Annotated in this window: 54 protein-coding genes, 1 tRNA gene and 1 riboswitch (1 of these 56 running past the window's edge); of the genes, 33 read left to right on the forward strand and 22 right to left on the reverse strand. The window is 47.1% G+C overall.

All coding sequences use genetic code 11. The features are described from left to right. Nucleotides 1-178 precede the first annotated feature (178 nt). A complete protein-coding gene (locus ACTRXG_RS09090) occupies nucleotides 179-1366 on the forward strand; it encodes an MFS transporter (protein ID WP_474284721.1) in 1188 nt (395 codons plus the stop codon). A gap of 513 nt (nucleotides 1367-1879) precedes the next feature. Next, nucleotides 1880-2569: a C40 family peptidase gene (locus tag ACTRXG_RS09095; RefSeq protein ID WP_474284722.1), complete on the forward strand. Its 690-nt coding sequence runs from the start codon at nucleotides 1880-1882 to the stop codon at nucleotides 2567-2569. Between the two features lie 55 nt (nucleotides 2570-2624). On the opposite strand, the gene ACTRXG_RS09100 is transcribed toward ACTRXG_RS09095, so the two are convergent. Continuing rightward, on the reverse strand, nucleotides 2625-4211 hold the full coding sequence (locus ACTRXG_RS09100) for an L-lactate permease (RefSeq protein WP_474284723.1): 1587 nt from the start codon (nucleotides 4209-4211) through the stop codon (nucleotides 2625-2627). A 368-nt stretch (nucleotides 4212-4579) separates the two neighbouring features. Between ACTRXG_RS09100 and ACTRXG_RS09105 the strand changes: the two genes are divergently transcribed. Then, nucleotides 4580-5509, forward strand: a complete 930-nt coding sequence (locus ACTRXG_RS09105; protein ID WP_474284724.1) for an AEC family transporter — start codon at nucleotides 4580-4582, stop codon at nucleotides 5507-5509. Nucleotides 5510-5594: 85 nt separating this feature from the next. On the opposite strand, the gene ACTRXG_RS09110 is transcribed toward ACTRXG_RS09105, so the two are convergent. The 3 genes from ACTRXG_RS09110 to ACTRXG_RS09120 all read right to left on the reverse strand — a co-directional run bounded on the left by ACTRXG_RS09110 (nucleotide 5595) and on the right by ACTRXG_RS09120 (nucleotide 8984). Then, nucleotides 5595-7070: a protein adenylyltransferase SelO gene (locus ACTRXG_RS09110; RefSeq protein WP_474284725.1), complete on the reverse strand. Its 1476-nt coding sequence runs from the start codon at nucleotides 7068-7070 to the stop codon at nucleotides 5595-5597. Nucleotides 7071-7265: 195 nt separating this feature from the next. Next, entirely contained in the window at nucleotides 7266-8000 is a 735-nt protein-coding gene (locus ACTRXG_RS09115) for a YqcI/YcgG family protein (RefSeq protein WP_474284726.1), read from the reverse strand. A 102-nt stretch (nucleotides 8001-8102) separates the two neighbouring features. Beyond that, complete coding sequence (locus ACTRXG_RS09120) at nucleotides 8103-8984, reverse strand: aldo/keto reductase (protein ID WP_474284727.1); 882 nt, start codon at nucleotides 8982-8984, stop codon at nucleotides 8103-8105. 241 nt (nucleotides 8985-9225) lie between these two features. On the opposite strand from ACTRXG_RS09120, the gene alr reads away from it, so the two are divergent. Next, nucleotides 9226-10314: an alanine racemase gene (gene alr / locus ACTRXG_RS09125; RefSeq protein WP_474284728.1), complete on the forward strand. Its 1089-nt coding sequence runs from the start codon at nucleotides 9226-9228 to the stop codon at nucleotides 10312-10314. Nucleotides 10315-10367: 53 nt separating this feature from the next. Here alr and ACTRXG_RS09130 read toward each other — a convergent pair whose 3' ends face one another. The 3 genes from ACTRXG_RS09130 to ACTRXG_RS09140 form a co-directional block, all read right to left on the reverse strand. Then, nucleotides 10368-11321 carry a Gfo/Idh/MocA family protein gene (locus tag ACTRXG_RS09130; protein ID WP_474284729.1) on the reverse strand — a complete coding sequence of 318 codons (954 nt, stop codon included), beginning with the start codon at nucleotides 11319-11321 and terminating at the stop codon, nucleotides 10368-10370. Between the two features lie 103 nt (nucleotides 11322-11424). Continuing rightward, a complete protein-coding gene (locus ACTRXG_RS09135) occupies nucleotides 11425-12345 on the reverse strand; it encodes a UbiA family prenyltransferase (protein WP_474284730.1) in 921 nt (306 codons plus the stop codon). 140 nt (nucleotides 12346-12485) lie between these two features. Beyond that, nucleotides 12486-13367 carry a LysR family transcriptional regulator gene (locus ACTRXG_RS09140; protein WP_474279553.1) on the reverse strand — a complete coding sequence of 294 codons (882 nt, stop codon included), beginning with the start codon at nucleotides 13365-13367 and terminating at the stop codon, nucleotides 12486-12488. Between the two features lie 114 nt (nucleotides 13368-13481). Between ACTRXG_RS09140 and ACTRXG_RS09145 the strand changes: the two genes are divergently transcribed. From ACTRXG_RS09145 to ACTRXG_RS09190, 10 genes are all read left to right on the forward strand, one after another. Continuing rightward, entirely contained in the window at nucleotides 13482-14177 is a 696-nt protein-coding gene (locus ACTRXG_RS09145) for a CoA transferase subunit A (protein WP_474262745.1), read from the forward strand. A gap of 16 nt (nucleotides 14178-14193) precedes the next feature. Then, nucleotides 14194-14856, forward strand: a complete 663-nt coding sequence (locus ACTRXG_RS09150) for a 3-oxoacid CoA-transferase subunit B (RefSeq protein ID WP_474262743.1) — start codon at nucleotides 14194-14196, stop codon at nucleotides 14854-14856. Then, entirely contained in the window at nucleotides 14853-16040 is a 1188-nt protein-coding gene (locus ACTRXG_RS09155) for an acetyl-CoA C-acetyltransferase (protein ID WP_474284731.1), read from the forward strand. Before ACTRXG_RS09150 ends, ACTRXG_RS09155 begins: the two co-directional genes overlap by 4 nt. A gap of 163 nt (nucleotides 16041-16203) precedes the next feature. Then, nucleotides 16204-17571, forward strand: a complete 1368-nt coding sequence (locus ACTRXG_RS09160; protein ID WP_474284732.1) for a sigma-54 interaction domain-containing protein — start codon at nucleotides 16204-16206, stop codon at nucleotides 17569-17571. A gap of 224 nt (nucleotides 17572-17795) precedes the next feature. Beyond that, nucleotides 17796-18572, forward strand: a complete 777-nt coding sequence (locus ACTRXG_RS09165) for a 3-hydroxybutyrate dehydrogenase (RefSeq protein WP_474262736.1) — start codon at nucleotides 17796-17798, stop codon at nucleotides 18570-18572. Between the two features lie 36 nt (nucleotides 18573-18608). After that, nucleotides 18609-19892 (forward strand): GntP family permease, encoded by a 1284-nt coding sequence (locus ACTRXG_RS09170; RefSeq protein WP_474284733.1) that lies wholly within the window; start codon nucleotides 18609-18611, stop codon nucleotides 19890-19892. A gap of 215 nt (nucleotides 19893-20107) precedes the next feature. After that, nucleotides 20108-21391 (forward strand): extracellular solute-binding protein, encoded by a 1284-nt coding sequence (locus ACTRXG_RS09175; protein WP_474279551.1) that lies wholly within the window; start codon nucleotides 20108-20110, stop codon nucleotides 21389-21391. 78 nt (nucleotides 21392-21469) lie between these two features. Beyond that, the gene (locus ACTRXG_RS09180) at nucleotides 21470-22768 is read left to right on the forward strand and encodes a sugar ABC transporter permease (RefSeq protein WP_474284734.1); all 1299 of its coding nucleotides are present in this window, start codon (nucleotides 21470-21472) and stop codon (nucleotides 22766-22768) included. Between the two features lie 5 nt (nucleotides 22769-22773). Next, complete coding sequence (locus tag ACTRXG_RS09185; RefSeq protein WP_091614322.1) at nucleotides 22774-23616, forward strand: sugar ABC transporter permease; 843 nt, start codon at nucleotides 22774-22776, stop codon at nucleotides 23614-23616. Between the two features lie 33 nt (nucleotides 23617-23649). Then, a complete protein-coding gene (locus ACTRXG_RS09190) occupies nucleotides 23650-24672 on the forward strand; it encodes a LacI family DNA-binding transcriptional regulator (protein WP_474284735.1) in 1023 nt (340 codons plus the stop codon). A 141-nt stretch (nucleotides 24673-24813) separates the two neighbouring features. Here ACTRXG_RS09190 and ACTRXG_RS09195 read toward each other — a convergent pair whose 3' ends face one another. The 6 genes from ACTRXG_RS09195 to ACTRXG_RS09220 all read right to left on the reverse strand — a co-directional run bounded on the left by ACTRXG_RS09195 (nucleotide 24814) and on the right by ACTRXG_RS09220 (nucleotide 30059). Further along, nucleotides 24814-25443: a flavodoxin family protein gene (locus tag ACTRXG_RS09195; protein ID WP_474262725.1), complete on the reverse strand. Its 630-nt coding sequence runs from the start codon at nucleotides 25441-25443 to the stop codon at nucleotides 24814-24816. A 372-nt stretch (nucleotides 25444-25815) separates the two neighbouring features. Continuing rightward, nucleotides 25816-26481 carry a haloacid dehalogenase type II gene (locus ACTRXG_RS09200; RefSeq protein WP_474284736.1) on the reverse strand — a complete coding sequence of 222 codons (666 nt, stop codon included), beginning with the start codon at nucleotides 26479-26481 and terminating at the stop codon, nucleotides 25816-25818. Between the two features lie 63 nt (nucleotides 26482-26544). Continuing rightward, entirely contained in the window at nucleotides 26545-27318 is a 774-nt protein-coding gene (locus tag ACTRXG_RS09205; protein WP_474284737.1) for an SDR family NAD(P)-dependent oxidoreductase, read from the reverse strand. A 154-nt stretch (nucleotides 27319-27472) separates the two neighbouring features. Further along, nucleotides 27473-28135, reverse strand: a complete 663-nt coding sequence (locus ACTRXG_RS09210) for a TVP38/TMEM64 family protein (RefSeq protein WP_474284738.1) — start codon at nucleotides 28133-28135, stop codon at nucleotides 27473-27475. 532 nt (nucleotides 28136-28667) lie between these two features. Further along, nucleotides 28668-29117 (reverse strand): hypothetical protein, encoded by a 450-nt coding sequence (locus tag ACTRXG_RS09215; RefSeq protein WP_474284739.1) that lies wholly within the window; start codon nucleotides 29115-29117, stop codon nucleotides 28668-28670. A 114-nt stretch (nucleotides 29118-29231) separates the two neighbouring features. Beyond that, entirely contained in the window at nucleotides 29232-30059 is an 828-nt protein-coding gene (locus tag ACTRXG_RS09220; protein WP_322527202.1) for a manganese catalase, read from the reverse strand. A gap of 393 nt (nucleotides 30060-30452) precedes the next feature. Here ACTRXG_RS09220 and ACTRXG_RS09225 point away from each other — a divergent pair, with 393 nt between their 5' ends. Further along, a complete protein-coding gene (locus ACTRXG_RS09225; RefSeq protein ID WP_474262714.1) occupies nucleotides 30453-30878 on the forward strand; it encodes a MaoC family dehydratase in 426 nt (141 codons plus the stop codon). 54 nt (nucleotides 30879-30932) lie between these two features. Here the strand turns inward: ACTRXG_RS09225 and ACTRXG_RS09230 are convergent, their stop codons facing one another. Continuing rightward, nucleotides 30933-32588, reverse strand: coding sequence for an alpha-keto acid decarboxylase family protein (locus ACTRXG_RS09230; RefSeq protein ID WP_474284740.1), 1656 nt, complete (start codon nucleotides 32586-32588; stop codon nucleotides 30933-30935). A 110-nt stretch (nucleotides 32589-32698) separates the two neighbouring features. After that, nucleotides 32699-33439 carry a type I methionyl aminopeptidase gene (gene map / locus ACTRXG_RS09235; protein ID WP_474284741.1) on the reverse strand — a complete coding sequence of 247 codons (741 nt, stop codon included), beginning with the start codon at nucleotides 33437-33439 and terminating at the stop codon, nucleotides 32699-32701. A gap of 258 nt (nucleotides 33440-33697) precedes the next feature. Between map and ACTRXG_RS09240 the strand changes: the two genes are divergently transcribed. From ACTRXG_RS09240 to ACTRXG_RS09315, 16 genes are all read left to right on the forward strand, one after another. After that, entirely contained in the window at nucleotides 33698-34525 is an 828-nt protein-coding gene (locus tag ACTRXG_RS09240) for a hypothetical protein (RefSeq protein ID WP_474284742.1), read from the forward strand. 150 nt (nucleotides 34526-34675) lie between these two features. Beyond that, nucleotides 34676-36697 (forward strand): thioredoxin domain-containing protein, encoded by a 2022-nt coding sequence (locus ACTRXG_RS09245; RefSeq protein ID WP_474284743.1) that lies wholly within the window; start codon nucleotides 34676-34678, stop codon nucleotides 36695-36697. Continuing rightward, on the forward strand, nucleotides 36694-37293 hold the full coding sequence (locus ACTRXG_RS09250) for a hypothetical protein (protein ID WP_474262704.1): 600 nt from the start codon (nucleotides 36694-36696) through the stop codon (nucleotides 37291-37293). Before ACTRXG_RS09245 ends, ACTRXG_RS09250 begins: the two co-directional genes overlap by 4 nt. 80 nt (nucleotides 37294-37373) lie before the next feature. Further along, entirely contained in the window at nucleotides 37374-38111 is a 738-nt protein-coding gene (locus ACTRXG_RS09255; RefSeq protein WP_474284744.1) for a TSUP family transporter, read from the forward strand. A gap of 27 nt (nucleotides 38112-38138) precedes the next feature. Beyond that, entirely contained in the window at nucleotides 38139-38708 is a 570-nt protein-coding gene (locus ACTRXG_RS09260; protein WP_474284745.1) for a TetR/AcrR family transcriptional regulator, read from the forward strand. 83 nt (nucleotides 38709-38791) lie between these two features. Then, complete coding sequence (locus ACTRXG_RS09265; protein WP_474284746.1) at nucleotides 38792-41869, forward strand: efflux RND transporter permease subunit; 3078 nt, start codon at nucleotides 38792-38794, stop codon at nucleotides 41867-41869. Nucleotides 41870-41874: 5 nt separating this feature from the next. Further along, nucleotides 41875-42357, forward strand: a complete 483-nt coding sequence (locus tag ACTRXG_RS09270; protein ID WP_474284747.1) for a DUF6884 domain-containing protein — start codon at nucleotides 41875-41877, stop codon at nucleotides 42355-42357. Next, the gene (locus ACTRXG_RS09275; RefSeq protein WP_474262693.1) at nucleotides 42354-43049 is read left to right on the forward strand and encodes a M50 family metallopeptidase; all 696 of its coding nucleotides are present in this window, start codon (nucleotides 42354-42356) and stop codon (nucleotides 43047-43049) included. The genes ACTRXG_RS09270 and ACTRXG_RS09275 overlap by 4 nt, the downstream gene beginning before the upstream one ends. 156 nt (nucleotides 43050-43205) lie before the next feature. After that, nucleotides 43206-44513 carry an ArgE/DapE family deacylase gene (locus ACTRXG_RS09280; protein ID WP_474284749.1) on the forward strand — a complete coding sequence of 436 codons (1308 nt, stop codon included), beginning with the start codon at nucleotides 43206-43208 and terminating at the stop codon, nucleotides 44511-44513. After that, complete coding sequence (locus ACTRXG_RS09285; RefSeq protein ID WP_474284750.1) at nucleotides 44513-45067, forward strand: cysteine hydrolase family protein; 555 nt, start codon at nucleotides 44513-44515, stop codon at nucleotides 45065-45067. Before ACTRXG_RS09280 ends, ACTRXG_RS09285 begins: the two co-directional genes overlap by 1 nt. Nucleotides 45068-45081: 14 nt before the next feature. Continuing rightward, complete coding sequence (locus ACTRXG_RS09290; RefSeq protein ID WP_474284752.1) at nucleotides 45082-46338, forward strand: Glu/Leu/Phe/Val family dehydrogenase; 1257 nt, start codon at nucleotides 45082-45084, stop codon at nucleotides 46336-46338. 117 nt (nucleotides 46339-46455) lie between these two features. After that, the gene (locus tag ACTRXG_RS09295; protein WP_462866859.1) at nucleotides 46456-46923 is read left to right on the forward strand and encodes a hypothetical protein; all 468 of its coding nucleotides are present in this window, start codon (nucleotides 46456-46458) and stop codon (nucleotides 46921-46923) included. Nucleotides 46924-47070: 147 nt separating this feature from the next. Further along, nucleotides 47071-47145, forward strand: a tRNA-Arg gene (locus tag ACTRXG_RS09300). Between the two features lie 175 nt (nucleotides 47146-47320). After that, nucleotides 47321-47488: a hypothetical protein gene (locus tag ACTRXG_RS09305; protein WP_474280126.1), complete on the forward strand. Its 168-nt coding sequence runs from the start codon at nucleotides 47321-47323 to the stop codon at nucleotides 47486-47488. A gap of 199 nt (nucleotides 47489-47687) precedes the next feature. After that, the gene (locus ACTRXG_RS09310) at nucleotides 47688-47936 is read left to right on the forward strand and encodes a hypothetical protein (RefSeq protein ID WP_474284753.1); all 249 of its coding nucleotides are present in this window, start codon (nucleotides 47688-47690) and stop codon (nucleotides 47934-47936) included. A gap of 274 nt (nucleotides 47937-48210) precedes the next feature. Next, on the forward strand, nucleotides 48211-49029 hold the full coding sequence (locus tag ACTRXG_RS09315) for a glycerophosphodiester phosphodiesterase (RefSeq protein WP_474284754.1): 819 nt from the start codon (nucleotides 48211-48213) through the stop codon (nucleotides 49027-49029). Nucleotides 49030-49156: 127 nt separating this feature from the next. Here the strand turns inward: ACTRXG_RS09315 and ACTRXG_RS09320 are convergent, their stop codons facing one another. From ACTRXG_RS09320 to ACTRXG_RS09340, 5 genes are all read right to left on the reverse strand, one after another. Then, on the reverse strand, nucleotides 49157-49930 hold the full coding sequence (locus ACTRXG_RS09320; protein ID WP_474284755.1) for a Cof-type HAD-IIB family hydrolase: 774 nt from the start codon (nucleotides 49928-49930) through the stop codon (nucleotides 49157-49159). A gap of 82 nt (nucleotides 49931-50012) precedes the next feature. Beyond that, entirely contained in the window at nucleotides 50013-50903 is an 891-nt protein-coding gene (locus tag ACTRXG_RS09325; RefSeq protein WP_474280734.1) for a YihY/virulence factor BrkB family protein, read from the reverse strand. A gap of 84 nt (nucleotides 50904-50987) precedes the next feature. Beyond that, on the reverse strand, nucleotides 50988-52253 hold the full coding sequence (locus tag ACTRXG_RS09330) for a DUF1565 domain-containing protein (protein ID WP_474284756.1): 1266 nt from the start codon (nucleotides 52251-52253) through the stop codon (nucleotides 50988-50990). A gap of 136 nt (nucleotides 52254-52389) precedes the next feature. After that, entirely contained in the window at nucleotides 52390-53364 is a 975-nt protein-coding gene (locus tag ACTRXG_RS09335) for a DUF4003 family protein (RefSeq protein ID WP_474284757.1), read from the reverse strand. Nucleotides 53365-53421: 57 nt separating this feature from the next. Further along, nucleotides 53422-54717, reverse strand: a complete 1296-nt coding sequence (locus ACTRXG_RS09340) for a protoglobin domain-containing protein (protein ID WP_474284758.1) — start codon at nucleotides 54715-54717, stop codon at nucleotides 53422-53424. Nucleotides 54718-54831: 114 nt separating this feature from the next. Here ACTRXG_RS09340 and ACTRXG_RS09345 point away from each other — a divergent pair, with 114 nt between their 5' ends. Then, nucleotides 54832-55053, forward strand: coding sequence for a hypothetical protein (locus ACTRXG_RS09345; protein ID WP_474284759.1), 222 nt, complete (start codon nucleotides 54832-54834; stop codon nucleotides 55051-55053). Nucleotides 55054-55124: 71 nt separating this feature from the next. Here the strand turns inward: ACTRXG_RS09345 and ACTRXG_RS09350 are convergent, their stop codons facing one another. Together ACTRXG_RS09350 and ACTRXG_RS09355 are read right to left on the reverse strand one after the other, a co-directional pair. After that, nucleotides 55125-55610 carry a macro domain-containing protein gene (locus ACTRXG_RS09350; RefSeq protein ID WP_474262669.1) on the reverse strand — a complete coding sequence of 162 codons (486 nt, stop codon included), beginning with the start codon at nucleotides 55608-55610 and terminating at the stop codon, nucleotides 55125-55127. Between the two features lie 85 nt (nucleotides 55611-55695). Then, nucleotides 55696-57048, reverse strand: a complete 1353-nt coding sequence (locus ACTRXG_RS09355) for a 5'-deoxyadenosine deaminase (RefSeq protein WP_474284760.1) — start codon at nucleotides 57046-57048, stop codon at nucleotides 55696-55698. A gap of 39 nt (nucleotides 57049-57087) precedes the next feature. Further along, nucleotides 57088-57185, reverse strand: a riboswitch (purine riboswitch). Nucleotides 57186-57414: 229 nt separating this feature from the next. On the opposite strand from ACTRXG_RS09355, the gene ACTRXG_RS09360 reads away from it, so the two are divergent. Beyond that, nucleotides 57415-57671 carry the 5' portion of an SDR family oxidoreductase gene (locus tag ACTRXG_RS09360; RefSeq protein WP_474277076.1) on the forward strand. The gene runs 634 nt beyond the window's last position, so only the first 257 of its 891 coding nucleotides appear in the window; the start codon lies at nucleotides 57415-57417; its stop codon lies off the right edge, out of view.

Raw genomic sequence — 57671 nt, forward strand, 5'->3', positions numbered from 1 at the left:
TAGGGCTTCTTTTTTCTTTCGATGGCACAACAAAGGCCTCCGAAATCCATTTTCGGAGGCCTTTGTCTACAATCTGAGTGCTGCCGTTACGACGGCAGCATTTTTTATAGGGGTGGACAATTGAGGTTAAACGCTTTACCATAGTCTCTCATAGTTAAAAAAAAGAGAGGTGGCAAAGATGGGTATTCTTCGTACGAACCGGGCCATTATTATCGCTTTTATGATAGGAACTTTTTCTATTGGTATGACTGAATACGTGATTACTGGTCTTGTCACTCAATTATCGAACGATTTAAATGTACCTGTTTCTCTTACTGGTCTTCTGCTCAGTGTGTACGCTATCAGTGTGGCAGTCTTTGGACCGATCTTTCGTATTACGACGATGAAGTTTCCGATCAAGCCGGTTTTGATTTCCTGTATGGCAGTCTTTGTACTAAGTAACGTACTGGCAGCAGTGGCCACTTCTTTTACTGTGCTTGTGGTAGCGCGCCTGATTTCAGCGGCGATTCACGCTCCGTTTTTCGGTCTCAGTCTTGCGATGGCCCACCATATTGTGGCCCCGTCGAAAAGAGGGCAGGCTATTGCTGCTGTGCAGGGCGGCTTAACTATATCGATTATGCTTGGGGTGCCGTTCGGATCTTATCTTGGCGGCGTGCTGGAATGGAGAATTGTATTTTGGATGATTGCTGTTCTTGGATTAATTACGCTAATTGGGCTTGTGCTGACCCTGCCAAATGAAAAGCCCACCGAAATACCAAAAGTGAAATATGAACTGGGCGTCTTTAAAGAAAAGACATTTCTTATGACGCTTGCCATCGTTATTCTCGGCTATTCCGGTGTTTTTACCACCTATGTGTTTAAAGAACCGATTCTGCGTGAAATCGGCGGTGTGGATGTCATAGGGGTGACATTCGCGCTATTTGCGTTTGGCACTGGGGCTGTCGCCGGGAATTTTCTTTCGAGCCGTATCCCGCTTAATCATTTAACGAGCAGGCTGCGTATTGCGTTTTTGCTTTTGACACTCATTTTGGTTTTCTTTATACCAATGATCAGCGTCATCGGCACGTTATTTATCGCAAGCTTTTTACTTGGAATGTTTGCGTTTGGCACGGTGCCACTGTTAAATGCCAAGCTGCTGATTACCGGGCAGCATGCCCCTTCTCTAGCCGGCACAATAGCTGCAGCCGCCTTTAACCTGGCGAATGCGCTCGGAGCTACTCTGGGAACAATTGTACTGAACTCGGGAGCAACGTTTTTTGTGCTGACACTCTGTGGGGCAGCGCTCTCTGTCATCGGTATTCTGCTTACAGTACTGCTTCACCGGATGGAAAGCAGGAAGGCAGCTGAATCTTCTAATGCAGCGTGAACATTTGAATTAAAGTGATAGGGCTGTCTACGGGGAAACCCGGGAAAGCTCTTTTGTATTGATTCTGGCCACTCCATTTGTTAAAAAAATAAAGGTTAAAAATGAAGAATATGCCGACTTATATCCGACTTTTTCAGAGTAGAACCTTTTAATGAAGTGTCATATCAATCTTTTTTCCCAAAGTGATATTATTTATTATGTATTTAAAAAGATATTAAATTTTATTTACCTAATTAATGTATAAAATATTACTTTTATTAAAATGAGATTACAAATGTCCTAATGTCGTTGTTTAACCACGCTGGGTCAGATATACTCGGTCATGTTGAGTCGCTGATTCAACGCACATAAAAAATCTTTAAACTACTTAATGGAGGTGCAGTTTCACTCCGTCGTGACCAGCCGTTGTTGCTCCAGTCGTGTGGCAAAAAGGCAAGTAAATATATAAGAAAAATAAACAATACCTACTTAATCAAGTTTCGGTGATGGGTACTTCGACGAGTGAACGTTATAATGAAAAAATATCTTTTTGGAACAGCAATTACAGCAGGAGTTCTATTTGGTGCCCCGCAGGCAGCAGATGCATCAATCGATGATCACGGATCCTTATCTTACGGTGACACTAATTCCTCGGTAAACGATTTACAGGAAACCTTAAAGGATGAAGGGTATTTCCACGGATATACCGGCTCAAGGTTCGGTCCAAGAACGTTGAGCGCAGTAAAAGAATATCAATCCGACCACGGCATTTCTTCTCCGGCTGGCAGTTATTACGGCGTAGCCGGCCCATCGACGCAGGATTCTTTAATGGGATCAGGCTCTTCGGAACAGGTAGCGGGAGTATCTACAAGCAGCAGCTCCGGTATTACGAGTACGGCTAAGCAATACATCGGGTCACCTTATGTATGGGGCGGCGAGTCTCCAGGTGGATTTGACTGCAGTGGATTTATTAACTACGTATACGAGCAGCACGGTGAAAGCATACCGAGGACCGTTTCGGGCATGTATAGTGCAAGCTCGAAAGTTTCCAGCCCTTCTCCAGGAGATGTTGTGTTCTTTAACACGAGAGGCGGAGCTTCTCACGCGGGTATTTACGTAGGGAACAATGAATTTGTTCATTCCGGTTCTTCTACAGGCGTAACTACTTCGAGTCTTGACAGCTCTTATTGGGGCCCACGTTACATGGGAGCCGGCCAGCTTTAAAGTAAGAATAAAAACAGGCATGACGCTTATTAAAGGTTCATGCCTGTTTTTTGTATTAGAATACATTCATTATAATAAATCCTCCAACTCCAGCGAGTACCCCGTAAAGAATAGCCGGACCAAGCGTTTTACGGATGACGCTGCCTTCTTTTCCCTCCATGCCGACCACTGCACATGCAGCGACCACGTTGTGAATACAAATCATGTTTCCGGCACCGGAGCCTACAAGCTGTGCCCCCAGTACGACACTGGCATCTACTCCAGTAGCATTGGCGATACTGTATTGTACAGGAGAGAACGTGAGAGTTGAAACGGTGGCGCTTCCAGTAATAAATGATCCAAGTTCCCCGAGAAATGGGGCGACAAGAATCCACATTGGACCGAAAGCGGCTGCCATACCGGCTGCGATATATTCCGGCATACTGGTAATATCGCTGGTGTTGATTCCGGAATTACTGAACACATGCACCATTACAAGCGTGGCAAATAAAGTAATTCCGGTAATTTTGATAGTGGAAAGAGCTTCTTTTGAAGAAGCTGTGAAATTTTTGAATGAACGCCTTTGAATCAGTACTGCAAGCAGTGCCGTAATAGTAAGAATGGTTCCGGGAGAATACAGCAGCTCCCAATTGGAAGTTACCCCTTCAACCCCTAAAATGTTAGTCCAGGAAAGGTCAAGAACGGTAGTCGTAAACTCCCGCAGCCATGGGACAATTCTTGTTAAAAGGAGGAGGGCTACCACGATCAGGTACGGAGACCAGGCAGTAAGAAGGCTCATGTCGGATCTTTTAGTATCAATCTTGAAATCGTCCTGCAGGGCATCTGTCCAGATGTCTTTTGGAAGCAGAATCCCTTTTTTAGCGGTGAATGCTGCTGCAGCGAGTCCGGTGAGCGCTCCCAAAATAGCAACAAACTCCGGGCCAAACAGGAACGCATATAATAATGCTGACGACGTGTATACAGCTCCGACCATCAAGGTCCATGGAAGCATCGGCCAAGCATCCTTCAATCCTCTGCCTTTCCCAAAAAACAGGGTTAGTACCACGATTAGAATAAACGGTATAAAGGTGCCGCCGAACAAATCAATTAATGTAACTGTAATACCAACTTCCTGGAAAAAGGCAGGGCCCGCTGCATCAAGCGTGCTGAGACCTACAATGACGGGCGTGCCGACGGCACCAAAAGCAACAGCTGAACTGTCCGCTATAAGCGCTGTAGATACGGCAGCAAGCGGCTTAAAGCCCAGGGCAAGCATCAACGGAGCGGTAATCATTGCCGGAGTGCCGAAGCCGGCAGCCCCTTCAAGAAGGGAGCCAAACAGAAAAGCTACAATGATCAGCTGCACCCGCATATCCTTTGAAATACTTTGAAATCCCTGGTTAATACGGTCTACAGCTCCGTTTTTCCGAAGTGTATTCAGCAGTACGAGCGCTCCAAATAAAATAAGCAGAATGGTTAATGTTTTATGGGCACCCTGCAGAATAGAAGAAAGAATAACCTGGCCCCCCATACCCCAGACGGTAACGGCAAGCAGGAGCACAATAATAGAACTGAGAGTCATTCCTTTAATGGCAGGCATGCGAAGCAAAACGAGAAAAATAAATGGAAAAATGACAGCGCTTAAGGCAACGAGCATCAACATAAACTTGTCTCCTTTAAGTGGGGAAAGTTAAAATAAAAAATGAATTCTTCGTTTTGCAGATATGGTCATCAGATGTATTAATTTTATATTAAACGCTTTCATCAATGGATGCAATAGGAGATCCTGACTTAGGAGAGGTGTAGAATTTTTTGTCGTTTTTCAGACATAAATCAGACAATATACTGTCATAGTCGCGATTAAAAATTGATAAAAAAGGGATGAAGCTTGACCGTTTCATATGATGAATAATATTCATTTTACTTGAGGATAAATTTAACATTTTTATTGCTGAGGGATAGAATTATTAGTACATTGATATAAGATGAAAAAATTATTCATACCAACGGTTGCCGGGGAGAGATGCTTTCTTGTCTTTTTTGCCATTAATTATGCTCGAAATAATGCTTCCAATCTTTATTTTACTGCTGCTCGGAGCAGTACTTCATCGAATATACGATTTTCATCTCAATACGTTGTCGAGGCTGTTAACGGGACTGTTTCTCCCGGTCGTTATTTTTACAAATATTTCAGCGATGGAGGTGGATTCGTCTGTATTGCTTGAAGTTGGTGCCTTTCTGCTGATCCAGTTTTGCCTGCTGGCTCTGCTTGCCGGCGTGTGTGCAAGGTTGTTTGGTATGGATGCGAAGCTTACCGCAACATTTAAAAACAGTGTAGTACTTATGAATTCAGGAAACTTCGGGCTGCCGGTCAGCCAGCTGGTATTTGCTTCTAACCCGCTTGGGGTATCGATCCAGATTATTGTACTGATGTTTCAAAACTTTTTAACATTTACATATGGAGTTTTTACTTCTGCAACCACACAGAAAACAGGAATAAAGGAAAATCTGGCCCCGTTATTTAAAACGCCCACGATTTATGCCTTAGCGCTTGGTCTTGTATTTTACATATTTAATCTTTCACTGCCAAAAGCAGCAGAGCAGGTGTTAAATCAGATTGCTGCCGGATTCACGGCCCTCGCGCTTCTTGTCCTGGGAGCACAGATTGCATATCCGAAGCTGAAGCATTTATCCCCGGTTTTCTTTTTTACTATCGGCCTTCGATTAGTGGGGGCCCCGCTTATCGCTTTAGGAATTATTTGGCTGCTGCAGCTTGAAGGAACGCTTGCCCAGGCGTTATTTATTGCAAGCTCGTTTCCCATGTCCAGAAACAGCGCACTGTTTGCGCTCGAATACGATAATTATCCGGAATATGCCGCCCAAAGCGTGCTTATTTCTACAATCCTTGGAGGACTGACGGTTTCCATTGTCATCTTTTTATCGCAGGTATGGTTTGGGTAAAATGGTAAAACGGTCATGAACACTAAAAATAGGAATCCCCCGCTCAGCAGTGAGCGGGGGATTCCTTTAACTGCACATCGTCTCTCTACGTACCACAGTAAGTTCGGTACGGTACAAGCGTGGGAGCCGGAGGTGCCGTATATTTTTCCTGCTCCCTGGTGTGGGCATAAGGCTCTGAAAGTACATCCATAAGCTGATTCATGAGAGTGTAATCTCCATTTTTTTCGGCAGCTTCAAGTGCTTCTTCCACATGATGATTCCGCGGAATTACCGCCGGGTTGTGGTCACGCATCAGCTGGCGGACAGCATCTTTAGATTCGTTTTGTCGACCTAGACGCTCCAGCCATTGTACCTGCCAGAAAGTAAATCTGCTGCCTGTAAACAGCCCGGAGTCGTCCAGCTTGTTAAAGGTGAGGGCCCGGAAGGTATTCGTGTAATCTGCTTCGTATTCCTGCATAAGGTTGAGCAGGTCTGTAATAAGTGCTTCGTCTTCCGTTTCTTCTGTGAAAAGCCCGAGTTTTGCACGCATACCCTGAAGCCAGTACTCATTAAACTGTTGAGGGAAACGGGAAATTTCTGCCTGCGCGAGCTCGACGGCTTTTTCCTGGTTTTCGTCAATTAGCGGCACGAGGGCTTCGGCAAAACGGGAAAGGTTCCACTCTGCCATAATCGGCTGTCGTCCGTAAGCGTAGCGGCCACGCGCATCAATGGAACTGAATACGGTCTTCGGGTCATAGCTGTTCATAAACGCGCATGGACCATAATCGATGGTTTCTCCGCTGAGTGCCATATTATCGCTGTTCATTACCCCGTGAATGAAACCGGCAAGCTGCCATTTGGCAATCAAGGAAGCCTGGCGTGTAACAACTTCCCGGAGCAGCATCAGGTACGGATGTTCCGTTTCCCTGACTTCTGGATAGTGCCGGCTGATCGTATAGTCGGCAAGGGCCTTTAGATCATTCATCGATCCGCGGTTTAAAGCATATTCAAACGTGCCAACGCGCAGATGACTGGAGGCCGTGCGTGTTAATACCGCTCCGGTCAGTACACTTTCGCGAAAGACAGGCTCACCAGTTTTAACAACGGCGAGGCTCCGGGTGGTCGGTATGCCAAGCGCATGCATGGCTTCACTGATAATATATTCGCGAAGCATTGGACCGAGAGCGGCTCGTCCATCACCGCCGCGTGAATAAGGTGTGCGGCCGGATCCTTTCAACTGAATGTCGACTCTGCGTCCATCCGGCGTTATTTGTTCTCCGTGAAGCAGGGCACGCCCGTCCCCAAGCATCGTAAAATGGCCAAACTGATGACCGGCGTAAGCCTGGGCAAGCGGGAATCCGTTTTCCGGCGTTTCGCTGCCTGCAAGTACCTGTACGCCTTTCTCCTCTTTTAATGCCTCACTGTCGAGACCGAGAGAGTCAGCAAGCTGTTCGTTTAGTACAATCAGCTCCGGGTTCTGAGCCGGGGCAGGGATGATTTTGGAGAAAAAGGTGTGCGGAAGGGAGGCATAGCTGTGTTCAAGCTGCCAGCCCGCTTGTTTTACAGTATTTTTGTCAGCCATAAAGACTCCTTTAAAATATATTTTTAAAACGCAGCAAGCTATATCGGAAAATCATTATTTATAAAATGTACATTTTCATTATACAGGCCTGCGTCGGGGTTCTTCAAATTTAAAGATGCGAATTATATACATGTAAAAAACGCTTCCTGCGTTCAGCAGAAAGCGCGAATATTTGATTATCTTAATCAGAAATGATTATACGTCTTTATGATGGAACGGACATTTGCCTTCTATTGGCTTAATGTCGTCTCCAATGAAAAACTGCTTCCACTCGTTGTGCGTCGGATCGCCAAAATGGCTGATATCCGGGTGGGTTGGAAGGTTATCCCACTTTTCCACGCGCGACCGCACCTTCTCTCTCGACATGATGCCGCCTTTTTCTGTGCCTTCGAGACCTTCAAAAATAGCCCGGGGCTGAAAGCCGAGAATCAAACTGTTTCCCAGATCTCTCGTTTTCCGATGTTTATAGGCCGGGGCGTTACCGAAAACAAAAACAGGCTCGCCGGCAAAATGGTAATCCCACAGAAAATGATCAGGATCCTTTGGCTTGTCTCCCGGCCAGTTGTACCGGTCCTGTTCATGCAGATGCTGCAGAACGTCCCAGAAATAAGAACGATAATAATCGACGGACTGCTCGCGTATTTCCGGCTCGACGAAAAGGAAAAGACCGTGCCGGGTAAAGGGCGGTTCATTCATTAAATGCAGAAAGCTTTCAAGCACGCCGCCAAGGTGATCCCACTGATCATGAGTAATATAAGAGTAGCGGAGCTCTCCTTTTCGCTGAGCTTTCATACCGAAAAAGCAGGGGAACTCCGGGTTGGTTACAACACGCTTAAAGGTCTGGTACTCCTCCTGCAGCCAGGAGGGAAGCTCGTGGGACGTTTCCATGTCTTCTTTCGTCAGCAGGTAAGGGCTGTTCGTTTTTAACATACTGCTGCTCCTTTCATTCAAAAATCAAGGGCGCCTGCCTGGTTTAAAAAAGCTTTCAGCCAATGCAGTATCATTGCCGGCTGAAAGCTTATATAAAAAGGTTTAGCTGTTACTGTTTTCTACGGCATTGGTAAGCGTATTGAATTCCTCGTCGCTGAGTTTGATGCCGGCTGCAGCGATATTATCTTCAAGGTGGCTTACTGTGGACGTTCCGGGAATTGGCAGGATAACGTCAGAGCGCTTCAACAGCCACGCAAGCGCAAGCTGAGCTGGTTTCGCATTGTGTTCCTCTGCCAGCTGAGCCAACGGTCCGCCTTCCTGGGCCAGTTCCCCAGTAGCAAGAGGGAACCATGGGATAAAGGCAATATTATTATCAGTACAATAGTCGAGCATTTCTTCGGATTCACGATTGGCCAGGTTATAGCGGTTTTGCACAGAAGCAATGGAAGTTACCTTTTGCGCTTCTTTAAATTGCTCTGTATTCACTTCACTGAGTCCAATGTTACGGATTTTTCCTTCCTCCTGCATTTTTTTCAGCTCGCCTACCTGATCTGCAATCGGCACTTCAGGGTCTACCCGGTGCAGCTGCATAAGGTCGATGCGTTCAAGACCAAGATCCATCAGGTTCAGCTCCACCTGCTGGCGCAGGTATTCCGGACGTCCCACAGGGCGCCAGTCATTTGGGCCTGCACGGGTGAGGCCGACCTTTGTCGCGATCGTCATGTCATCATTATACGGATGAAGAGATTCTTTAATGAGGCGGTTCGCCGTGAACGGGCCATAGGCATCTGCCGTATCAATAAAGTTCACTCCGAGCTCTGATGCCCGGCGGAGCACACGGACGGCTTCATCAGGATTGGATGGTTCCTTCCATACTCCTTCACCTGTCAGCTGCATGGCGCCGTATCCTAGACGGTTTACTTCTATATCGCCGCCGATCCGGAACGTGCCGGCCTGATCTGCGGTAATGTCTGAATTACTCATATATGATCCTCCTTCGATGAAAACAAAAGTTTGTACACCTTAATCATCATACCCGCGCCGGGGTCTTTTTAATCAAATGCTTTTCCTCAGAAGAATAACAGCTGAAGGGAGATGCATTTATATTAAAAAAGATGAGAGAAAGGTAGTTTTCGAGCGGGCTCGTAAAGGTATAGAACAGAAGACGCATGAAATTATTCTCAGATTTAAATAGTAATATTCAACATAGAAGGGCGTGTAACGGATGAATTCTTCATGGATTGAAATTAACGTAAAGGCTGTACGAAACAATATTCATCAAATTAAAAACCGGATGCCGGATAAATTTTTTGCAGGCATCGTTAAAAGCAATGCCTACGGCCATGGACTGGTGCCCATGGCCAAGTACATTGAAAACGAAGTTAATTATTTAGCGGTAGGGGTGGAGGAAGAAGGCGTTGAACTGCGAAAAAACGGCGTGAAGGCTCCCATATTAATTTTAGGCCCTTATTTCAGTGCAGAAAGTGTAATCGATTACAATCTGACGCCAACCGTGGATACGATTGAAAAAATGAAAAAATTAGATGAAGCGGCAGGGAAGAAAAACGTGGGGGCACATCCCTTCCACTTAAAAATCAATATTTCTTTAAACCGTTTCGGTCTGGATGAAAAGGATTTAAACTCATTTCTGGAGGTTTACCAGGCATTAAAGTCAGTAAAAATGGAAGGCGTTTACTCTCATTTTGCCGCAAACAGGCATGCAGAAAAGATTATTTCCCAGAGTGACCGCTTAAAGCAGTGTATAGAAATCATAACAAAAATTTATCAAATCCATCCGGAGTATGTGCACATGGCTAACAGCGCGATAGCTGTTAAACATCCGGACCTTGGCTTTAATATGATACGTATTGGCAATGCCATGTTCGGGCAGGCGGCGAGCAGAAATGGTCTGCGTTTTGAAGAAACGTTTGAGCTGAAAACACCTCTTCTTGAAACGAGGGAAATTGAAGCAGGGAGCACAGCGGGCTACGGAGACACAAAGCCGTTGGGTGAACCAATGACTGTTGGTCTTATTCCGCTCGGAGAAGCCCACGGCTTTAACTTTGCCCGTGAGAAACAGTCCGATACGTTAAAAAAGCTCGCCTTTAATATTCTGCGGGATGTGCGTTCCTATGTCCGTCCCCCGGCGAAAATATTTTGGGGAGAAGAGCCGGTTTCGATAGTAGGGAAACCGAGTTCGCAGTTTTCACTGGTGGATGTGACAGGGAAATCAGTCAGCGAAGGAGATGCTTTAACGGCAAGAGTTTCGATCATGAATGTGCAGGAATCCATTGAACGGAAGTATATAGAATAACAGCAAAAAACGACCCGCAGCCTCCTTTGATTGGAGACCGCGGGCCGTTTTTTTTATGAATTAATAAGCTGCTCAAGCACAGAAGCATTTTCCGCTAGTCCATCGGAAGGCCAGCTTCTTCCCTCGAGGAGGCCAAGGGAGAGCGATTGCATACCGGTAATGTAGTAGTTATCGGAGATTGTTTCACTGTAGGATTCTCCGTTTGTCAATTCAATAGAGACTTTGCACGGTTGTTCTGTCGGCACAAACGCCTGGTGGGCCCGAAGCACACCTTTCGTTCCAACCACCTCGTATTCGTTTCGGAGGGCCGCATTCATACCGGAGTCGAAATGGGCCAGCCTGCCGTCCGGAAATGTAAGAATTCCTGCAGCTGCCCAGTCACTGCGTTCGTTTTCATGAAATGAATAAAAAGCTTTCGCGTGCTCTGGTTCCCCCATAACCTGACGAATGGCATGAATGCAGTAGCAGCCGACATCATACAGACTTCCACCCCCTTCAGCCTGCGAGTGAAGCCGAATGTTGCCCTCGATATGCTGCAGCGGGAAGGTAAACGATGAGCGCATCGTCACTACGTCTCCGATCGCATTACCTGCAAGCATTTTTTGTACAAGCTGGTGCTGAGGGTGGAACCGGTACATGAATGCTTCCATAAACTGAACGCCGTTTTCTTCGCAGGCATTTTTTATTTCTCCGGCCTCTGCCTGAGTCAGTGCTGCCGGCTTTTCGCATAATACATGCTTCTGCTTTCTGGCAGCTTTGATGCTCCATTCCTTGTGGAGATGGTTGGGAAGAGGAATGTAGACCGCATCGATGTCCGGGTCTTCAAGCAGATCATCGTAGCTTTGGTACACCTTCGGAATATCAAAAGCTTCGGCGAGTTCCCCGGCTTTGCCGCTGCTGCTTGCGATCGCATACGCTTCGGCATTTTCTGTATGCTCCAGTGCAGGCAGCACCTTTCTTCTGGCGATATCGGCTGTACCTAAAATTCCCCATCGAATAGTTTTCATCAAAAAGCCTCCTAATTAATTACAAAATGCAGTCTCGTTCCCACATTGTACACTATTATGATAGAAGCTGCCTGTCATTCAGAATAAGCGGGTGTCCGAGCGATTAAAAAATTCCCTGCAATAGAAGAGCCACTGCCAGGAAAAAGCCGCACAGAACGGTACTTTTAATCGATGCCCCCATGAGCGGACCATAAGATTCAGAAGGGTTGGTATCTTCAAGGGCGGCATACGCCTTTGCGAGCGGCCACGCAGAAATAACGGCAATCAGAGCGTACCAGGGGAGCGCCCCGACGAAAATACCTAAGGGAATCGTAAGCATCGCAAGCAGGGTAAAGGCTTTCGAGAGAAGCAGTCCTTTCTTTTCCCCGAGTACGACGACGAGCGTATTTTTTCCGGAGTCACGGTCAGCACGCCAATGAAGAAAATGATGATTGTAAAGGACCATCGTAGTTAATATGCCGATCGGCAGAGAGAGAAAAAAGGCCCGAACGTCGAAAAATCCCGTCTGCACGTAGTAGCTTCCCATCACGGGAAGCACCCCGAACGAAAGCAGGATGGCGACTTCGCCGTATCCCTTGCCCCGGTAACCGAATTTGAAGGGTGGTGCTACATAAAAATAAGCAAGCAGCCCGCCGGCGGCAGCCAGTATCAAAAGCGGCCATCCTTTGGCAATACTCAAAATGACACCGCATAAAAGAGCGAGGGCCAAAAACATCCATGTAACAGACGCGAATGTTTTTTCAGAGACCCGGCCTCCTGTCAGCATGCCGGAATTGGTGGAAACGTCGTTTGCCGTATCCTGTGCCTTTGTATCAACACCGTTACGGTAGTCCCACAAATCGTTCACCATGTTGGAAAACAAGTGGGCGCTGAATGCCCCGATCAGTGTAATAATAAACCAAAGCGGCTCAAAGACCCCGTTCCATGCGAAAGCACCAAGTGCCCCTAACAGGACAGGCATTAGCATGACGGACAAAAAGCTTGCCCGAGCGGCCTCCAGCCAAAAAGAAATTGTTTGTTTCATAAGCAACGTCCTTTCCATATGAAATAAGCATAAAGAAATGAAATAAAACTGCTTATGAATTATATCAAAAAGAAAAGCCGAACACCTGATTAGTGTTTTAGGGACACGTGAACAGGCGTATGAAAGTAAAAAAAGGATTATTAATTAAAAGCCTCTTCCACAAACGAGATCCACGCCTGGGCGGCCTGCGTCTGATAGCTTTGCTTCCGCCAGATAAGCGCCAGCCGCCAGTGCAGTAATTCATCGTCTACTGCTAGCACGGAAACATTGCTGGTATTTGCTTTATGGACAACTGTTTCGGGAAGGAGGGCGACGCCGAGGCCCGCCATGGCACTCTCAAATAAAAAGTCCCACTGGGAGCTTTCGTAAAGAATTTCGGGTTCAAAGCCGGCCTGGATGCATGACTCCATGACCCGGTCGTACAGAGCAAATCCCTGTTGAAACATTAAAAAGGGTTCATACTTTAAATCCTTCATTTGTATGCTTTCGCGGCCGGCAAGCGGATGATCCGCCGAAGTGACGGCAAGAATTTTCCGGTCGATGATCTGTCGGACCTCAAACTGTTCTTCATCGACTGGAAGAATGGCTACACCGACATCGATATTTCCTTCGAGCAGAGACTGCTCCATAATTTTCGCCCCTTCTTCGACAATGTGCATGCCGGCTTCCGGATAGGCTCTGCGGAAGTCGGCAATAATTTCGGGGAAAAAGCTGGAGCCAATGACGGGCGGGAGCCCGAACGTAAAGCTGCCTTTTTTATGCAGCTTAATTTCTTCTGCTTCCTGCCACAAATCCTCTGCGCTGCGGAGTACCTTCCGGGCATGCTGGCGGATAATTTCGCCTTCTTTTGTAACGAAAAGGTGACGGGTGGAGCGGTCGAGCAGGCGGAGACCGATTTCTTCTTCAAGCTGATGAATTGTTTTGCTTAAAGCGGGCTGTGAAATGTGCAGCTTCTCGCTGGCCCGGGAGAAGCTTAGCTCCTTGCAGACTTCGAGGAAAAAACGAAGCTGTTTGATATCCATGCGTCACCTCTTATTCCATTTAGTAATAAATTTATATTATTTATCTATTTTACTTATGAAAGCGCTATTAGTAAAGTGGAGTTACCAATTAAAGGACTGAAAGGGGTTTATACAATGACGAAGATACAGACATCTTTTGAAGAGAGCGTTGCCCGCATTCAGGACGGTGCTACGCTGATTGTCGGAGGATTCGGCCTTTGCGGTATTCCGGAAAAAGCCATTCAGGCGCTGGCTGAAAAGGGAACGAAGAATTTAACAGTAGTTAGTAATAACTGCGGTGTCAACGACTGGGGGCTTGGACTGCTACTGGAAAATAAACAGATTAATAAAATGGTGGCCTCCTACGTAGGAGAAAATAAAATTTTTGAAGAGCAGTACTTAAACGGGGAACTCGAGGTGGAACTTGTGCCCCAGGGAACGCTTGCAGAGCGTATCCGGGCAGGCGGCGCTGGTATTCCCGGCTTTTACACGCCGACCGGGGTAGGAACTCCGATCGCTGAAGGCAAAGAGCATAAGGTTATCGGCGGCAGGCAGTGCATTCTTGAAGAAGCTATTCAGGGGGATGCGGCTCTTGTCAAAGCATGGAAGGGCGATGCCTATGGAAACCTCATTTACCGAAAAACAGCCCGTAATTTTAATCCGCTGGCGGCAGCGGCAGGGAAATTCACTATCGCAGAGGTGGAAGAGCTGGTTGACGTCGGTGAACTAGACCCGGACTTTATCCATACGCCGAGCCTGTACGTTCAGCATCTGCTTGTCGGAGCATCGTATGAAAAACGTATCGAACGAAAAACGGTCCAGCAGGCATAAAAGGAGGAGGAAAAGAATGAGTAGTCAAAGAGAAAACATTATACAACGGGCAGTAAAGGAAATCGAAGACGGCACGATCGTAAATCTGGGCATTGGCATGCCGACCATGATTGCCAACTACATTCCGGCAGAGAAAAATATATTTCTTCACTCCGAAAATGGCCTGCTTGGCATCGGACCGTATCCGGAGGAGGAAGACGTGGATGCGGATCTGATTAATGCCGGGAAAGAAACCGTAACAGTCAAACAGGGAGGCTCTTTTTTTGATAACGCGGAATCCTTTGCTATGATCCGCGGCGGTCATATTGATCTCGCGATTCTCGGGGGCATGGAGGTTTCTGCGCAGGGAGATCTTGCAAACTGGATGATCCCGGGAAAAATGGTTAAAGGCATGGGCGGTGCCATGGATATCGTGCAGGGAGCGCAAAAAGTAGTTATCATCATGACTCATACGAACAAAGAAGGAGAATCAAAAATCCGATCAGAATGTGCTCTCCCGCTGACCGGCGAAAAAGTAGTGGACCGGTTGATTACAGATATGGCGGTTTTTGATTTTACGCCATCGGGCATGGTTCTGAGAGAAGTATTGAACGGAGCAGATGTAAAAACAGTAGAGCAGTATACAGAAGCTTCTTTTACAATTGATGAAGCTCTGATAGACCGGGAGGGGAAACAATGAAGATGGAAGAGGTTCTGCTTGGAGGAGCGGTACGGACTCCGGTGGGCGGCTTTATGGGCAGCTTAAAGGACGTACCGGCTGTAGATCTGGGGGCACTTGTGATTGAAGAAGCACTTGAGCGTGCCGGTGTCCCGAAGGAAGAAGTAGATGAAGTCATTATGGGGAACGTGCTGCAGGCAGGTCTTGGGCAGAACCCGGCAAGGCTGGCTTCTTTAAAGGCCGGTCTTTCTGAAAATGTACCTGCTATGACCATTAACAAAGTGTGCGGATCCGGCTTGAAGGCCGTCCATCTGGCGGCTCAGGCCGTGCTGGCCGGCGATGCGGAAATCGTCGTTGCTGGTGGAATGGAAAACATGAGTCGGGCTCCGTACCTGCAGATGAACGCGCGCAGCGGCTTTGGCATGGGAGACCAGAAGCTGGTTGACAGCATGCTTCACGACGGTCTGATGTGTGCAGTGGAAAACTATCATATGGGTGTGACAGCCGAAAACATCAATCACGAATACGGCTTTACACGCGAGGAACAGGATTCGTTCGCCGCAGCCAGTCAGCAGAAGGCAGCAGCAGCGAGAGATAATGGGCTGTTCAAAGAAGAAATCGTGGCCGTCCATGTGCCTCAGCGAAAAGGAGATCCCATCGAGATAGTGGATGATGAACATATCCGAAGTGACACAACGGTGGAAAAGCTGAAAAAATTAAAGCCGGCGTTTCAAAAGGATGGAAGCGTGACCGCAGGCAACGCCTCCGGGATTAATGACGGGGCAGCAGCGGTTATTGTCATGAGTGAGAAGAAAGCGAAGGAGCTGGACATTACAGGGATGGCTCGTATTGCCGGCAACGCTAGTGCTGCCGTGGATCCGAGCGTGATGGGGCTGGGTCCGGTCCCGGCCATCCGAAAAGCTTTAGATAAAGCTTCCACTCCGATGGAAGATATCGATCTGATTGAAGCAAACGAAGCGTTTGCCGCCCAGTCACTAGCTGTGCAAAGAGACTTGAATATCGATTCGGAGAAGCTGAATGTAAACGGGGGAGCAATCGCGTTAGGGCATCCGATTGGGGCAAGCGGCACAAGGGTTTTCGTGACCCTGCTCCATCAGATGAAGCGCCAGCAGGCGGATACAGGTCTGGCGGCGTTATGTATCGGAGGCGGCCAGGGCGTTGCCACCGTCGTGAAAAGAGTTTAAATAAAAACGTTAATATGAACAAATATAAAACATCTCCGGGCCGGCGCATACTGATCGGCTGCAGGGGATGTTTTTTCAATAAAAGTCCCGCGACTATTGAAAAAATTCGCAGGACCGTTACCATTTAATCAGAAACGTCAACCGCGATAACGGGGTGGAAAAGATGAAACATTTAGAAGGGCTGGAGCATATTTACGACATATTATTTGGCAGTCTGCACCATTGTGTCGTCATTGTCGATGAGCAGGGAGTCATCACGTATATGAATGAATGCTACTATGATTTTCTCGGCACAAGTAGCGCAATAGCGGTCGGACGCCATGTAACCGAGGTGATTGAAAATACACGCATGCATATCGTAGCGGCTTCGGGAGAAGCAGAGAAAGCAAACATGCAATACATTAGAGGTAATTATATGATTGCCGACCGCGTACCTTTATATGATGATGGCCGTATTATTGGAGCTCTGGGACTTGTCATGTTCCGGGACAGAAAAGAATGGGCGGAGATGAATCAGCATATTAAAACATTAATGCTGGAACTCGAATCCTATCAAAAGCAGGTGGAGCAGCTGAATGGCACATCTTATTCCCTGCACGATGCGCTCAGCGTGTCCCCGGAAATGGAAGAAGTAAAAAGAAACGTGCGTAAGGTAGCCTCAAGCGACGTATCCGTTCTTTTGCGCGGGGAGACGGGGACCGGCAAAGAATTATTTGCCCAGGGTCTGCACAAGCTGAGCGAAAGAAGCACAAAGCCCTTTGTGAAAGTGAATTGTGCTGCCATACCGGGTGATCTGCTTGAGTCGGAGCTGTTTGGCTATGAGGAAGGAGCTTTTACCGGTGCCAAAAAAGGAGGCAAGCCGGGGAAATTCCAGCAGGCTGACCAGGGGACCATTTTTCTGGACGAGATAGGGGATATGCCGTTGAATACCCAGGTGAAAATTCTTCGTGTGCTTCAGGAGGGAGAGCTTGAGCCGCTTGGTGCACAAGGGCCACGGCAGGTGGACGTGCGGGTGGTTGCTGCAACCAATCAGCCGCTCGAACAGCTGATAGAAAGGCAGCAGTTCCGGGAGGATTTGTACTACCGGATTAATGTTATTTCAATTACGGTGCCTGCTCTGCGTGACCGTTCGGAGGATATTCCTCTGCTCAGCAAATTTATGCTCCAAAAAGTTACGGAAAGACTGGGCAAACGAATTACGGCGTTCGATCAGCAGGTGCTTGACCGCTTTTTGGATTACTCTTGGCCGGGGAATGTACGGGAACTCGAAAATACGGTTGAGGCAGCCGTGCATCTTGCAGAAGGAGAAACAATTCATCTGAGTGATCTTCCTGCACGCATGACGGAGGCGGGGCAGGCGAACCGGAAAAGCGGAATAAAACCGTTGAAACAAGTAATTGCTGAAGCAGAAAAGGAAGCGGTAAAGCAGGCGCTGAAGGAAGCGGAGGGTGATAAGCGGATAGCCTGCAATCTGCTCGGAGTAGGAAAGTCCAATCTCTACAATAAAATCATGAAATACAGCCTGGAATAACAGCGGGTTTTTCCATGTTTGCGGAAACCATTCCATTGTTTTGGAATGGTTTTTATTTTTTAAGTCTGTTCTTGTAAAAGAATACATTAGCGGCGGGAATTCGAAGCAAAAAGCATTCAAATAAATGTTGGCATGGTTTTTGCAAATATATAGACAGTAAACGGATTTGGAACAGAATTCGTTTTTGTAAGCGGTTACTAAAAATTTAATCAGGAGTGATACAAATGGTTCAAGGTAGAGTGGTATTTATTACAGGTGCAGCAAGCGGCATAGGGCTTGCAATCGGAAAAGCATTTGCCCGGCAGCATGCAAAGGTAGTACTAACAGATATAGATAAAAACAAAGTACAGAGTGCTGCCAGTGAGATCAAAGATGAAGGCTTCACCTGTATTGGACTGGTCTGTGATGTTACCAATGAAGATGCGGTGGACAAGGCTTTTGCGGAAACGCTGCGAGAGTTCGGCCGGGTGGATATTCTCATTAACAACGCCGGCATGCAATACGTAGCAAAGCTTGAGGATTTCCCAACCGAAACATTTGAAAAAATGACCAAAATTATGCTGACAGCGCCTTTTTCCATGATGAAAAAAGCGGTTCCTATTATGAAAGAACAAAAGCACGGCCGAATTATTAATATGTCATCGATCAACGGCGTTATCGGGTTTGCCGGAAAAGCGGGATACAACAGCGCAAAGCACGGGCTGATCGGGCTTACAAAAGTAGCAGCTTTAGAGGGAGCAGAGCATGGCATCACGGTAAATGCCCTCTGTCCGGGCTACGTCGACACACCGCTCGTCCGTAATCAGCTGGAGGATCTGGCGGCAGACCGGGGCGTTACGCTGGAAAAAGCCCTGGAGGAGGTTATCTATCCGCTCGTACCGCAGAAGCGTCTGCTCGATCCACAGGAAGTAGCAGACTATGCCTTATTTTTAGCCGGGGACCAGGCGAAAAGCGTAACCGGACAGAGCGTGTTAATTGATGGAGGTTATACGGCGCAGTAGTCTGCGTTTGTTTAAGATAGAAAAGGAGGTAAAATAATGCTTGGAATATTGTTAGGCTTAATTACATTAATGGTTCTCGCCTACTTAGGCTGGTCCATCATCTGGGTAGCTCCGGTGGCAGCAGGTATAGTAGCACTTACCGGAGGGCTCGATCTGCTTGATGCTTATACGGGCACATACATGAGCGGCTTCGTCGATTTCGCGCAAAGCTGGTTTCCGGTATTTATGCTTGGCGCCGTCTTCGGAAAACTAATGGAAGACACCGGGATGGCACGCTCTGTCGCTGTAGCGCTGACAAAGCTCATTGGGAGGAATAGGGCGATTTTAGGCGTTCTGGTGGCTTCTGCGGTACTTACTTACGGCGGTGTCAGCTTGTTTGTGGTTATTTTCGCTGTGTATCCGCTCGCCCTGTCCTTATTCAGGGAAGCAGATATCAGCCGCCGGCTGCTGCCGCCGACCGTCGCTTTGGGGGCATTTACATTTACGATGACAGCACTCCCGGGCACGCCGCAGATTCAAAATCTGATTCCGATCGAATACTTTCGTACAAGTGCTGCTGCCGCGCCGTTAATGGGCATTATTGCAGCTCTGGTGATGGCGGTGGGAGGCTATCTCTATTTACGGTGGCGCGAAAAACAGATGACGGCTAAAGGAGAGCGTTTCACCGAACCTAAGGACAAAAGCATGATGGAAAAAGAAGAGACAGCACCACCGTTCATGCTGTCGATACTTCCGCTGATCACAGTGCTCTTAACACTGAATCTTCTCGGATGGGACATTGTGGTGGCGCTTCTGACAGGTATAGTACTTATTATGCTTCTCAACCTGACTAAATTTAAAAAGTTTGTGCCTGCTGTTAACGGCGGAGCGAGCGGCTCCGTGCTTGCCATCATTAATACGAGTGCTGCTGTTGGTTTTGGCAGTGTAGTAAGGGAAGTGCCGGGGTTTGACCAGTTAACCTCATTACTGATGGGGGTGCGCGGAAATCCATTAATTTCCGAAGCTGTAGCAGTTAACATTCTCGCCGGATCGACAGGATCCGCGTCTGGAGGAATGGGGATTGCACTCGAAGCACTGGGGGAAGAATACTATCAGATAGCGATGAATACAGGGATCGACCCTGAAGCATTTCACCGTATCGCTTCACTTTCTTCAGGTGGACTCGACGCCCTTCCACATAATGGGGCGGTCCTGACTCTTTTAACAATTACAGGTATGAGCCATAAAGACAGCTATAAGGACATTTTTGTTGTCGCTGTGTTGATTCCGATCATCTCCGTGATTGTCGTTATTCTGCTGAACACGCTTGGTATTTTATAAATAAAGAGAAAAGGGCGTTCTGTAAATATTACGGGACGCCCTTTAATATGAAAATCCAAGTATTGTATATAAATTTGCAAACGTTTGCCCTTTTTATTTTATTTGCTATTGCATTTTATATCTAACACAAATATAATAAGATTAAATTTGAAAGCGATTTCATAAAAACGTTTATGCAAACGTTTGCTTTCATAACTAAAGTAGGGGGAAATGACATGAAGAAAAGACTTAGATGGCTGGCGATTCCTTTCTTAAGCGGAGCAGTTATACTCACAGGATGTGCACCCGACAGAGATGGAGGTGCTGAAGAAAGCGGTGGCAGTTCGGGAAATGAAGAGCCGGATAAACCAGAAAGCTTAAAAATTTGGGCAAATGATGATGACCGGCAGGTAAACGCATATAAAGAAATTACAGAAAACTTCACTGAAGAAACAGGTATTGAAGTTGAAATAGCGCGCCAGGACTTTGATGGACAAACAGAAAAAATTTCTCTGGATGGTCCGGCAGGTAATGGTCCTGATTTATTCTTCCAGCCACATGACCGGATTGGCGATATTCAGCTTCAGGGACTTGCCTCTCCGCTGGATGCAGATGATGAAAGGCTGGGGGAATACCAGGAAGAAGCTGTCCAGGCCATGACATATGACGGAGAGCTTTATGGAATCCCTTCGGTAACAGAAACTTATGCGTTACTGTACAATAAAGAAATTTTGGAGGAGCCTCCGGAGACTCTGGATGAGCTTGAAGAGGCGGCCGAAGAACATACGGATGCAGGCAATGATGAGTACGGGTTTCTTATGGAAGCAGCCAATTTTTATTTCACCTACCCGTTTGTAACAGCTTATGGTGGATATGTTTTTGAGCAAAATGAAGACGGAACCTATAATACGGAAGATATTGGACTTGCCACTGATGGAGCTGTAGAGGGCGGAGAAATGATTGGTTCGTGGTACGAAGAAGGTTATATTCCTCAAGGAATAACTGCAGATGTTATGAATGGTTTGTTTGAAAGCGGGGATGTTGGAGCAGTAGTCAGCGGACCGTGGGCGCTGCGGGGTTATGAAGAAGCAATTGGTGAGGAAAACCTGGGTGTAGCAACTCTGCCAACGACAGAAGACGGCGAAGAACTAACTTCGTTCTCGGGAGTAAAGGGATGGATGGTCTCTAATTTCGTCGAAGATGACCGTAAGTATTGGGCGGAAGAACTGGCATTATTTATGACCAATGAAGAAAGCTCAAAAACATATTTTGAAACCGCTGGAGAAGTTCCGGCGAATACAGCGGTCGTGGAGTCAGATCTCATTCAGGAAGACGAATATTTTGCAGGATTTGCTGAACAGACCAGACATGCAGAGCCAATGCCAAACGTGCCGGAAATGACGCAGGTATGGGACCCAATGGCAGACGCGCATGAATACATCGCAGAAGGAGCTGCCGCAAAAGAAGTGCTTGAAGAAGCTGAAGGCGAAATAGAGCAGGAGATTGAACTGCAGGAATAACTATAGGCTTTCAAATGATGGCGCGGGCTTTTGAACATTTCTGATAGCCCGCGTTCAATATTTACACAGGGGGTTCTTATGCAAAATGAAAGGGCACTTTCACATAATAATAAACAGTCCCAACACAGTGTACGTCTCGCTGTACTTTTAAGTATCATCCCTGGGGCAGGGCAATGGTATAACAGGAGATGGATTAAAGGAACAATTCTCTTTTTGATGGCGGCCGCATTCATTATCTCTTTTTTTCAGTTCATTAGTGTAGGCCTTTGGGGTTTGCGCACACTTGGTACTATTCCTGGGCTTGATGATTCCCGGGCATTAATTATTCAAGGAATACTATCATTATTTCTAATAGTGGTCGGAGCAGGATTTTACATTTTTAACCTCGTAGATGCCCGTCAGGACGCTGTCAAGATTTCTGAAGGCTGGGTCCTTCCCTCGGTAAAGGAAGCATTTAAAAACTGGTGGGACGCTATTTTTCCGTATGCGCTTATAACGCCTGGCTTTTTACTGCTTATATTTGTCGTCGTTTTTCCACTGCTCTTTATGATATTACTCGCTTTTACTAATTACGACCGGTACAATGCACCGCCCGGAAATCTGCTGGAATGGGTAGGGTTTGAAAACTTTCTCAACATTATCAATGTACCTATTTGGCGGGAAACTTTTATATCTGTACTTTCCTGGACACTAGTATGGACATTTGTTGCTACTACACTTCAAATTATATTGGCCCTTGTTCTCGCTGTTTTCGTAAACGATGAAAGAATAAAAGGAAAAAAGTTGATCCGAACGGTATTTATCCTTCCGTGGGCAGTACCAGCTTTTGTAACAATCCTTATATTCGCAGCGCTGTTTAATGATAATTTTGGCGCCATCAATCAGGGAATTATGGAACCATTATTTGGGCAGAGTGTGCCATGGCTTACAGATCCTCTATGGTCGCGTACAGCTCTTATTATGATTCAGGTATGGCTTGGTTTTCCATTTGTATTCGCTTTATTTACCGGAGTTCTGCAAAGTGTGTCTAAAGAGTGGTACGAAGCAGCAGATGTCGACGGCGGATCAAAGCTTCAAAAATTTCAATTTATCACCCTGCCTCACGTATTATTTGCTACGGCACCTCTTCTGATCATGCAGTATTCGTTTAATTTTAATAATTTTAATATCATTTACTTATTCAATGAAGGCGGCCCGGCAGTGAGGGGACAAAATGCCGGAGGAACAGATATATTAATTTCCTGGGTTTATGAACTTACTTTCCAGAATAATATGTTTAACATGGCGGCTGCCATATCACTAATTATGGGTCTGATGATTGCAGCATTTGCTATTCTTCAATTCAGGCGCACAAAATCATTCCAGGAAGAGGGGTAGAGGTAATGTCGGCACGTATGAAATCCCGTTTAGAAGTAACTGGAATTTATGCAGTGATAGCTGTAATGTTTATCATTATTTTTTATCCGCTGCTTTGGACATTTGGATTGTCTTTAAACGAAGGCACTAACCTGTATTCTTCGAGCATTATTCCAAAGAACCTTTCGTTCGAACATTACATTTGGCTTTTTACGGATCCCGCAAGTAATTATGTGACGTGGTATAAAAACACGCTTATCGTTGCGGCTACGGTTTCTATTGTAGCTACATTTTTTGTAGCTTTGACTGCATATTCATTTTCAAGGTATCGTTTCCGGGGAAGAAAGTACGGTATATACACATTTTTAATTCTGCAAATGTTTCCTGTTCTGATGGGTATGGTGGCTTTATACATTTTATTGAATACGGTGGGGCTGCTGGATTCACTTTTAGGACTAATTTTGATATATTTAGGCGGAGCGATACCGATGAATGCATTCCTTGTAAAAGGATATTTTGATACAATTCCTAAAGAATTGGATGAATCAGCAAGAATTGATGGAGCAGGACACTTTTCCGTATTATTTAAAATTATGCTCCCACTTGCAAAACCTATACTCGCTGTAGTGGCATTATTTAATTTCATGACGCCATTTATGGATTTTCTGCTGCCAAGCATTATACTAAGAAGTGAAGAAAATTTTACGCTGGCGCTTGGTTTATTTAATTTTGTTAACGACCAATTTTCAAATAATTTCACTCGCTTTGCAGCTGGTTCTGTTTTAATTGCAGTACCAATTGCAACGGTTTATTTACTTTTACAGCGGTGGTTAATTTCAGGGCTCACCTCTGGAGCGACAAAAGGATAAACCATGAGAGCTGGCAGGAAAGAGGGACCCCTAGTGGCTGTAACGATAAAAGATGTGGCAAAACGTGCGAATGTAGCGGCGTCTACAGTATCGCGGGTCATTGCTAACAGCTCTAAAATTAGCCCCGGCACAGCACGCAGGGTTCGTGAAGCAATCACAGAGCTTGACTATAATCCGAATTACCATGCCAGGAGCTTAGTTAAAAATACAACGAACACTATAGGTATTGTTATGCCGAGGTCGGCCCAGTCGACATTTCAAAACCCCTTCTTTCCAGAAGTGATCAGAGGGATTACGTCTGAAATACATGACAAGGATATAGGGTTATATTTATCTACTGGGCAGACGGAGGATGAAATTTACAATGAAGTGGTGAAAATGGTGGTGGAAAGCCGGGTAGACGGTATAATTCTTTTGTATTCTCAAGAGAATGACCGCATCATGCCTTTTCTATTAGAAAAAGATTTCCCCTTTGTATTAATTGGACGTCCTTCTGAACAGTTAAATCAAATATCCTACGTTAATAATGATAATGTGAAAGCAGGCGCAATGCTTACAGAATACCTGCTGCTCCTTAATCACACAAAAATTGGCTTTATCGGTGGAAATGAAAATTCGATGGTAACGAAAGATCACTTAGAAGGATATGCAAATGCCCTGGAAAAGCGGGTGATTCCGTTTCGGGAAGAATATGTTGTATACCGGGAAGAAATCAAAGAGGGCGGACAGGAAGCGGCTATCGAATTAATGTCACTTGCGAATCCACCGACTGCAATAATTGCTGCAGACGATATGATGGCTTTTGGGGTACTGCGAATGATTCAGGACATGAACAAAAAGGTGCCGGACGACGTTTCCATTGTCAGCTTTAATAATTTTATGCTTTCCGAGCTATCCACTCCGCCCCTTACTACGGTGGATATTCACATATTCGATTTAGGGGCGCGGGCAGCAGAGAGCTTAGTGAATTTAATGCATTCAGGCAACAAAGATATTCAGCATACCATTGTGCCTCATCATCTCGTAAAAAGAGACTCATGCACCGTGTGGAATTAAAGAAAAATTTTGCCGGGTCTTTCAGCTGTACAGGTAAATAACGTGTGACAAGCCTGCTTGCCGCTGATGCATAAGCGGTTAAATAAGCATAAAACCCCTCTGTATTCCGGACAGAGGGGTTTTTCTGCTGGAAATTAATAATTACTTATTCATCGTATTGCCTTCCGGCGGGATAGGGTGTTCCTGAAAAAACGAAGCCAGGTGCCATGTGTTGTAGGCAAGCATCTCTACGTGTTTTTTTGTGAATGCATTCTTTCGTCCGTCGCCGTCCATATAGGAAGGGCCAGGGCCGGCTTCTCCGACCCAGTAAGCATCCACATGTGGCGGAATAACAAAACCAATATGGGAGAGGGCGTACAATACAGCGGCTGACGCGTGCTTTGCTCCGTCTTCGTTTCCCGTAACGACAACACCGCCCACTTTGTTGTAGTAGATGGCCTGGCCGACAGCGTTGGTATCACCGCTGCTGCCGTAGAGCCGCTCAATGGCCAGTGTGGCCAGGCTGCTTTTTTCTCCAAGCCAGAGTGGGGTTCCGATTATTAGGATATTCGCTTGTCGCACTTGTTCAAAGATCAGCGGCCATTCGTCGCCGTTCCCCATATCGCCGCTGATACCATAGGGAATATAATAATCAGCAAGACGAATAGTTTTTGTTTCCACACCTTTACTTTTTAAAATATCGAGCACTTCATTCGAAAGAGCTTCTGTATGAGACGGCTCCGGGGAGGCTTTCAGAGAAGCGTTGAGCACCAGTGCGTATAGATGGCTCATGAAACATCTCTCCTTATTATTCATCGCGTGGATGAAAATATAATGTAACGCACGACTGGGTCGGGGTGATAATGAAACGAGCGCTCAGCTTTGAGAGGAAAGAAATGAAGGGAGGAGAGTTTCTGGCGACAGAAAAAAACCAGGGTTTTCACCTCCGAAAATTTCAAAAGCACAGAGTGATTAACCAAAAGGCCTTTGATCCATTAATGCAGCCCTGGCGTACATAATATTGGATGCATATGAAGCGGCAAATGAATACTGCCTGGGAGAAAGTTATATATCTTATACCCGTTACATAAGAAAAAATCCGTCCGGGCCGTGTTTTTGCCATGGCCGGGCGGAATTTATATTTGTGGATTTGTTTTAAAAAAATCAGTTTTCGATTAAAGGCAGGAGCGTCGTGTAGTGATAATCCGGAGGCAGCTGAAGCTCCTCTGTTGGCTGTTCATTTCGGTTGATCCAGGCCGTAGTGAAGCCAAATGCTTTAGCGCCACTGATGTCCCAGCCATTGCTCGATAGAAAGGTAATTTCATGGCGAGACGCTCCCACGGTGTCTAAAATAAGCTGGTACGATGCCGGGGAAGGCTTGAATTGTTTAATATCATCAACACTGATAATGTGATCGAGGTAGTCGTTGACTCCGGCCTGTTCAAGCAACGGCTCGAGCATGTCTCTTGACCCGTTACTGAACACGATCAGGGTGGCAGACTGCTCTTTAAGCTTCTGCAAAACATGCATGCTTTCTTCAAAGAGCGATAAATGATTGTAGGCCTTCATCAGCTTTTGCTCAGTTTCCTGGGTCCATTCGGCGTGATGGGCAGCTAAAGAGAACCGCAGCGCGTCTTTGGTAACAGAAGAAAAGGGCACGTATTTTCCCATTGCCTGACGGAGAAAGGAGTACTGGATTTGCTTTTGTCTCCAAAGCTGGCCGATGCTTTCCCCCTTACCGGGGAAATGTTCCTCGCAGGTGGCATCGACCGATTGAATATTAAACAGAGTTCCATAAACGTCAAAGGCAAAAATGGAGTTTGCAGACATGGAAAAGCTCCTTTGTTAATTTATATTTTCGGAGTACACATAGTTAAAAGTCCGGTGGCCGTATTACAGCCCAAATGAAGTCATACCGCCGTCAATGTAAATGTTCTGACCATTGACATAGCTCGACCCGGGAGCAGCCAGATACAGGACAGAGGTTTTGAGCTCGTCGAGACGGCCGGTACGCTGGATCGGGGTGCGCCGTTCTACGGAGTGACGGAAATCGTCGTCTTCGAGGGATTCGGCATTAAAATCTGTTTTAAAGAACCATGGGCTGATCGCATTCACCGTAATACTATACGGGGCAAGCTCGCCCGACAACTGTTTAGTAAAGTGGATAAGGCCTGCCTTGCTCGGGCCGTAGACAGAGCTGAAAAATAAGCTTACGCCGCCGGCAACCGAAGCCGTATTCACAATGCGGCCGTAATTGGCTTTTTTCATGTGGGGAACAACGGCCTGGGTCATGAGAAACGCAGACTTCATGTTCGTATTGAACACATGCTCCCAGTCCTCTTCACTTATATCCTCTACCTTGCCATAAGCGGCGGTGCCGGCATTATTAACAAGCACGTCGATCCGGCCGAAGTCCTCCATAATACGCGATACAGTCTGCGAAACCTGCTCTTTGTCCGTAACGTCACAGGTGAGAGGAGTTACTTCTGCATTCGTTTTGCTTCTGATTTCGTCAGCTGCTTCTTCAATTTTACTTTGAGTGCGGCCGAGAATAACCACGTGGGCTTCTGCTCCGGCGAGTGTTCCGGCCATAGTTTTTCCAATACCGCTGCCGCCGCCGGTAACTACGGCAACCTGTTGGGCCAGAGAAAATAAGTTCATAGACATACTATCGATCCTTTCATTTTTTGTTCTAAAGAAAATATAGAAAGAGAAAACAGGAATACCCTCTCCGGATACCCCTGTTTCTATTCATTCAATCTATGGGTTTTTACGCTTCGGACCAGATCACCGGCATGTCAACGATTTCAGCCTTATAACTTTAAGGCTTGTCAGTAGAAAGTCCGAGCCACCGTTTTACGGGCTCCCGGAAATAATACGTGATGCCGATTAATAATAAAAATAAAGTTGCAGCAATGATGAATATTAAAATATTGCCTGAAGCAATACTGGCACCTAGAAAGCTGTAGGCAAATGTTCCAGGAATCATCCCCAGAACGGTGGCAAGAATAAATGAAGAGAAACGGACCCTGGCGATTCCACCTGCGTAGCTGAGTAAGTCAAAGCTCACAATAGGAATGAGGCGCAGGACAAAAATGTATAAAAATCCGCGCTTTTCCATTTGATTGAACAGCTTTTCCGACCAGGAGAAGCTGTCCATTTTTAATACTGAGCGGCCAAACAGCCGGGCCATAATATACCCTGTGGAGGCGGCCCCTGTAGCCCCGATAATGATATAAAGAACACCGGGCCAGACACCAAAGGCAAGACCTGCTCCAAGCGACAGTACAGAGGTGGGAAAGAAGACAAACGGGCCGATAGTGTAAATAATGAAGAAAATCACCGGTCCCCACCACCCAAACGACAATACGAAGTCACGGATATCGGGCGGACGGATCTCCAAATGAAAATGGGTGAAGTAAGAAACAGTGCCGAATGCTAATAAAATCAAAGCAATTTTCAGCCAGCGCGGAAGTGGGAGCACAATTCTTCATCCCTTTCGAAACATAGACGTACTGAGTGTTATTCGTTATTAATGCATTTATATCGTTAGTAAGCGGGAAACACTATTGTCGGAACAATGTATCACGGTGGAAAGTAATTATTCAAAGCATACGTACCGCGATGTAAGGAAGCTTACACGCCATATAAAAATAAAGCGACTCACAGAACAGAAATGAAAATAAATGCAGCTTCGAAATAACGGTTGCAGCGATACGGGGGATGCTGTAACTGCTGGAAAAAAAGCGTCTGCACATGGTGGAAAGCAGAGCCTTATTCTTGAAGCATTGAAGGTGGAAGCCGAAACGAAGAAATAGAAAAAGCCATGACTTCCGCAGCCGTGGCTTTTGTACAGAGAATATGTGTAAACACTGGCACTGATTTATAACTATCTGCCGGTAAAATAAAAAGAAGCAAAAGATATCTGCTGTGTATATGGTTGAATACGACCCTGAGCGCCAGCGGGACACATGGGCGACGGCTTCCCAAACTGGTAATTTGTGCAGCCGGATATTTTAATTAGATCCAAACGGCCCGTGGGGATTATGGGAGTAGGAGCTGTTCTGATTCTTGTCATCCCGGGAGAGACTTTGTTTGGCTTCGTCTTTCGTTTTCTGCACTTCCTGTACAGCTTCCTTACCTTCCTTTTGCACAGTATCCTCAATCTCTTCACTGGCTTCTTTAGCGGTGTCGGCGATTGTCTTCGATTCCTGCTGAATCTGTTGAAGCTGCCAAATGAGATCTCTGCCGTATTTTTCATAAATCGTATGCAGCTGAACACCTGTCGTTTTAAAGAGCTCGAGGGAACGCTGGAATCTGTTTTTTACTTCTTCCGTATCAATGCTTTCACCGACTTCTTTTTCTTGGCTGGATGACCTCACTGTAAGCCAGGCAATGCCGCTTCCAACAATGACTGTAGACAAAATCGCAAGCGGAATGACGTTCTGTTTAGACGTATTCGTCATTGGTACCTCCTTTTAACTGTAGGTGATTTGGATAACTAATCTGGTGATAAATAAATAAGGAAGAGAAAAAGATCTCTTCCTTATCGGTAAAATTTATAAAATAAAATGTGCTGCTTACTTTTTGTCCATGTCCGGAAGGGTGTTGTGCATATAGTCAGGGGCTGGTTTCAGCTCCGGCTTGCCGCCATGGGCCTTTGGCTCGGATATATACTCAAAGGACTGGCCGTCCGGTGCTTTATCTTTCAGCCAGTTGAGGTTCGCGCTTTGCTCTCCTTCCGAGAAGTTCATCAGCTGATGGGAAAACTCGGTTGCTTCCCATTGGGCCGGTACGGTGGATGGTGCCGTAAAGCCTTCTTTCTGCTCGAGTTCCTTAATCGCTGCCGCCCACTGGTTCTGGTGCATCGTGTCCCGGGCGAGTAAGAAGGAAAGCATCTGGCGGACACCTTTGTCTTCGGTCATTTCATACAGGCGGGCCACCTGGAGGCGTCCCTGCGATTCCGCGTTAAGGTTGGCACGGAAATCACTGAGCACATTGCCGCTCGCAATAATATAGCCGGCGTTCCAAGGGACCCCGTTGCTGTCTTTAGGCACAGCGCCAAGTCCGGAAACGATCGCATGCTGCGGGTTCATGTCACCCATAATGGATTCGACAATGGGATTTTTCGCTGCTTCTTCCTGTTCTTCCACAGGCGCGTCATCAAGCAGCTGGGCGATCATGGTCGCGATCATTTCGATATGGCCGAATTCTTCCGTGCCGGTATCCATCAACAAATCCTTATACTGCTCGTTGCCGCGGGTGTTCCAGCCCTGGAACATGTACTGCATCGCTACCGAGATTTCTCCGAACTGGCCGCCGAGAATCTCCTGCAGCTTTTTGGCAAAGACGGGATCCGGACGATCTGGTTTCGCGTGAAATTGCAGTTCTTTACGGTGAAAAAACATAAATGAATATCCCCTTTTTGTAGTAAATAGTTAGTTGGTCTAATTAAATGTGTATCGTCCGATTTATGAATAAAACAACATACCGCCCTGGCGCCTGGTGGCCGGCCCTCCTTTCCAAAATCATAAAAAAAGAGCCAGAAAAAGGAGGTCTCTCCCTTCTCTGGCTCATAACTCAGCTTTTTATCTGGTTATTCCCGCCATGCAATATGTTGTACTGCTTATGTTATAGCCAATAATTAAAAGGTTTAAACGTAGATGCTCTATTTATTTTAAAAAGCCTGCAGAATTTTTAGAATGGCGAAGATTTTAATAAGCCAGGGGGAAGTATGCTAATATAGACCTGCTGTTAATGTAAGTGATCCAATTAAAGAAGTCGGAGAAAGGAGGGGGAAAATGAAGCTTGATACATTTACCCTGGGGCAGATATTTGAAACAGATGCCTACAGAGTAACGAAGGAGGATATCCTTCGGTTCGCGCGTGAATTTGACCCACAGTATATGCATATAGATGAAGAGAAAGCTGCAGCAGGAAGATTCAACGGTATTATTGCTTCGGGCATTCATACGATCAGCATCACGTTCAAGCTCTGGGTGGAAACAGGGATGTACGGAGAAGAGGTCGTTGCAGGTACGGAGATGAATCATATTAAGTTTATGAAGCCGGTGTACCCGGGCGACGAACTGCGGGCTTATGCTGAAGTGACGAAGATAGAAGCAAAAAGAGAAACGGAAGGTATACTTACAGTGATGCTCAGAACATACAATCAAAAGAATATAAAGGTATTTGAAAGCGAATTGTCGGCCCTGATCAAACGTTAATTTCGTATAGAAAAGCCAGCCCGTCATCATAATGGGCTGGCTTTTACGTATTTGCTATGAACCGCCGCCTTCGGCAAATTCACGAAGCCGCTTCAAGTGGATCGGGGCGTCCATCTGGTCATCAACGTTCATTTCAATAAAATAAAGTGTATCCTTCTGATCGATCTGTGTGACAGCCTCCTCGAAGTCAGCAGAGGTGGAGACGCTTATCGTTTCAGCATCCGGGTAAAAGCTTTTCACAAGCTGCACGTAGTCCCAGCGCGGAATGTCATTGTAGCGGGCGTGTGTATTTTCTGTATTCAAATAACGTTCTACAGTGTAGCCGTCATTGTTTAAAAAGAAAATCACCGGCTTAAGATTCTGCTCGGCCATCGCGCTCAGCTCCTGAGCGGTCAGCTGGAACGAGCCGTCCCCGATAAATAAAAGCACGCGCCGCTCCGGAGCGGCAAGCTGGGCACCGAAAGCTGCCGGCAGGGCGTACCCGATGCTCTGCCACGATCCCTGGGAAATAAACAGCGTATTCTCAGGCAGACGTACATGCGGCAGACCGTAGGAAAAGGTGCCGGTTTCAACGACAACAATATCCTCGGGCCGCAGCATTTTTTGAATAACTGGATAGTACGTTTCCGCCAGCAGTCGTTCAGAATAATGTTCGGAAGGAAAATCGTAGAAGGACGGAAAATACCCTGGTTTTTCAAATGTACGGCACTCCATGAATGTGAGGGCATCAATCACTTCTTCGACTGCGGTATTGTAACGGGCTTTGTTCTGAACGGAAATGTGTTGCGGCTGAATGTCAATCCGCTTCTCCACCGGGAGATCGGCGGTGAATTTCGCCATGTTAAAGTCGGATTGAAGCAGGCCGGCAGTAATAATTAGATCGGCGCTTTCTACGTAATCACGCACCTGCTGGCTGCCAAAGGCACCGCCGTATATGCCGATGTACAGCGGGTGCTGCTCATTAAATCCGCTTTTTCCCTGCATCATTTGGGCTGTTGGAATATTTAAGTGCTCCGCCAGCTGTAAAATCATGTTCTCCATATGGTAGCGGGATGTAAAAATATCCACAAGCAGCACTACGTTTTCTGCGTGATCGATCGTCTCCTTCATCAGCTGGGCGGTTTCCTGCACGACCAGCTCATCGCTCGTATAAGAGAGCTCCTGCTGCACTCCCGGCATTTCAATGGAAGTGGCTGCTACGTCCTGAGGGACGTCAATATAGACTGGCTTTCGTTCACGGACAGCGGAAGCGATAGCTTTCGGGATTTCTGCGGTGGCGTTTTCAGCAGTGATTTTCACTGCGTAGCACGTGATTTCCTGGTGCATACGCAGAAATACCGAGTAGTCGCCGTCCATCAGGGTATGATGGGCTTTAACACCATTTTCCTGCATGGAAGAGGCAGGGGATCCGACAATTTGAATTAAAGGGATATGTTCACTGTAGGCGCCGGCGACAGCGTTGGAAGCGCTCAATTCCCCAACGCCAAACGTGGTGATTAGGGCACTGAGCCCTTTGACGTGCGCATATCCATCAGCGGCGTAGCCGGCATTCAACTCATTCCGGTTATCGACAAAACGTATGCCGCTGTAAGTTTCGAGTTCATCCAGCAGAGCGAAATTATAGTCGCCCGGTACGCCGAATATTTCTGTAATGCCTTCTTTTTCAAGGCAGTCGTATAAAAAGGAACTGACTGTTTGTTTTGCTGCCATAATGTACCTCCTGAACTGGATAATAGTAGCCTGTTCCCGTATCAGCGGGAATTTAGACATAAACCAGGAGGGGAATTGCCCGCAGCAGTTAATAAAGAAGAACTGCGCTTTTACAATGTAGTAATAACCGGTCCGTCCTTAGTAAGAATAATTGTATGCTCGTATTGAGCCACATAGCTGTCATCAGTCAAAAGGGTCCATCCATCGTCAGACTGGAAGACCTCCTCTTCAGATGTAGAGATAAAGGGCTCAAGAGCAATGACGGTACCGTCCTTAAAAATTTCATCGTCCCAGCGGGAAAAGTAGCTGAAAATATGCTCCGGCGGCTCATGAATTGAGCGTCCAATACCGTGGCCGGTAAGATTTTTGATGACAGTCAATCCGTGCTTTTTAGCTACATTGTGTACTGCCTTTCCGAGAGTACTTTTTTTCGATCCTGGCTTTGCCTTCTCCAGGCCGGCATCAAAAGCTTCTTTCGCAGCGTCGCAAATTTTTTGTAAAGCTGGTTCAGCATTACCGACCACAAAGGAAACCCCGGTATCGGCGAAATAACCATTCTTCGAGCCTGAAACGTCGATATTGACGAGATCTCCTTCCAGAATGACCCGCTCGCCCGGAATTCCGTGCGCCACTTCTTCATTGATGCTGATGCACGTCTGACCAGGGAAATCGTACACTTTCTTTGGAGCAGATTGAGCTCCTGATTGTTCAAAAAGCTCTTCTGCAATATCGTCGAGTTCCTTTGTGGTAATACCCGGTTCAGCTGCCTGAACTAATTTATCGCGAATCGCTCCGCATATTTCACCAATTTCCTGTAATCCCTGAAAATCTTCTTCCGTTTTTGCAATCATTGTGTATCCTCACTTTTTAAGCATTTTATGATGAACATTTCATATAGATTCTATCATAAAAAAATTTAAGGGGAAGCAGCCTGAACGATGAAAAAATCTTCATTATGATAGTGGTACCAAAATTTGAATAGCAGCCAGGCTGTTCCTCATTTAAAAATGACGAACCATTATGGTAATGTTGAACACAATTACCAGACATTAGAGTGATGAAAATGTTCATGCAAGTATTTGAAGGATAGTACAAAGGAGTTTCATTATATGAATAAGCAATTAATTATGGTTGGCCTTTCATCGTTATTAGCATTATCCGCCTGCGGTGCGCCGGATGAAACCGGCAGCGGTTCAAGTGAAGAATCCGCAAGGGAAGCTCAGGGATCGTCAGATGATTCTTCCAGCAATAACGAAGAGGAGACACCGGCATCAAGTTCTCAAGAAACGTCTGAACGTTATGAACAGCTACACGAAACGATGACAACGTTTAGCCTTCCCGAAAAGGGCCGTATAAGTAATGAGGAAGCAGAATTAAGGTTTGGGGAAATTCTGCGGCCTGAAGACGATTATGAAGATGTAATTGTTTATGATAATTCGATGATTTTTTATAAAGATACAAAAGAAACATATACTTATTCCTGGATTAATTACGATACATTATCGCAGGAAGACAAGCCTGAGCCGTATGGTACGCAAGCATTAGGGGCATTAAAATATAGAGTGAATCATAAAATGGCGTTTTATCCTTCAATATTTGAAGAAAACGCAGGAAGACCGTTGAAAGATTTAGATGAATATGAAGGAGAGAAAAAATCCCTTATCGAATCAGGAGCACTTGAAGAAAAAGCAGAAGAAGGAGATAACCTGACGGGCTACGAGGCTATTGAAGAAGGTTCACGTAATTCTTTAAGTGAACTTTATCAGCTTGAACCTTACGTTGAACAATTCGACGCCGTACACGATTGGACGACGGAAACGATCTATTACTTTGAAGAAGCGAGATCGTATGACGAAGACGAATGGAAAGAAGCGTATAAGTATTACAAAAAAGGTGTCGACAATATCGACGAATTGGAAAAAGCAATAAACGAATAGCCTGTTATGTCCTTCCTTCTCGATTCGGAAGATACGCCGTTTATTGATTGCTTCGCTATTACAGTGGGGACCATATCAGATAACCATGTGGTCATTGTTTGGGCGGCTTCTTTTTCGTGAATAAATACTAGTAAGAAAGGACGTGATTGGTTGAATCGTCTACAATACGAAAAATCGCCCTATCTCCAGCAGCATAAAAACAACCCGGTGGACTGGTATCCATGGGGCACGGAGGCTTTTGAGAAAGCAGAGGAAGAAAATAAACCGTTAATGGTGTCCATTGGCTACTCGACCTGTCACTGGTGCCATGTAATGGAACAGGAGAGCTTTGAAAACGCGGAAGTGGCAGCGGTCTTAAATGAAAAGTTTGTACCGGTAAAGGTAGACCGGGAGGAGCGCCCGGATGTGGATGCCATCTACATGTCAGCATGCCAGGCCATGAACGGGCACGGAGGCTGGCCGCTGAATGTTTTCATTACACCGGATCAGAAGCCTTTTTATGCAGCCACCTATATACCAAGAAATCAAATGGGCAGCATGCCCGGAATTATGGACGTCCTGAGCCAGCTTTCAGATATTTACCGGGACGACCCTGAGCGTGTGGCACAGGTGGGGAATGATATTTCCAAAGCGCTAAAGCCGCGGGCTGTGGAAACGAGGCAGCTGAACATTAACAATGTGCATACAGCGTTTCGCGCCTTTACGCAGCAGTTTGATTCCTCGAACGGCGGATTTGGGTCCGCCCCGAAATTTCCAAGCCCGCATATCGTGATGTATCTGCTGCATTATTATCATCAGTTTAAAAGCGAGGGGGCGCTGTACATGGCCACCTCCACGCTTGATGCAATGGCGTCGGGAGGCATCAGAGACCATATTGGCGGCGGGTTTTCCCGTTACGCGACAGATGAAGCGTGGCTTGTGCCCCATTTTGAAAAAATGCTGTACGACAACGCGCTGCTTCTGATGGCTTATACGGAGGCCTACCAGCTGACAGGTCAGACGAGATATAAGGAAGTGGTGGAGGAAATCATCAAATATGTCCATCGGGATCTCACCCATGAAGAAGGAGCGTTTTTCTGCGGAGAAGATGCTGACAGCGAAGGGGAAGAGGGCAAATTTTACGTCTGGACCCCGGAGGAGATTGAAAACGTGCTTGGAAAAGAGCGGGGCGAACAGTTTGCGATTGAGTACGGTATCGACCCGGCCGGAAACTTTGAAGGAAAAAGCATCCCCAACCGGATCAACCGTCCGACTGCCGGCTGGAGTGACGCCGAACGTCAGGAGGCGCTGCAGGCCTTATACGAACACCGGGAGAAGCGTGTGCGTCCGTTCCGGGATGAAAAAATACTTACATCCTGGAATGGCTGGATGATAGCCTCTATGGCTAAAGCCGGACGGGTTTTCCAGGAGGAAACATGGACGGAGTTCGCTGAACAGGCGTACCGTTTTATTGAAACCCGGCTTCAGGAGCAAAGCGGACGGTTCAAAGCCCGCTGGAAGGATGGCGACGTGCAGTACGATGCATACGTGGATGATTATGCCAATATGATATGGGCGAGTACAGAGCTTTACGCTTCGACGTGGAAGCCGGAATATATTGAGAAAGCATCCGCCTGGGCAGAAACGATGATTGATTACTACTACGATCAGGAAAACGGTGGGTTCTTTCTGACCGCATCCGACGGGGAATCACTTCTTTTTCGGCCGAAGGAATCTTTTGACGGAGCCGCGCCTTCCGGAAACAGTGTAGCTGCAGTACAGCTGATGAGACTGGCCCGTCTTGCCGGCAATATGGAATTTGAACAAACAGCCGAAAAAACATGGGAAGCTTTTTCGGCTTCGATCGAACAGGCGCCAACTGCCTTTGGACATCTCATGCAGGGGCTGGTGCTTTTTCACGGAGACAGAAAGGAAGTAGTTATACGACCTGCGCAGGATGACGAGGCGTTTCGGGTGAAAACATACATCCAGCGCGCGTTTCATCCGGAAGTGACAAGCGTGGTCGCCGAAGAAAATACTGATCTCAGCCGGGCGGCTCCGTTTGCAGAGGATTACCCCGTGCAGGAAGGAAAGACCACTATTTATGTCTGCAGGGACTTTTCCTGCCATGCGCCCGTACACAGTACAGAAAGCATGAAATATTTATTCGGTGTCAGGCAGGACGAACAATGACCATTATTACGGTGGAAGCAGAAAACAATGTGTGGATTCCGGATCTGTCCGAACGGCTTAAGCGTTATTTCCCCGAGGCAAAGCTGATCGGGCGTCTTGCAGAAATTCCTGAGGAGCCGTGGGAGTGGATCGAGGCCGAACGACAGCGGAACCGGGAGGCAAAGCAGTGGGAAGAAGAAGGCGTACCGGTCATCGTGGAAGGAGACGTGCTGGCGCCGTTTATGAAAGCCTGGATGCACTATTTCCGCAAGCCCTGGCCTGAGCTTTATGAGCTCGATGATTATTACCGCAAGCGTCTGCAGGACTTTCGGCTTCATCTGTCGCAGCGGTATGTTTTTATCCAGCAGGAGGAAAAGAAAAAGTGGCGCTGGCCGAAGCGGAAGTCTCCGCTCGAAGAAGAGAAGGAAGCCAAATACCGTTACTACAACGGAATGAAGTCGCATACACCGGAGCTGATCGATCTGGTGGCATATGACTGGCTCGGAACGTATCCTGAATACCTTGAACAGCACTGGCCGGCAGAACATCCCAAACGGGAGTGGCCGATGCATCTGTATGAGTTTATGATTTATTTTGCAGCGAATCAGCGGGCGTGACAAAAGTCGCTCCCGTTTTTTCTATCTTTGTTTAAAGCGTGATACAATAGCGTAAGTATGCAATGAAGGGTTCTGACAACATGAGTTCCATTGGGGAATTTGTTTTAATCGCAGTAATTATTTTTACCGGAAGCTTTATTCAGGGCGTCAGCGGCTTTGGCTTCGGACTGTTCGTGATGAGCTTTGTGCCGTTTTTCTTTACGCTGCAGTTCAGCTCACTCCTCGTTATTTCTCTGTCGGTTATCACCGCACTGAGCATTATAGGCAAGGTGTATAAGCACATTCAGTGGGCGCAGCTCGGATATTTGCTGGCAGCTACTGCAGCAGGAAGGTTTGCAGCTTTTTTTATTCTACATAACTTTGGGGAAATGGACATTTTGAAAAAAGTACTCGGCCTTGTGCTTCTCGGCATGGTTGTGTATACCTTTGCCCAAAAGCCGGAGAAAAAGCTGCGGCCGGTGCCGAAAATGGTTCCACTGGCACTTGGGTTTTGCGGTGGGCTGGTAGGAGGCGTTTTTGGCGTTGGCGGTCCTTTTTTTGTCGTTTATTTTTTATTAACAACAGCTAACAAATATCATTACACAGCGAACCTGCAGATTACATTTCTAATCGGAAGTCTTTTAACGGTCTTTGCTCACGCGGGTGCCGGCGACTTTTCGAGGGAGCTGCTGCTTTATATTCCTATAGGAATCGTATGCGTGCTGCTTGGCACAAGAATTGGCATCCGATATTTCGAAAAGCTTCCGCAAAAGCACATTCGTACGCTCACGGCCGTCATTATTGGAATAGCAGGCCTTAATATGCTGTTTTTTGCTTAAAACTAAAATGGAAAGGAGGACTCCCCGATGCCGAGACAGCGAACCATTGACCGCAGAACGCTTTTTCAGGAAACGGAAAGGCTAATCATGGATGAAGGCTACCACTCGTTTCATTTCAAAGCCCTGTCGGAGCGTCTTGGGGTGGCAAGAAGCACCATTTACAACTATTATGCTAAAAAAGAAGAATTGGTGACGGCCTATATGCTCGACAAGCTGGAGCAGGTATTTTCCCAGCTCGATGAAGCCGACCGGCAGACGGACTTTTCAGTACGGATGAGGGCCTATATCCGGGTGTGGGTGCAGCAGGCATCAGTTCATCAGGCATTTGACATTTTTCCGGTCATGGATCATCATGCTTCGGCCCAGGTGGAAATAAACGTAGAGCAGCTCCAGCAGTACCTGGGTCAACTTGGGAGCCGGGCTTATACACTGATCGAAGCCGGGAAAAGGGAGGGAGCCATCCGCGAGGACCTTCCGACGCATGGCATCACACGGATGCTGATGGTGGCAGTGCAGGCCCCGGACCCGTCCCTCAGTGAGGAGGAATGGGTGGAGACGATATATAATATTTTCTTAAACGGCATTAAGCGGCCGTAAATAATTTTTAAATTTAAATGACACTAGTGTCATTTTCGTTCAAAACAAAGTATACTGGGGGTAATGATACTGGGGGGAGAAATGTGAAAAAAATAATTGCAAAACCAAAGCTGATTTTATTATTTATTGTGATGCTTATCATTGTCGGCACCCTGTCTTTTTTTCAGCTGCCGCAAAAGGAAATTCCATCAACAAATCCACCGGTGGGCCAGGTAACAACGGTTTACCCCGGAGCCTCGGCAGAAGAAGTGGAAACGACGGTTACGAACCAGCTTGAAGAAGAGCTTGATAATGAATCGTCCACAGCGTCGATTTCTTCAGTATCTTCACCCGGGCTGTCGTCAATTACTGTAGAGCTTGATGAGAGCACGGAAAATCCGGAGCAGGTGTGGAATAGTCTCGAGCAGAAGCTGTCGCAGGTGAGCACCTCGTTTCCGGATGACGCAGAAGAGCCGTCCATCAACAGTGAGCTGAGTCAGCAGGGGCTCGCTATTTACCAGCTGACAGTAGATGAGGAGGCAGTTCCGGAGGCGGTACAGCTGATTGAGAACTGGGAGCAGCGGTTTACCGGAATACCTGATATCGACAGCCTGGAAATCACTGGAGATGTGGAACGTGAACTGCAGATTCGTCTCGACAGTGAAGCGCTGGAGGAGGAAGGACTGCAGTCCGGCCAGGTGATCGGGGCGCTCTCTTCTGCCTCGGAAGTCATTCCACCCGGGGAATGGCAGCAGGACGGGGAATTGTATCAGGTAGAGCTTGAAGCACTTGAAAACGTAGAGGACTGGGAAAACATTGAAATAAGTCCGGGCCAGCAAAGTGATGGGGAAAATGCCTTGCTTGGCGATGTTGCAGAAGTGGAAAACACATACGCTCCGACCGAGGAGCAGGTGGAGTATAATCAGCAGTCGGCCCTGTCGGTAACATTCTTTCTTACGGAAAACGCGAGCGTGCCGCAGGCCCAAAGCAGTTTAGATGACGTAATAGCGGATTTTGAACAGCAGCTGCCTGAAGGAATGGAGCTCACCCAGCTCTATACGCAGGGCGACGTCGTGGAGGATTTGTTTTCAAGCCTTGCCATCTCATCTGTGGTGGCATTTGTGTCGGTATTGATTGTCTGCTCTATCGGTCTGCGAATCCGTACCGCGCTGTCAGTAGCCATATCGATCCCGGCGGCACTTGCGATCGGAATGATCCCTCTTCCATTTACCGATGTCGGCCTGAATCAAATTTCTTTAATTGCTTTTATTATTTCACTCGGGATTCTTGTGGATGATGCGATTGTCGTGAATGATAATATTGACCGCCGGCTCCGGATGGGAGACAGTCCGATAGACGCAGCCAGTAACGGGGTGCGGGAAGTACTTGTCTCGGTTATCGTGTCGACGCTCGCTGTTGTCTTCACCTTTTTTCCGCTTTTATTCCTTCCAGGCGCGGCGGGTTCATTTATCCGTCCGCTCCCTGTGGTGCTGATTACGGTATTGATTTCGTCCACGCTGCTTGCGATCTTTTTTATCCCTATTTACCGGGGTATTGTAGAGAAGAGAAGAAAAAAGAAGGACAAGCGGACATCGCCGGGATTTCTGGGTGCATTTCTTGACCGCTCAGCGAGGTGGTACAGCAAACGAGTGCTGACACGTGTCGTGAAGCGGCCGGTTATTGTGTCACTTGCCGGACTGATACTGGGAACCTCGGCATTTGCGCTCGTTCCTTACACGCCGCTCGAGTTTTTCCCGGATACGGAGCGGGAAGAAGTATTTATCGAAGCCTCTGTGCCGGAAAACACTCCGCTTGAAGAAACGGAGGCCGAGGCGGAGGAAGTGAGCAGCTGGCTGCAGGAACAGGAAGGAGTAACGTCGGTATCTTCATATGCAGGGACGGAAATCCCCACCGTATTTTCGGGGGGATCGGGAAGCGGCGCCGCCGGACCAAATGATATGAATTTTCTCGTATACGTAAACCCTGAAGAAATTCCGGCAAGGGAAGGAAGCGAAATATGGCCGGGAGAGATTCGGAACACCTTTGAAAACGTTGAAGCCCAGGGGTCGATTGTTGAATCGGGTCCTCCGGTGGGAGCCCCAATTGCCGTTGAGCTTTCTGGCGAAGAAGCGGATGAACTGTTTTCTGCAGCAGCGGAGGTGGAAGCGCTGTTTGCAGAAACAGATGGTGTTGACTTAGCGGTTTCAAACGCCAATCAGAACGTAAACCAGTGGCGGTTCGAACAGGACAGGGAAGCCCTGGAAGGTACAGGTGTAACCAACGAAACCATAAGTACAGAGCTCCGCCTGCTTGGGGAAGGAGTGCCGTTTGGCCAGTGGAACACAGACAATGAAGTCATACCGGTCCAGATAATGTACGATAATGGGGATCAGGTAACAAACAGCGACCTGGATCAAATCGTTATGGCCAGAGACGAAGGCGGAGAAGCAGTTACTTTAAATGACCTGGGACGTGGTGTAGAGGAAACGACGACTTCTGCTATCCCGCACGAAAATACGGAACGGACCATTACGGTCCGTGCTTATCCTGGAGATGCTTCCGAGGACGAGATTTTAGCGTCAGCCGGGGATTCTCTCGACTCAATTGAAAATGAGTACGGCGGCGTCAGTGTCCAGGTAGGTGGAGAAACGTCCGAACGAAACGATGTATTTATTGATATTGGACAGATCTTCATAGTTGTGGTGTTCCTGCTGCTCATATTGTTTGCGCTGCAGTTCTATTCGCTGCGTATTCCGTTTATCGTTTTGAGTGCAGTGTATGTAGCAATTGCGGGGGTCATTCTCGGTTTGTTCCTGACACAGACAGGACTCGGATTCATGTCGATGATGGGGGCAGTCAGTCTTGCCGGTATCGTCGTAAGGAATGCGGTCGTTATGATAGAATTTATGGAACAGCGCATACGAAGCGGTGAGTCCGTGCGGACAGCCGTTGTGGCAGCCGGAGAAGAGCGTTTCCGGCCGATTCTGTTGACGAGCCTCACGTCTATCGCCGGTCTTCTGCCGATCGCTCTGGGGGATAATCCATTGTTTCAGCCACTCGGAACAGCAATTGTGACGGGTCTTGTCTTTTCGACAGTGCTGACGCTTTTATTGGTGCCGGCCCTCTATACCTGGAAAACGGAAAGTGACCACAAACGGCGTGCTCGAAAATCAAGGAAATAAGGTGAATGGCATTGAAACAGCTCGCGATAATTCCCTGCGGGGCGAAAAAAGCCTGGGACACGGAGCCGGATCTTGGGCCTCTGCCTGTAAAGCACGTATACCAGAGTACGTTCCATCAGCTGTGCCGGGCTTACGCAGAGGCATTCGCTGATCAGTGGGCCGTGCTCTCAGGCAAGCACGGTTTTATGTACCCGCAGGAGCTTATTAACACAAATTACGATGTTACATTTGGAAAAAGACAGCAGGAGGAAATCTCCCGGGCTTTCTGCATACAGCAGTGGCAGGAAAAGCAGATGAATGAATACGACCGGTATGTAGTGCTGCTCGGCAAAAAATACGATCCGGTCATCACGAGGATACTGCCCATGGAGAGAACCGTTTTTCCGCTCCGGGAATACCGCGGGATGGGATACATGCAGCAGGCGTTAAAGCAGGCGGTAGCAAGTCATCGTCCGCTTCCCCTTCACGCCTGGGAAGAAAAGTCATGATGGAAACGATCCTGTTTTTTCTGACAGCAGCTGTCGTGTTAACGGCTCTTACGTACACACCAGTGCTTGGCACCTATTTATCGCTGTTTCAGACAATGGTGCACGAAAACGGACATGCCTTCATGGCGCTTGCTACCGGTGGGAAAGTGCGCTCGATCTCTTTATTTTATACGAGGGAGGGGCTTGCTGAAACCGGTCATAAAGGGAGGCTTGGCCAGGCGCTTACAACGTTCGCCGGCTATCCGTTTGCAAGCGGGATGGCTCTTCTTTACAGCTGGGTATTCACCTCCGGCTGGTACAGCGGACTCATGATAGCCCTTGTAGGACTGCTCATCTGGAATACGCTTCTCTGGGTGCGTAATCCTGCCGGGATCGTCTGGGGACTGGCAGCTTCGGGTGGGGGCCTGTACCTGCTCATTGAAAATATGGTCATGCTTATGATGTGGATTATGTTCATGCTCGGTGTACTTCTGGTCATCCAGTCAGTCCGGTCGGCCTGGATCATTCTGCAGCGGAGTCTGCAGATGCCGGGCGACGCCGGAGATGCTACGGGGATGCACCGGGTGAGCCGCGTCCCTGCGCAGGTATGGGGTGTACTCTTTTTTACACTGGCGCTTGCAGCTGCCTGGTTTTCGGCAGGTTTTTGGCTGCAGTGGGACAGTTCCGTATTGATTCAGGGGGAAGGCGCTTAGTCGTTTCCCTTTTTTTATATGCAGAAACGGGTGGCGTCTACAGCCCGAAGCTGTTTTTATAATAACTAATACTTTCAAACCGGAAGCATACTTTGAAGTCAAAATGGGAAAAGTCGAAGAGAGTAAAAGAGTCTTTTTAGAAATGAGGGAAAGCGAGTGACCGAGACCATCAATCCCAGTCAAAAAGTATTAGCTTCAGTTGATAATCTGTGGGAAGAGGAAATAGAGTTTTTACAGACGATCGCACGATTTCCGAGTACGATCGAATATGAAGGATCCCTTCAATTATACTTAAAGAATTTTTTTCAGAACGAGCTGCAGATGGACGTAGAAACAGTGGATGTCGATGAAAAAGAAATCAGCTCTCTTCCGGGGTACTCCCCAAGCGAGTGGTCCTACGCAGGCCGGCCGGTAGTAGTGGCGAAAGCACCGCGCAGTTCCCGTAAGTCCGAAGGCAGCAGTTTGCTTTTCCAGGGCCATGTGGACGTTGTAAGTCCGGAGCCAAAGCACAAATGGAGCGTGGATCCATGGGGAGCGCAGCGTATTGGAGACCGCCTTTACGGACGCGGGGTGCTCGACATGAAAAGCGGTGTGGCGGCAATGATTTATGCCTATAAAGCCATACGGGATGCAGGCTACGAACCGGCAGCTGATTTTTCCATCAAAACGGTTATCGAGGAAGAAGCAACAGGCAACGGGACGCTCGCTGCAGCGAACGCCGGACATCTGGCAGATGCCGTTCTCATTCCGGAACCGTTCGGGCAGTGTCCATCCACCGCCCAGCTCGGAAGTCTCTGGCTCCGTGTTCATATCGATACGAGCAGCAATCTGCAGTCGGATAAAACCGGCGTCGGAGCGAATGCCATCGAAAAAGCACAAAGCGTGATTGAGGCTCTGCAGAGCTACCGGGAATACGTCAACCGGGATGAACAAAAGCCGCCGGAATTTGCCCATATGAAAGAGCCGATCGACGTGGAGGTAGGAACGATGCACAGCGGGGACTTTGCCTCTAATATTCCTGTAGAAGCGACACTTGAGGTTCGTTCTGCGGTTTACCCGGGGAAGGACCCGGCCGAAGGAAAGCAGGATCTAATCGATTGGATTCTTGATAAAACAAAAGATGATGAGTGGCTTCGCGAGAATCCTCCGTCCTTTGAATCCTTTGGTTTTCATGCGGAGGGTATGGTGATGCCTGAGGATAACCCTCTGTTTGCCAAACTCGATGAAGCCCATGAACTGGTGACCGGAAAACAATGCGGCAGACAGGCGATTCCGGTAACGACAGATGCCCGGTATTACGGCCTTTATTATGATACGGCTGTTACATGCTACGGCCCATCAGGCGCAAAAATGCACGAACCGGATGAATGGGTGGACCTGGAAAGTGTAAAAAACGTAACGAAAGTGTACGCAGACTTTTTAATCCGCTGGTGCGGCATTTATAAAAAGGAAGGGGAAGGCTGATGAGCTATTCGCGTGCCCTTATTGTGATTGACTACACGATGGATTTTGTAGCGGAAGAAGGTGCACTTACCTGCAGGGAGCCGGGTCAGAAAATCGAAAGCGCTATTTATCAATTAATCGAAACCTATCAGGCCGCAGATGATTTTGTCGTATTTGCCCTTGACCGCCACGAAGAGGGAGATGAGTATCATCCGGAAACGAAGCTGTTTCCTCCCCATAATATAGCTGGAACGAAGGGAAGGGATCTGTATCGAAGCATTCAGAGTCTGTATGAATCTATACGACATCAGCCGAATGTTTGGCAGGTGGACAAAACAAGGTATAGTGCATTTGCAGGAACAAGCCTGGAACTGAAATTGAGAGAACGCGGCATTACCGAGCTTCACCTTGCCGGCGTCTGTACCGATATCTGTATTCTTCATACAGCAGTAGATGCCTATAATAAAGGCTTCGATATCGTCATTCATCAGGATGCTGTAGCAAGCTTTGACGAGGAAGGACATGTGTTTGCGCTAAAACACGCACAAAATATTTTAGGGGCGTCAGTCCAATAGAAAGGAAGAACAGCATGACCGGACAAAATAACCAGGGGCCGCTCGGTGTTGTGCATCAACAGATCGCTGAAGCCTCCCAGCTTATTCAATTGCCAAACACTGTAGAAACAATACTGAAATACCCGAAAAGAAAAGTGGAGGTCCAGTTCCCGGTGGAAATGGACGACGGCCACACCCAGATGTTTACCGGCTACCGGACGCAGCATAATGATGTGCTTGGTCCGGTGAAAGGCGGGCTCCGCTTTCACCCACAAACGGATGAAGAGGAAACCGAGGCGCTGGCCGCATGGATGACGTTTAAGTGCGCGCTTGTTCAGATTCCGCATGGCGGAGCAAAGGGAGGTGTCGTCTGTGATCCTTCTATGCTGAGTGACCGTGAGCTTCGCCAGGTCAGCAGAGGATACACAGAGGCCCTGTTTGACCTTCTGGGTCCCAATAAAGATGTGCCCGCCCCGGATGTGTATACGGATCCAAAGGTCATGAGCGTCATGATGGATACCTACTCCCGGATGGCAGGCGGTCACGAGCCCGGCGTTATCACCGGCAAGCCACCTCTTGTCGGCGGTTCAAAAGCAAGAGAATCAGCAACGGCCCGCGGCGCTGTATATATTATCGAAAAAATGCTTGAGCAGGAGAACAAACGTGCCGAAGACATACGCGTGGCCGTCCAGGGTTTTGGCAACGCCGGACAGATCGCCGCAAGACTGCTGTACGATTTAGGATGTAAAATTGTGAGCGTCAGCGACTCCAAAGCCGCCCTGTATGATGAGGAGGGGCTTGATATTCCGAGAGCCCAGCAGGCAAAAGCAGGAAACAGCGGCCTGCGGGAATACGGAGAAAACTATCTGCTCGAAAATAACATGGACATCCTTTATACTGACGCTGATATTTTGATACCTGCTGCCATGGAAGGCGTTATTACAAAAGATAATGCAGACCGGGTAAAAGCCCCGAAGATTATGGAGCTTGCAAACGGACCGACAACACCGGAAGCAGATCATATTTTAAAGGACCAGGGGCAGGCAGTATATCCGGATATTTTAGTGAATGCCGGTGGTGTTATTGTGTCGTATCTGGAATCCGTTCAGAACCATATGAACTACTATTGGTCTGAAGATGTAATTAATGAACGGATGAAGGAATTTATACTCGAAGCATACGAACAAACGGAAAAATCAGCCTACGAACACAAAACCACCAACAGAAACGGTGCAATGATTTTCGCGATGGACCGGCTGCAGGAAGCAATGGAGTACCGTGGCTGGATATAAAAAATTAACAAATTCTGCATGAATCTATAGTCACAGGGTAGTCAACAAGATAAAATGCTAGTGTGAGCTTTTCCGGAAACGGGAAGAAAAACTGCTAAGAGTTCTAGGAGGGATTAGATGGATTGGTCAAAAGAATTTGATTTTCATAAAAACGATACGGAAGACAGTACAGCAGAAAAAATGAAACGAATCAGCAAATGTATTGATAAGCTCTGGGGAGATTTCGACGAAGTCTTAACGGAAATTGTGGAGCAGGGCGGGCTGGAAAAAGAAGACTACAGAAAACGGTTCAGGGATGAAACATTTACGATTGAACTTCTGGAGTCCGAGTTAAAAGGCTCTGTCAGCGGTCACTTTGATCGTAACATCGATGTCATGGTTGATTTGACACTGGATGAACCGAAAAAGAAATCACTCAGCCAGGTCTTCCTTCCAAACGACAAACTGTATCTGATCGATACGCGCAGCAACCAATGGGTAATTGCCGAAGCCGGCAAAAAACCAAAAGACTGCACAAAGCTTGAGAAAAAGCATATCGAGCAGATATTCGCTCACATGCTCCGTGAGTATAGAGTAACGAAATAACAAAACAGAAAAAAGCATCCAACTTGACGGTTGGGTGCTTTCTTTCATCAGGTGCTTGTGAAAGGAAATCTTGACAATGAGCGCATTTCCACGTATTCTTACATTTGTCTTTGTTCACTGGAGCAAAGGTCATAGTTATACACATAAGCCCTAGTAGCTCAGGGGAAGAGCAACAGCCTCCTAAGCTGTAGGTCGCAGGTTCGAATCCTGCCTAGGGCGCCATAATATATAAGTTACCCCCGGGCCCAGGGCCCGGGGGTTTGTTGTTCAATCCGGTCCGGTCTAAAAGTTGCCTTAGAGAAAATATGTGTCTATAAGCGAAAAAGGTTTGAAATGACCGAACGCATACATTAAAATTAAATTAAAGATTCTGACAAAAAGCGGGAAGGGAGCTAAAATGATTATTATTGTTTTATCCCTGATGTTGTTTGCCGTGCTTACGTATCTGTTTTACGGACTGTGGATTACGAGTGCAGATGCAAAAGAAAGCAGGCAGCTTTGTTCCCTGCTGTACGGAAGCTCGCTGCTTGCGCTTGTACTATTAAATACATCCATGCTTTTGTAAAACTCCGCCCTGGCGGATTTTTTTTGTATTTCGCAGGGTTAAGCCCATAAATAAACGAAAAATGATTAAAGCCTGTATCATCTTTGAAGTGTATAATATAGGGTAATAACTAGAAGCTTATATAAATTAAGAAATCTGCGGCAGGGGGGCTGCAGCCATAGCATTATTTATCATATGAAACGCAATTGGAGTGGGGGACATGGGAAAATTTTATACAATTATCACAGTGATTGGTCTGGGGGTTGCTGGTCTGTTCGGATACCATTGGTATGATACAGAATCGAGCATTCAGACGATTCAGATGCACGAAGAGGTTACCAGCTTATCAAAAGGAACAAACGTATCTTCGGGCTTATCTTCCTTTTCACTAAACGGCAGCGGGGAAGTGCGTTATTTTGGTATCAGTGAAAGATATATTCTGTCTCAAAAAACGCAGAAGAATAATTAAATCTGCCGTAGCTGCAGCTGTCTGTTCTGCTTTATCTGGTGAAAATCAAAAAAGCTGTTTGAAGGCCGTTCAGTTTTTATAGAAAAACGTTAATGGTTGATTTTCAAAGCCCATAATGTGAATATATAACTAAGAGAAGCTTAGACTGCAGATGGGGTTTATAAAAACAGCAGAAGAAGCAAAAAAGAACGATGATAACCGGCAGTAGGGCATCTACCTGACCTGCACTCATAGAGCAGGTTTTGTACGGTTATGTGCAGGGAGGAAAGATATTTTGACTTCAATTATAGCCCACCGGGGGGCTTCAGACCGCCGTCCGGAAAACACCATGTCGGCTTTCCGCCAGGCTGTCACAGACGGAGCAGACGCAATTGAAACAGATGTGCAGCTGTCAAAAGACGGGGTACCGGTACTGATTCATGATACGCTGTTGAAACGTACAACCGGCGCTTCCGGAAGTGTTCACGAATATACATACAAGGAACTGCAGGATTTAAGCGCGGGGGCGTGGATGCATAAAAGGTACCGCAAGGAAAAAATCGTCAGTCTAGAGCAGCTTCTGCAGGAAACAGGCATGGAGGAAATGAAGCTTGTGCTTGAATTAAAAAATTCCAACATTGCTCATAAAGGGCTTGAAGAAGCTGTGATTAACCTGCTGAACGACTATGAAAAAATAGAATCGGCTACAGTGTCAAGCTTCAATCACCGATCGATGGCCTACGTTCGGGAGCTGTCGGAAGAGATCAATATCGCTATTCTTTACGCGGTGCACCTGTACCGCCCGTGTGAATACGCGAAAATCGTCGGAGCTACAGAGCTTCACCCTCATTACCGCACGATCGATAAATCTTGGATTGACGACGCTATTAATTCGGAACTCGAGGTTATTCCTTATACTATTGATAAAAAAAGCGGATGGAAAAAAGCAATAGATGCCGGCGTCACGGGGATTATTACAAATAAACCAAAGGCTCTTCAGCAGTATTTGTATCCCCCTGAGCAGGCAGCGCCGGAGGAACCGAAGCCTTCGGAACAAACGGAACCGTCAAGACTATCCGAACCATCGAATCAAAAAGAAGCTTACACAGATTAAAGCTTCTTTTTTTATGAGTGAATATAATTTCATTTACCGAAATTATTTCATTGCTTACTAAAGAAAAGAGCCGCCTTTTTTACAAAGCGGCTTCCTGTCATTATTTGCTGTTAATAAACCTAGTGTGCTACAGCAGACCTACCTTTTCCAGGCCGCGCGCAATGCCGTCATTTCCCACTTCAGCGGTAATATGGCGGGCATAGCTTTTAACCTCATCCGGGGCGTTTCCCATGGCAACGCTGTTTGGTACGTACTGAAGCATTTCCACATCGTTGTAATTATCTCCAAAGGCATAGCAGTCCTCAAGCGCAATACCGGCTTCAGCGATTAGGTTTTTGATTCCGTTTGCTTTAGACCCTCCAGGAGGAATGACGTCGAGTGAATAAGGGTGCCAGCGCACAAACCGCAGATCCTGCATCTGGTCTACATAACGGTCTTCCTCATCTTCCCGGGCAAACAGAAGGGCCTGATAAATATTGTTCTGTTCTGCAAACGAAGCGTCAAATTCGGGATGCTCTACGCCAAGCGTTGTAATGCTGTCATGAATATCATGATGAAATTCAATATTAGCTTTCATGGCACTGCTGCCCATAAATACAATCGGATGCTCTTTTTCAGCAGCGAAGGACTGCAAAGACTGAAGTTTTGCGGTGGGAATCGTGTTTTGATAAATAGCATTTCCATTATATTTCACAAATTGACCGTTAAACGAAATAAACGTGTGGATATCGAGTTCTTCCCGGAGGTCGTCGAACAAATAAGGGGCTCTTCCGGTGGATATCGCGATTTCATGGCCTTTGCTCCGGAGCATTTGAATAGCATCTCTGGTGGAAGCCGGCAGCTGTTTATTTTCATCGTACAGCGTTCCGTCGATATCGAAAAAAATCATTTTTTTACTCATGTATGGGCTCTCCTTTTCTACACTTTTGCCCGTTTAGTATACTACAATCACTCACGTTCTACCAATACAGTGCCAAAATAGGTTAATAGTAATCATGAAGCAGGGGAGCGGGACGCTTTCTCTGCCTCTGTCGGTAGATAAGAGCATTAATTTCTCCGCCGGTGACTAGAATCAGTCCCACCAGAAACAGCCACAGCATTAGCACGATGACGCCGCCAAGACTGCCATACGTGGAGGCGTAGTTGGCAAAGTTGTTGACATAAAAGGAAAACCCCAGCGAAATCACCTGCCAGAGCAGCGTTGCTGTCATTGCCCCCGGCAAAACAGACCAAAAGGGCATATTATTGTTCGGTGCAAGATGATAGAGCATGGCGAGAATGACGGAAGTAATCGAAATAGTAATAAGCCAGCGCAGGAGCTGAACAAGAAAAACAGTATCCTCCGGAACATAAATAAATGATTGCACTGCCGATAAAATTAAATTGCCGAACACGGGCAGAAAGAGTGCAATAATAACGGAGAGCATTAATCCAAAGGTTAAACCGACAGACAACAGCCGCACCTTGAAAAAGGACCGCGTTTCGATAACATCATAAGCCCCGTTCACCGCCTTAATAAAAGCATTCAGTCCGTTGGAGGCTGTCCATATCGTGCCAATGATTCCGATGGTAAGCAGCCCGTTGCTCGAGCTGTTTATCGTATCTTCAATCGTGTCCTGAAACAGAGAGGCAGCCTCTGCAGGAACGAACTGGTACAAAAGTGATACAGCCCGGTCGGCATCGATATTAAAGTAAGGAAGGAGTGATAGAAACAAAATAAGCAGCGGGAAAATGGATAAAAGGTAATAAAACGCCTGCTGAGCAGCCAGGCCGGCAGCGTTGTCTTTCATTAATTCTGAAAATAAATTTTGAATAAAAGCAGTTATGCTTTTGATACTATCACTCCTTCGGACGGTTCTTCGGTCATTATACAAAAGACTGAAAGCAGAAAGAAAAAAACCTGTGCACAGCTGCTGCACAGGTTTTGCACATTGGGTCCCCCACAGCTGTCAGAGCTTCTAGTCAGTTTCTTCAGAAGAAGAGGAGGGGGCATCCTGTTCGATATATTGCTGGAATGTAACGAGATCCCTGAATTCACGCCCCTCCCATTTCCATTCAGCTTTGGAAGAAGAAGGGAAGGAATTGTCCTTCAGGGTAACATAGTTGCTGATGTCTTCAGTGGCATCAATATAAAATCCGTTGAATGTGGAGCCTTCAAAATCGTTATTGATGACGCTTAAATGTCGTATGGAGGACTGGATACGAAGCTGGGCGGAGTCCCGGCTGCCGTGCGCGTTTTTCCAGGTGTTCTCTGAAAAAGAGACGCGGCTGATTGGACGTTGAGCAGGTCCTTGAACCAGAGCCGTTCCGGCCGACGTTTGGTCCCGCCATACATTATTTTTGAACGATAGATCCTCTGTTTCTGCAAAGGAAGTGTTACGGATGAATGTCCCAACAGCCCCTCCACTTATAGTGTTATGTGAAAAAGTGACCTCATCGGCTCCCTCGACTGCAACAGCTGGATCGGTACTTCTGTTCGAGGAATTAATAATATTGTTTTTCACTACACCTCCGGACGGGACCCGGCCATTTACTTCCCCGGGCACTGCCTGAAGATCGAGAGATGTTCCGGAAGCTTTCTCAAAGCGGTTGTGGGAAACTGTAAACGAAGCTATGTTGCCCTCCAGCACAAAGGCGGGGGCATGCTTCCATCTTTCGACAGTGTTGCCGCTTATGATCGTGTCCTCGTGAATGCTGTCTGCATCTGAACTGGCTATATGGACTGCTGACCCAGGTTCTTCTTCCGCTTTTTGAGACGATAAAAAACGGTTATCAAGTATTTGGAGGGCCCTGGTTTCTCCGGAGGAAGCAATCACAGATGCCGTATTTTCCTGATGAAAGGTGAATTTTTTAATCGTTATGTATTCGGTATCTTCTAAAGAAAAAAACGGCTTATCGCCAGCGGTTTTTAAATGAACGTTTTCATTTTCAAACGGACGGACGGTGATGGGAAGCTGTTCTTCACCCTGTTGGCTCACGTTCACATTTTCCTGATAAGTGCCTTCCCGTAAATAAATAGTATCTCCGGCTTCCGCGGTATCAGCGGCCTTTTGAACAGACTGAAAAGGCGCATCGATAGTGCCGTTTTGCTCATCATTTCCTGAAGGGGAGACAAATATCCCCTTATCGCTCTCGCCGGAATCAGCAGAAAAAGGAAGCATGCCGCAGCCGCTTATAAATAGTAAGAAAAAAAGCATGATAATAACAGAATAAAAACGTGGCATCTGAATCCCCTCCCTGTGAACTGATGAGACGTTGAATGTATGTAAATAAGCAGAAACTATCGTAGCACAATTGTAATAATTGCAACAGTTATAAATTGGAAGAAGACGCACGGGTAGTGTGCGCCTTCAATTTGTTTTAAAGGGTTATCGCTGCTGAAGCAGAAGTTGAGGAATTCAGTGCCTGCAGAGCCACAGCCCGCTGCGCGTCGATTAATGCTGGAGGCAGGCTGCCTTCCTGCAGGGAAGCGTGGTGGGCTACAGCAATCTGTATGGAGATATGAACCGCAAAATGCTGAAACCGCCGAAATTCACTCTGCTCAGCCAGGAGGGCATGAACGCTTCGGGCGTCATCAATAATGGTAGAAAAAGAAGCTGTAAATCCGAGCACTCCGAAAAGCGAGTAATAGAACGGACGTACGTGCCACTGTCCGGACTGCCAATGGCCAAGGACGTCGTCAAAACGTTCAAAGTATGCAGCTTCGTTTATACTTTCGAGATTCAGAGCGGATAAAAAGGAAAGGTACTGAAGTTGAGCACCTTTTTTAAAGTCCCGCTCGAGCAGCTGGTGATGGGCGCTGTTCATATGCTCAATCATCTGTTCCTTATTTCCGGGAAACTGATGAATATAAAGCGTGTGCAGAGGATAATAATCCGCACTTGTTAAATCCGGAAAGGATTCCTGCAGAAACTCGTACCAGGCAGTAAACGCCGGTACAGCTGAAAAGTCGTTCCGGAAGAAGGTGTAATATGATAAAGCGGCAGCGTACGTAGATGTGCCGCGACCCCACGGTCCCTGAACCAACTGGCTGTACAGCTGCTTAAAACCGCTCCAGCTGTCCTCGGGGTTGTCGGACAAACAGTCAAGCATACCAGCGATTGGAAAACGCTGGTGGGACCGCAGCGGTGAAAACCAGCTGTTGTTCTTTTTAATCGTCTGCTGGAGACGGTCAAACCGCTCAATGTCAAACGACTGGTGGTGCAGGGAATACATCGATGCCATCAGCATGAACATGCGGGCGTCCGAATGATGCCACGGATATTTTTTCTTTAACGCTTCATAGGTGTTCAAATACTGCTTTGTAATATCTGTAAGCTGTTGCTGAGTTTCCATCTGAGGGCCTCCTTTTCTCTGGCTATGGTGTAAGTATAGCACGAGAATCGAAGGGTGTTATTCCCTCGTTAGCTCATGGAGAGAGGAAACAGAGCTCCCTACCTGAGAGATGGCCTGCTCGACTTCGCGCAGCTCCTGGATGAGTGAATGAACTTCCGCTTCAGCATCATTGCTCTGCTGGCGGCTTCTTGCCATTTCCTGTACGATACCATCAAACATGCTGTTGATTTCGTGGACCCGTTTCGTGCCGTTACTGATCTGATTGTCCGCGTTTTCAATGTGATTGCTCACAAGCTGAATTTGGTCGTTTGTTTTCCGGACAAGCTGAGATACGGTATCCACTGATTTTTTTGTCTCACCGGAAAGCTTACGGACTTCTGTGGCTACCACCGCGAATCCGCGTCCGTGTTCGCCGGCACGGGCAGATTCAATTGAGGCGTTCAGGGCCAAAAGATTCGTCTGTTCAGCGATCCCAGTGACGATGTTTGTGATATCATCAATTTTAGCTGCAATTGCTTTTAGTTCACCCGTTTCAGTACGCATAAAATCCATGAGCTCCTGGAGGCTTTTCATATGCTTTCCGTGCTGTTCGAGCTCTTGCTTGCCTTCCTCGGACTGGGAAGCGGCTCCGGAGCTGCTCTTAACATTTTCTTTTGAAATGGTAACGACCCTGTTGGAAGTTGCAGTAAGTGAAGCAACAGAGGTATTTGTCTGGTTGAAAACCTCCCGGAGCGAGCGGGTAGTGACAGAAATTTGTTCGTGCAGATGATCTTTAACAGCCTGCTGTTCTTTGTGAAGTGTAAGATGGGCCTCCTCGTAGGCTTCAAGCACAAGCTGCTGCTCGAGGTTAATGATTTTCGTAACCGCAAGAACAGCTGGAAGCAAATCAGCCCGGCTGTTAAGGTGCTGGTCGACAAAATGAAGGATGGACTGCTCCATGTCTTGAAACGAGGACATGTACCATTTAGGCAGAAGGCCGATATGTAAATGAACCTGGGCAATCTTCAGCCGCTTTTGAATAAAAGTATCCTCCATCGTCCCCTGAAACATTTCCTGCACATGGACAGCAAGCGTCCGGCTCAGCCGTTCGACCGAGCTGTGCTCTTCAATGATTGCACGCAGGCTGGGCTCGTTCTTAAGGTTGCGGTAAAAGGCATCAACAATAGCTTCGATGTTTTCAGCAATGACTGGCTGAAGTTCGGATAGTATATAAAGGTCATGGTCAGTTAGATGAATCAGCTGGAGCTGACGATGCAGATCGCTTCCGGGTGAAAGCCTGATCCGGCTGCCGGCATGGGCGTCCCCTGGAAATTGTGAAGCAGGTGCAGATGATGGTTTTGCTGAAAACAGCATATTAATAGCCTCCCGATGCAATAAAAGTATGGTTGATACAGTAATTCTTATATCGGCTGAAGAAATATTAATATTCATGGATAATTAAAAATTTTTAGGAGGCAGGGATAGAATATGAGAAACAAAAAGATGTGGATAGCGGGGCTGTTGTCGCTTCTCATTCCAGGTGCGGGACAGGTGTATGTTAAAAAATACCTCTGGGCGGTGTTGTTTTTTGTGCTTTACGTAAGTCTGCTCGTTACGGTGTACGTGCCGTCCATTTTCGTCGCTGCGATTGCCGTGGTGCATGCGGTGCAGATTGCCGGACGGCAGGAAGCAGAAAGTAAGGACAAATAAAGGGGAAGGGCAGGGTGGAAAAAATTATTTGAAAGGCCCCAGGGTAAAAAACCCGGGGCCTTGTATCTGTGCTATTCGGCTTCGAGCGCCTGAATGAACGCTTCGTCCATATCGACAGCGATAAATTGAATTTCCCGGATGTTGTGCAGCAGCTCCCGGTAATAAATCGCGACGGTCTCGGGGTCCAGGCCGCCGGTGGCGGTGCCAAGCGCCGGCAGGGCGACCCGGTAGATGTGATTCTCCTGGCAGTAGCGTATTAACGCCTGAAGACAGGAATAAACCACGTCATAGTTCGACTTTTCTTCCGGGGCTTCCATCGTCACCAAATGAAGGATGGCTTCATACGGGAGACTGGCAGCCGTAGTCGTGTATAGCTCGCCGCGCTTCGGCTCGTTCTTTTTGCAGTAGGCTTCTGCTTCCTGTTCAATAGTCTCTCCGCCAGCTTTTTTGATGGCAGCGGCAACCCCGCCGCCCATCGACCCCTTCCCGTTTGCAGCATTGCAAATATAATCGACGTTGGTGACAGTGGTTATATCTCCATGTTTTGCACTAAGCATAATTTCTCTTCCTCTCCTTCTGCGCTATTATTCCGTCATCAGCATATCAGAATTTCCAGGCGGCAGGGAGGAGATTGCTCATAATTTATACAAAAGAATTAGACATATACCTGGAAGCCCTATGGAATAACTGCTTTGCTTCTTTGTTCGCATCACTAAGCACATGGTTCTTATTCATGGTCTGCATATTGCGGTCTTCCATAATAATCCTTCCATTCACGATGGTAGTTTCCACCTGATCTTTGGAAGCGGCATATACAATACGGGAATATGGATCTGCTCCTTCGCTCGGATACGTATGAAAATCATAAAGGTTGAGGATAGACAAATCCGCTTTTTTGCCGATTTCGATACTGCCAATTTCCTGGTCAAGACCGACTGCTCTCGCACCTTCGATGGTTGCCATGCGAAGAACCTGTCTGGCATTCATGGCGGTCGGGCCATAGGAGGGTTTATGAATAAGGGCGGCCATCCTCATTTCCTGAAACATGTCGAGCGTGTTGTTACACGGGGAGCCGTCGGCACCGAGACTGACATTGTGATGGTGGTCGAGCAGGTCCGGGATCTCTGCGAATCCGGAAGCAAGCTTCATATTGGAGCTTGGGCAGTGACTGATATGAGCGCCCTTTTGTTTAATAATCTGCTTTTCATGCTCATCGAGCCAGACACAGTGGGCGAGAATAAGGCGCGGGTGTACAAGGCCAAGGTGATCCAGATACGTTACATTTCGCATGCCGGTATCAGCTTCAACAATTTCTATTTCTCCCTGGCTTTCTGAAGCGTGTGTATGCACATACGCTCTGTAATGAGTAGACAGGCGGGAAACTTCGCGCAGCAGCGGTTCAGAGCAGGAGACAACAAACCGGGGTGAAAATGCGTATCGTATTCTATCATTATCCCGACCGTTCCATTTTTCATACAAATCGGCGCTTTCCTGCACGGACTGGCTCGTGGTTTCAAGCAGAGGAGCAGGCAGTTCATCGCCCTTATCCATCATAACTTTGCCGGATAGGGCCCGGATGCCGGAAGCTTCTATGGCTTCGAAGGCAGCGTTTGTATGGTGGACTGTTTCCATGTCGACGATCGTGGTCGTACCGCTCCGGATCAATTCGCCGATACCGAGCATCGCCGAGGCGTGGATAGAATCGGGAGTGTGGGCAGCTTCCATTGGCCATATGCGTTCCTTCAGCCAATCCATCAGCTCAAGGTCATCCGCCTGACTGCGAAACAGTGCCTGGCAAAGGTGAATATGGGTATGGATAAAGCCGGGAAGCACAGTTCGTCCCCGTGCTTCAATCACTTTTTCATCCGGACGGGGAGTTAAAGATGGTTGGATTTCTTTAATGTATTCATTTTCAATTCGTATATCTCCGTGCACAATGTCATTGTTTTCGTTCATCGTCATGATTTCAGCCTGCCGTATTAAGATCGTGGTCATTGTGAACACTCCTTTGTATGCATAAAAAAACGAAGAACACCTGTAAAAGGCGTTCTTCGTAGTTGGAAATTACGGTTTCCAGTAGAAACGTTCAACCCAATTGTTGAATATATACGAAGGGTAAGTGGTAATACCTGCATCGTACCGGGGAATGAAAAAAACTTCAATAGAGTTGGAAGATAATATGACGAAAGATTTACTGGGCAGTATACGAGCCAGACCCTCCAGTTTCTATTTCTTTTATGAATATTCCTGTTTATTCCAAAAAAGAAAGAGAATTTTCAGGAAATGCACAGTACAAAGAGTGAACAATAGCGGCAATGGGTATAGGAAAAGCAACAAAACTATTCCAGAGGAGAATAAATTATGGAGAAAACAGCCATCATTACCGGAGCAAATACCGGAATGGGATTCGAAACAGCGAAACAGCTTGCCGTGAAAGGATTTAATGTCATTATGGCCGTCCGGGACGAGAAGCGCGGGGGAGAAGCCATGAGGCAGATAAAGGCCAGTACCGGAGCTTCACGTGTGCGGGTGATGCGCTGTGATCTGTCCTCTCTTCAGGATATACATACCTTTGTGCGCCAGCTCGAACAGATCGTTCCCTGTGTGGATGTACTGGT

This window comes from Marinococcus sp. LNSP9103-4 (genome assembly GCF_056034345.1).

Excerpts from the sequence above, each read along its gene's own strand:
- ACTRXG_RS09095 (WP_474284722.1), top strand. The coding sequence starts at position 1,880 with ATGAAAAAATATCTTTTTGGAACAGCAATTACAGCAGGAGTTCTATTT.
- ACTRXG_RS09170 (WP_474284733.1), top strand. The coding sequence starts at position 18,609 with ATGCTTGGAATATTGTTAGGCTTAATTACATTAATGGTTCTCGCCTAC.
- alr (WP_474284728.1), top strand. The coding sequence starts at position 9,226 with ATGAATTCTTCATGGATTGAAATTAACGTAAAGGCTGTACGAAACAAT.
- ACTRXG_RS09295 (WP_462866859.1), top strand. The coding sequence starts at position 46,456 with ATGGATTGGTCAAAAGAATTTGATTTTCATAAAAACGATACGGAAGAC.
- ACTRXG_RS09230 (WP_474284740.1), bottom strand. The coding sequence starts at position 32,588 with ATGGCAGCAAAACAAACAGTCAGTTCCTTTTTATACGACTGCCTTGAA.
- ACTRXG_RS09285 (WP_474284750.1), top strand. The coding sequence starts at position 44,513 with ATGAGCTATTCGCGTGCCCTTATTGTGATTGACTACACGATGGATTTT.
- ACTRXG_RS09355 (WP_474284760.1), bottom strand. The coding sequence starts at position 57,048 with ATGACCACGATCTTAATACGGCAGGCTGAAATCATGACGATGAACGAA.
- ACTRXG_RS09270 (WP_474284747.1), top strand. The coding sequence starts at position 41,875 with ATGGCATTGAAACAGCTCGCGATAATTCCCTGCGGGGCGAAAAAAGCC.
- ACTRXG_RS09205 (WP_474284737.1), bottom strand. The coding sequence starts at position 27,318 with ATGTCTATGAACTTATTTTCTCTGGCCCAACAGGTTGCCGTAGTTACC.
- ACTRXG_RS09305 (WP_474280126.1), top strand. The coding sequence starts at position 47,321 with ATGATTATTATTGTTTTATCCCTGATGTTGTTTGCCGTGCTTACGTAT.
- ACTRXG_RS09275 (WP_474262693.1), top strand. The coding sequence starts at position 42,354 with ATGATGGAAACGATCCTGTTTTTTCTGACAGCAGCTGTCGTGTTAACG.
- ACTRXG_RS09310 (WP_474284753.1), top strand. The coding sequence starts at position 47,688 with ATGGGAAAATTTTATACAATTATCACAGTGATTGGTCTGGGGGTTGCT.
- ACTRXG_RS09090 (WP_474284721.1), top strand. The coding sequence starts at position 179 with ATGGGTATTCTTCGTACGAACCGGGCCATTATTATCGCTTTTATGATA.
- map (WP_474284741.1), bottom strand. The coding sequence starts at position 33,439 with ATGATTGCAAAAACGGAAGAAGATTTTCAGGGATTACAGGAAATTGGT.
- ACTRXG_RS09180 (WP_474284734.1), top strand. The coding sequence starts at position 21,470 with ATGCAAAATGAAAGGGCACTTTCACATAATAATAAACAGTCCCAACAC.
- ACTRXG_RS09155 (WP_474284731.1), top strand. The coding sequence starts at position 14,853 with ATGAAGATGGAAGAGGTTCTGCTTGGAGGAGCGGTACGGACTCCGGTG.
- ACTRXG_RS09185 (WP_091614322.1), top strand. The coding sequence starts at position 22,774 with ATGTCGGCACGTATGAAATCCCGTTTAGAAGTAACTGGAATTTATGCA.
- ACTRXG_RS09250 (WP_474262704.1), top strand. The coding sequence starts at position 36,694 with ATGACCATTATTACGGTGGAAGCAGAAAACAATGTGTGGATTCCGGAT.
- ACTRXG_RS09215 (WP_474284739.1), bottom strand. The coding sequence starts at position 29,117 with ATGACGAATACGTCTAAACAGAACGTCATTCCGCTTGCGATTTTGTCT.
- ACTRXG_RS09150 (WP_474262743.1), top strand. The coding sequence starts at position 14,194 with ATGAGTAGTCAAAGAGAAAACATTATACAACGGGCAGTAAAGGAAATC.
- ACTRXG_RS09225 (WP_474262714.1), top strand. The coding sequence starts at position 30,453 with ATGAAGCTTGATACATTTACCCTGGGGCAGATATTTGAAACAGATGCC.
- ACTRXG_RS09240 (WP_474284742.1), top strand. The coding sequence starts at position 33,698 with ATGAATAAGCAATTAATTATGGTTGGCCTTTCATCGTTATTAGCATTA.
- ACTRXG_RS09200 (WP_474284736.1), bottom strand. The coding sequence starts at position 26,481 with ATGTCTGCAAACTCCATTTTTGCCTTTGACGTTTATGGAACTCTGTTT.
- ACTRXG_RS09160 (WP_474284732.1), top strand. The coding sequence starts at position 16,204 with ATGAAACATTTAGAAGGGCTGGAGCATATTTACGACATATTATTTGGC.
- ACTRXG_RS09100 (WP_474284723.1), bottom strand. The coding sequence starts at position 4,211 with ATGTTGATGCTCGTTGCCTTAAGCGCTGTCATTTTTCCATTTATTTTT.
- ACTRXG_RS09165 (WP_474262736.1), top strand. The coding sequence starts at position 17,796 with ATGGTTCAAGGTAGAGTGGTATTTATTACAGGTGCAGCAAGCGGCATA.
- ACTRXG_RS09320 (WP_474284755.1), bottom strand. The coding sequence starts at position 49,930 with ATGAGTAAAAAAATGATTTTTTTCGATATCGACGGAACGCTGTACGAT.
- ACTRXG_RS09140 (WP_474279553.1), bottom strand. The coding sequence starts at position 13,367 with ATGGATATCAAACAGCTTCGTTTTTTCCTCGAAGTCTGCAAGGAGCTA.
- ACTRXG_RS09290 (WP_474284752.1), top strand. The coding sequence starts at position 45,082 with ATGACCGGACAAAATAACCAGGGGCCGCTCGGTGTTGTGCATCAACAG.
- ACTRXG_RS09350 (WP_474262669.1), bottom strand. The coding sequence starts at position 55,610 with ATGCTTAGTGCAAAACATGGAGATATAACCACTGTCACCAACGTCGAT.
- ACTRXG_RS09255 (WP_474284744.1), top strand. The coding sequence starts at position 37,374 with ATGAGTTCCATTGGGGAATTTGTTTTAATCGCAGTAATTATTTTTACC.
- ACTRXG_RS09115 (WP_474284726.1), bottom strand. The coding sequence starts at position 8,000 with ATGTTAAAAACGAACAGCCCTTACCTGCTGACGAAAGAAGACATGGAA.
- ACTRXG_RS09135 (WP_474284730.1), bottom strand. The coding sequence starts at position 12,345 with ATGAAACAAACAATTTCTTTTTGGCTGGAGGCCGCTCGGGCAAGCTTT.
- ACTRXG_RS09145 (WP_474262745.1), top strand. The coding sequence starts at position 13,482 with ATGACGAAGATACAGACATCTTTTGAAGAGAGCGTTGCCCGCATTCAG.
- ACTRXG_RS09335 (WP_474284757.1), bottom strand. The coding sequence starts at position 53,364 with ATGGAAACTCAGCAACAGCTTACAGATATTACAAAGCAGTATTTGAAC.
- ACTRXG_RS09120 (WP_474284727.1), bottom strand. The coding sequence starts at position 8,984 with ATGAGTAATTCAGACATTACCGCAGATCAGGCCGGCACGTTCCGGATC.
- ACTRXG_RS09175 (WP_474279551.1), top strand. The coding sequence starts at position 20,108 with ATGAAGAAAAGACTTAGATGGCTGGCGATTCCTTTCTTAAGCGGAGCA.
- ACTRXG_RS09220 (WP_322527202.1), bottom strand. The coding sequence starts at position 30,059 with ATGTTTTTTCACCGTAAAGAACTGCAATTTCACGCGAAACCAGATCGT.
- ACTRXG_RS09340 (WP_474284758.1), bottom strand. The coding sequence starts at position 54,717 with ATGCTGTTTTCAGCAAAACCATCATCTGCACCTGCTTCACAATTTCCA.
- ACTRXG_RS09330 (WP_474284756.1), bottom strand. The coding sequence starts at position 52,253 with ATGCCACGTTTTTATTCTGTTATTATCATGCTTTTTTTCTTACTATTT.
- ACTRXG_RS09345 (WP_474284759.1), top strand. The coding sequence starts at position 54,832 with ATGAGAAACAAAAAGATGTGGATAGCGGGGCTGTTGTCGCTTCTCATT.
- ACTRXG_RS09260 (WP_474284745.1), top strand. The coding sequence starts at position 38,139 with ATGCCGAGACAGCGAACCATTGACCGCAGAACGCTTTTTCAGGAAACG.
- ACTRXG_RS09130 (WP_474284729.1), bottom strand. The coding sequence starts at position 11,321 with ATGAAAACTATTCGATGGGGAATTTTAGGTACAGCCGATATCGCCAGA.
- ACTRXG_RS09110 (WP_474284725.1), bottom strand. The coding sequence starts at position 7,070 with ATGGCTGACAAAAATACTGTAAAACAAGCGGGCTGGCAGCTTGAACAC.
- ACTRXG_RS09195 (WP_474262725.1), bottom strand. The coding sequence starts at position 25,443 with ATGAGCCATCTATACGCACTGGTGCTCAACGCTTCTCTGAAAGCCTCC.